Consider the following 57,397-nt stretch of genomic DNA (forward strand, 5'->3'; position numbering starts at 1 on the left):
GCGATATACGTAGCCTTAAAAGGATAATGTCTATGGTAAACCAGATTTTGCATATCAATATACAGACACCCAGTGGGTATCTTGAAAGCATACTTAAGCCCGTAGATGATGGCCAGAAGCCAGCTTATGTCGGCATTGTCTGCCATCCTCATCCTCTATTTGGCGGCACGATGCATAATAAAGTCGTTTTCAAAGTAGCACAAGTCATGCAGGCCAACAACATCCCTTCGCTCCGTTTCAATTTCCGTGGCGTTGGCCATAGCAGTGGGACATATGACGAGGGGCGCGGCGAGATGGATGACGTGCGCTATGCCCTCGATTTTATGAGCCGCAAGTATCCTGGCGTGCCAGTGATCCTGGCTGGTTTCTCGTTTGGTGCATTTGTTGGACTCAAGGTCGCAGCCATTGACGACCGTGTCCAGGCCATGATGGGCCTGGGCGTGCCCGCGCGCTGGTTCGGCGCTACCAATCCCCTGGCCGGTTGTCATAAACCCAAGCTGTTTATCCATGGGACCAGGGATGACCAGGCGCCTTATGAGGCTGCGATGCAGTGGTTTGAGCAGGTGCCAGCCCCCAAACGCATCGTTACCGTGCAGGATGCCGACCACTTCTTCCAGGGCAGGTTAGAAGAGGTGCAGGCCATTATCGCAAATTTTGTCACCACCTTGCCCCAGCCCTCGCATAGCCTGTAAACTATTGCTGGGAGAGCATGGACCCTGGCAGCCTCTGGTTGTCAGGGTCCATGCTCTCCCAGCGATTTTAATTTATTTTCTTCAAGGAGTACATTACCATGACACAGAACCAGACCGTATTTGAAGTGCACACCATTGCCGCAGAAGACACATATGTGTTGCGTCAGAGCGTCCTGCGTCCCATGCAATCCCTGGCCGAGTGCGCCTATCCTGAAGATCACGAGCCGGAAACGCTGCATGCAGGCTGTTATCGCGATGGTCAGCTAGTAGGCGTGGGAACAATTTTCCGCGAGAAGCGGGAGGGCAGCGAGACTCCAGACGGCTGGCGTGTGCGCGGCATGGCGGTAAGTCCAGAAGCGCGAGGGTCCGGCTGTGGCGGCTCCGTTCTAGAGGCACTGCTCGCGCACGCTGAGAAGCATAGCCCCCAGGGAGAAGCATTCGAGATCTGGTGTAATGGTCGCGTGAATGTAGAAGGCTTCTACCAGCGCTATGGCTTCCAGCGTGAAGGCGATATCTTCGACGTTCCTCCTATTGGTCTACATGCTGTGATGGTCAGGTATACCCAGCTTTAAGCTCCACAAATATATGTAAAAGCTGCACAAAATAGAAAATTTAGCATACAATAAGAATTGTGGGAAAGATGCCATGAATATATCGGATTGATAGGTGAGCGTAGGAGAGGCAGAGAGCATGGAAGATATTGTGCGTATCGCGCTGATAGGTGATTACCGGGAAGACATGATTGCGCATCAGGTGATTCCCCAGGCCCTGGAGCGGGCGGCGCGCCCGTTGTCGCTATGCCTTGAGATACGCTGGCTGGCGACCTCCCAGGTACAGCATATGCGTTGGGAGGACCTAGCTAAATTCGATGGACTCTGGTGTGTTCCTGGCACAGCCTATGCGCAGCCTGAGGGAGTGTTGCGCGCGATTCGCCTGGCGCGAGAGCGCTGGCTCCCCTTTCTAGGTACCTGCCTGGGTTTCCACTACACACTTATCGAGTACGCCCGTCATGTCCTGAGCCTTCCCGAAGCAGATCACGCTGCTATCAAGCCTGATGCGGGCCTGCCCCTCATCGCTCCGCTCGCGCGCTTACATATGGATGGGCGTATTCTATTTCAGCCTGGTTCATCTATCAGTCGGATATATGGGGCATACGAAACCATTGAGCAGTATGGAAATTATGATTTTGGCCTGGATCCTCGTTGTCGCGACCTGCTTACCTATGATGATTTAGCCATCTGTGGGCTGGATAGAAGTGGTGCGGCGCAGGCTGTAGAGCTTCATGGGCATCCCTTCTTCTTTGCCACTCAGTATCAGCCAGAACTCCATGAAGTTCGCAACGAGATGCACCCCTTAATCAAGGCTTTTTTGCGTGCCGCAGCATAGCATGGTGGATAACTTGTGGATAACTTGTGGATAACTAAATGGTAGGTTTAGCAACGGTGGATAGGTCAGGCTTGCCTGACCTATCCACCGTTGCTAAACCTACCATTTCTCAAAACAAAGAACCACTTGTGTGAGCGGGCGAAACGGCGGTGTCCTATTTTCCCGTGGGGCTGCCCCCAAAGTATCGTTGGAGCTGAAGAGCTTAACTACCGTGTTCGGGATGGGAACGGGTGTACCCTCTTCGCAATAACCACCGGTTCGCCTGCGCATACAAGCGGTTCCGATTGACATGGCGCATAATATCATGGTCTCTAAATATTGTCAACAGTTTTGCGAGGCAATTTTTTTATTGCGCAAAAATTGCCTCGCAAGGTGACTTATTGTATCGGTGCGAGAGATATTTTGCAGCAGAGTTATTCACAAAAGGTAGAGTTTATGTGTCTCCCTTTTTGTTGCTCATCCGTGTACAAGTAAAGAAAAGCATACGTTGCTAAACTGATATATAGGCTTGCGAGCGCTTATAGCATGGCGCGAGTGATACGGAAGGAGGATATAACGTGAGTACCTATCAAAATCCTAATCCGCAGCAGACGCCGATTGTGGCTGGTGTCTTCCAGAGCGAGAACCAGGCCAAGGTGGCCGTGGATGAATTGCGCAAGCACAATTTCGCCCATGATCAAATTGGGGTGGCCATTCCTGAGAAGAGCCAGGTAGATAGCCTGTCACAAGATTTCATGAAATTGGGCGTGCCTCAGCAGAAGGCTTCGTACTACGAGAGCGAGTTCAATTCTGGCCATATCGTAGTCTCGGTGCGACCAGATGGGCGCGAGGGCGAGGCCGAGAATATTCTCCGCGATAGCGGTGGGTATGATCAGGGCGAGAAAAAAATGGGAGAAGAGCCTCCCATGGAAAACGAGGGAGAGCGCTAAGCCAGGCGTTTTTCAATAGCAGTATAGAGAGAAGAGGGGGCGCGTCCCTGCGGGATTGCGCCCCCTCTTCTGGTTTTGAATGCTCGGGCTTTGACTCTATTTTTTCATATGACACGTATAGTTACTAACGGTGGTGTGGAGGGCAAAGTGGGGCGAGAAATAGGGTGGGAGGTGAGGGGCAAATTATGGCACAAGTCAATTATTAGTAGCGAGTGATGAAGGAAACACAGAAGGCATGGCAAAGAAGCATGTACTGTCACCCGAACAACGTATCTATATCCCCCTGATTGCGATAGAGAGAGCGACCCAGAAGCATTCCTGGAGCCGTCTACCGGTTGCTATGGCATCTAAACCTGACCAAGCATGTGGCGAGGCGCGACGCATTGGCTATACTGGTCGCGAGGAACACGACCTGGCACTATATCGCTTAAAGATTAAGCCTGCTGGCTTGCCAACTGTAACGCTACCGGGTATCTATATCATTGACAAGGGCATATTTCAAGACTATGAGGAATGGAAGGCGATCCAGGAGCCGAGCTTGGAGACCCCCGTTGAATAAACTATTTTTATATGGGTTGTGGATGAGTGAGAAGTTCTGAGTAGGTAACCTTTCGCGACTTAAAGTAAGGCAATGCGGATTTTTGGGCTTTTTAGCTCTGCTTTTCTCAGTGAGAGAGGCAGGGCTATTTTTCTTGCTCATTTGCTTAAAATAGCCTGTGGAGGGGATGCAACTGGTATTTTCCTGCTTGTGTTAAGCGAGTGTTAACCTATCCCTGGGGAAAGTTTAACGGTCTTTTAACCATTCCATAAAGCATAGTTAATTCTGCAATGATAACTTATGAGTGCGACAGAAAATAGGATTTTAGGAATGGGTGAAGAGAATAGATTGAAGTTCTTCATCTTTTTCCAAAAAATAGGTTAAGTTATATCAACTTTATTTGTAGGAGATACTATGTTGAAGAAATGGCGCGTTGCCCTCGTGCTTCTGGCCATCGTGGCGCTCTCAATGATTATCGCGGCTTGCGGTGGTGATACCGGTGATGCCGGCAGCAGCGCTACTAAGACGACTTCGACCCCTCAGACTTCCAGCGATAGTGCTTTCTCTTGTGTTTCTGGCTCCATCATTGCCAGTGGCTCGACGGCTCTGCAGCCTTACGTCGACGCGGTTTCGAAGAAGTATACGGCGAAATGCTCCGGCGCTCAGATCGCTGTTCAGCCTGGTGGCAGTAAGAAGGGTCTCTCGGACGCCGAGGCTGGCACCTCGCAGATCGGTAACTCGGACGTTCCCGCTGATAGCACCCAGGGCGATCTTGTCGACCACCAGGTTGCCATCGTCATCTTCACGATGATCGTCAGCCCTGACGTCACCGCGAAAGACCTCACCACTCAGCAGTTGACCGACATCTACACCGGTAAGGTGACCAACTGGAAACAAGTTGGTGGCGCCGACGAGCCCATCGTGGTTGTGAGCCGCCCCACCTCTTCTGGTACCCGCGCGACCTTCAAGAAGTTCGTCCTCAATGGTCAGAACGAGAGCCCTGCTCAGGCGAAGGCCCTGACTTCCGATAGTACCGGCACCGTAGTCCAGACCATTCAGCAGAACAAAGGTGCGATTGGTTATGCCGCCCTTGGTGCCGCGCAGACTGCTCAGAAGAGTGGCCAGGTCAATATTCTGACCATCGACGGCAAACAGCCAAACGCCGACAACGTGAAGAGCAATGCCTACAAGTTCTGGAACATCGAGCACATGTATACCAAGGGCGAGGCCACTGGCCTGAGCAAAGCCTTCTTGGACTACATGTTCAGCTCCGATGCCGACACGATTGCTGAGGGCCTGGCCTTCGTGAAGATCAAAGATGTCCCCCAGGACATTCGCGACACCCATAATAAATAAGCTTTAGCCTGATGGTCGTCCTCTCCCCGAGTTGGGCGAGGACGATCTGGCTTGTCAACCATGTTTGACCCTGTTTCAGTAAGGAGGATAGGTGTGCAGAGAGCGCGAATGATGCGTATATCAGACCAGGTCGCGCGGATTGTCTTCCTCATCTGTGCCATTTTGGTTGTCGCTATTATCATCAGTGTGTTCTACTTTATTGGCTCCAAGGCATTCAAGGTCTTTTACCTGCCCGGTGGGTCAAGCGTTCAAGAGTTTTTCACAAGTACGCACTGGGATCCGACAGCGGGTAATAGCGATAATCCGGCATACGGTGCCTGGGGATTGATTCTCGGTTCGATTATTATTACCCTGGCCTCCGTACTGATTGCGACCCCCCTCTCGTTTGGGATGGCACTCTTCATGGCGGAAGTAACTCCTCGCTGGCTTTCACGCATACTCCAGCCTTTGCTGGAGGTTTTTACTGGTATGCCCTCGGTGGTCATTGGCTTTCTGGGCCTGACGGTTCTGGTGCCCTGGCTTGGAACCATCTCGCAGACGCTGGGCTATGGCTACGGCGCGGCGATCATCGTCCTGGTGGTGATGATTATTCCGACCATCGTCAGCGTATCGATAGATGCCATTCGGGCTGTTCCATCCAGCGTGCGCGAGGCGAGCCTGGCTCTGGGGTCGTCTAAGTGGCAGACCATGTCGAAGGCAATTATTCCAGCGGCCTCCACGGGCCTGGCGACAGCGGTTGTGCTGGGCATGGCGCGTGCGATTGGTGAGACGCTGGCGGTGGCAATGGTCCTGGGTGGCCAATCGCTGCCTGACAAATTGTACAATCTGAAGGCACTTTTCTTTACGCCAACAACTAATATCACGCAGGCCATTCTTAGTGACTTTGGCGAAACCTCTGGTATCGCTCAGGACGCTTACTGGACCCTGGCCTTCCTGCTCCTGGTCATCTCTCTGGCCTTCATCTGTGTGAGCCGTTACCTGGCGAGTAGGAGTGTCTACAAATGAGTATGCAAGCAATGGCGGGCAAGCAAGAAAAGCAAGCATCTGGACGAGTCGCGGAACTGACGCGAATTGCGCGCAGGCTACATGCAGGCAACCGAGTTGCCCTGAGCATACTCTGGGTTGTCGCTGCCTTGATCGCGCTCCTGTTTATCGCCATTATCGTCCTGCTGTTTGTTCAAGGCTTTAACTACCTGATGGATCCTGCTTTCTATTCGACCTCGGTGACCGGGGTGGGAATGCAGCTCTTCAGTACCTTCTATATCCTTATCCTTACCGAGATCCTACTCTTTCCCATTGCGCTGGGCGCGGCGATCTACACGGTTGAGTATGCCCCGCAGGGAAAACTGGTGGCGACGATCCGCTTCGCGGCCGAAACGCTGGCGGGTGTGCCATCGATTGTGCTGGGTCTGTTCGGCTTTGTCTTCTTCAGCGCGTTTCTGGGATTCCATATCAGCCGTATAAGTGGCGCTTTGACGTTGCTGTGCTTAAACTTCCCCCTGGCACTACGTCTCTTTGAGGATGCACTGATCTCGGTGCCACGCGAGTTGCGCGAGGGAAGCCTGGCCCTGGGTACGACGAAATGGACGACGATTCGCAAGGTGGTCTTGCCGTCCGCGATGCCTGGACTGATCACAGGCTTGATCTTGAGCGCGGGAAAAATCATTGGCGAGACTGCGGCCCTGGTCTTTACCATGGGCGTTACCCCAGCGAGTACCTTCTCGGCTGATCCCTTTATTCCTAGCGACACATTAACCATTCACCTGTGGTATATCAAGACCCAGGGTGCTGGCTCGATTCCTGGCTTGTCGGCGGCCGGTGCCTCGGCTATCTCGGCGGGATCGGCGGCACTCCTGATTATCGTCCTGTTGGTGATCAACCTGCTTGCCCGAGGGATTGGGCGCCTGATCCAGCGCCGGGTCATGGCAGTTTGATGCATGTAGAGCGATTACAGTAACAAGCATGGCAATCCACTATGGAGCGCCTCTTGAAGAACAAGGGTGAAGCGATCTATGAACTCGATAGCAGCAAACTCTTCTCTCATCACAGAGAATGTGACTCTGCCCAAGGGGGCAAGCATTTTCTCACGCAAAGTAGCGCGCAGTGGCCACATCTCATATGAGGGGCGTCCATACTTTATCAGCAAAGCCCTGGCTGGCCGCTACATTCGACTGGTCGTTATTGAGGATCGCCTGATTGTCGATGAGTCTATTCCCCTGCATAAGGAATATGAATTATCCTGAGCAAGGCTTCCTGTTTGGGCACGCATCGCGTGCCCAAAAACTGTTTCTTTTTTCAGAAGCCATGAGCCAGGATCAGAAGATCGATGCGATTGAGGAACGTATCCCTTAAGCATAGTAGCGCAATAGTGAAGAGCTGAAGCATCGAGAAGGAGAGATGTGAACGTTATGACACCAGAGGAACAGCAGGTAAACTATGATCAGGGGCGGCAGGGAGGCACAAGGACGAGGCAGCAAACATATGATCATGCCTGGAATGAGAATAATATGACAATTGAAAGTATACCAGAGGACCAGCAAGATCCTGGCAAAGTCACGGAGATCCGCCGCGAGCGTACTCTGAATCCAAACGCAGACTTTGCCATCAATGTAGAGCATCTCAATTTCTACTATGGCAAGAAGCAGGCCTTGTTTGATGTCTCGCTGCCACTGCGTAACCGCCAGGTGACGGCCTTGATTGGCCCCTCCGGTTGTGGTAAGTCGACCTTCCTGCGCACACTCAACCGTATGAATGACCTGATTCCTGGCACACGGACTGAGGGGCAGGCCCTCTTCGATAGCAACAACATCTACAACGCAAAAACAGATGTGGTACTGTTACGTCAGCGCATCGGCATGGTTTTCCAGAAGGCCAATCCCTTTCCCAAATCCATCTTTGAAAACGTAGCCTACGGCCTGCGCATTCAGGGCAAATCCAATCGCCATATCAAAGAGATGGTAGAGAAGAGCCTGCGCGGCGCGGCCTTGTGGGATGAAGTGAAGGACCGCCTGAATGCTTCGGCCCTGGGACTCTCCGGTGGGCAGCAGCAGCGCCTCTGTATCGCGCGTGCCCTCGCCGTCCAGCCAGAGGTGCTCTTGATGGACGAACCCTGTTCAGCGCTGGACCCCATCGCGACCCTTAAGATTGAGGAGCTTATCACCGAACTGGTGAAGGATTACACCATTGTAATCGTCACCCATAATATGCAGCAGGCGGCGCGTGTCTCTCACTTTACGGGCTTCTTCCTGAGTGGTAAGCTGATAGAGCAAGGGCCGACAAAAGACATTTTTGAGCGACCAACCCAGAAAGAGACTGAAGATTACATTAGTGGTCGCTTTGGTTGATACCTGGAAGTTTTCCGCATACGATGTATCTGTAGCGCAAAAATAGGTGTTTTAGGAAATTTGAGCGCGTGAGCGCTTACGCATAAAAAGCCGTTGGAGGTACTGCGTGGCACGCAAAATCCTGGTGGTGGATGACGAAGCGGTCCTGGCCGAGACTATCGCGTATAATCTGGAACAGGCCGGTTATCACGTCATCACCGCCGCTGATGGTAACAGCGCGTTGGACGCGGCGCGCAGTGAACGCCCAGACCTGATTGTGCTGGATATTATGTTGCCTGGCATGGATGGTCTGGAAGTGTGCCGCCAGTTGCGACGCGAAAATAAGACTGCGACGACTCCTATCCTCATGCTTACCGCCAGGGGCGACGAGATCGACAAGGTCGTGGGCCTGGAGGTTGGCGCCGACGACTATGTAACCAAACCCTTTGGGCGGCGTGAATTACTAGCTCGGGTGCGGGCTTTGATCAGGCGCTCCGATTATGTACCGGGGGGTGAGGGTGAGAACGGGGAAGAGCCTGAGCAGGAACGGCGCCCTGCCAATCGCGAGCTGGTTGTGGGTTCCTTACGCATCGACCTGGCGGGTCGGCGCGTCAATTGCCGAGGGCAGGATATCGAGCTTCAACCCAAGCAGTTTGAGTTGCTGGCCTACCTGGTGCGCAATCGCGGCACGGTCCTGACACGCGACCAGTTGCTTCATAATGTCTGGGGCTATGACTATGTCGGCGACACACGTACTGTAGATGTGCATGTGCGCTGGCTACGCGAGAAACTCGAAGAGGATCCCGCCAATCCCAAGCTCATTCAGACGGTGCGTGGCGTCGGCTATGTGTTTAGATGGTAACAAGAAAGAGATAGAGATGATGCCGGGCGAATGCCCGGCATCATCTCTATCTCTTTCTTGTTACTGACTCTGTATATAAGTTTTTTAGGCGGAGGAGGGGATGGCACTGATGGTTGTATCAGGACCTTCTTCCTCATCTGTGACCTCGAAGAGAGGGTGGGCGATAAACCAGCTCTGGCTATCCATCACTGGCACATCAGGATCATCGTTTTGCACACGGTGATAGCAGCCATCCGCGTTAAGTTCATGCGCGTTGACATTGTCGGTCAGGACCGGGCATAACATGTTCTCATAGAGCGCGTCGCGTATATAGCGATGCTCAATCGGGAAGAGTACTTCTACACGATTGTTGAGATTGCGTTGCATCAGGTCTGCGCTTCCAAGCAGAATCTCGGGGTTGCCGTTATTGCCAAAGTAGTAGACGCGGCTATGCTCAAGAAAACGCCCGACGAGGCTGCGCACACGAATATTTTCGCTGATACCGGGTATGCCCGGGCGCAGGCAGCAGATGCCACGAATCACAAGATCGATCTCAACTCCGGCCCGCGAGGCTTTATAGAGCAGTGAGATGATTTCAGGATCGGTCAGCGAATTAAATTTGAAGATCAGGCGTCCATTGCCATGCTCCTCATGTAGCCTGATCTCGCGTTCAATGTGTTCGTTGAGGCCTCGTCGCAGCCCGATGGGAGCCACAAGTAACTGACGGTAGTGCGCCTGGCGCGAATAGCCTGTCAGTGAGTTGAAGAGCAGCGTCACATCATCACAGATCTCCTGGTTGCTGGTGAGCAGGCCTAGGTCTTCATAAATGCGGGCCGTAGCGGCATTGTAGTTGCCTGTTCCCAGGTGGACATAGCGTCGCAGGCTCTTGCCCTCCTTGCGCACCACCAGGGCAAGCTTGGAGTGGGTTTTCAAGCCTTTGAGTCCATAGACTACGTGTACCCCTGCCAGCTCCAGCTTACGCGCCCAGACAATGTTGTTCTCCTCGTCGAAGCGTGCTTTTAGTTCGACCAGCACTGCGACCTGTTTCCCATTCTCCGCCGCGCGCAGCAGGGCCTGCACAACAGGTGAGTTGGGTCCAACGCGATAGAGGGTCTGTTTAATTGTGAGCACATCGGGATCATCGGCGGCGGCATTAATAAAGTCGACGATGGTGCTAAAGCTGTCAAAGGGATGATGTAGCAAGACATCGTGATTCTTAATGGTAGTAAAGAGGTCGTATCCACGCCGCACAAAGCGGGGAACACGAGGAGTAAAGGGAGGATCCTTCAGTTCAGGACAATCCAGGTTTTGTAGCTCTATGACATCTCCCATTCCCAGCTGCCCGTCAATGACCGTCAAATCATCATGCGTAATCTCAAGATTATCGATCAACAAATGACGAATGCGCTGAGGCATAGAGGGATTGACGGCCAGGTCGACGACGACGCCAAAGCGGCGATCACGCACCTCTTGCTCGATTGTTTCAAGCAGGTCGGAGGCGTCATCCTCTTGTAGTTCAAGGTCTGCATCGCGTACCACGCGGAAGGGATAGGACTCCCATATATCGAAACCGGGGAAGAGTGTGCTCAGATGTGCGGCGATGAGCTGCTCTATCCAGACAAAGACCTGTTGTGTCTGCTCGTTGTCATTTTCCATGGAGCGTGCGACGGGGACCAGGCGTGGCAGAGATGGCGGAATTTTCACACGCGCGAAGAGTTCCTTATTATGCAGGACATCTGTCAGGACCACGGCCAGGTTCAAGCTCAGGTTTGAGATATGTGGGAAAGGGTGTACAGAGTCGACTGCGAGAGGGGTTAGAACCGGAAAGACTTCACGTTCAAAGTAGTCCCGTAGTTCGTTGCGTTGGAGCGCATCGAGTTGTTCATAATCGAGAATATGAATATGCTGGTCTGCCAGGAGTGGAAGGAGATCATGTCGCCAGTACTGGCGGACCTCCTGTACCAGGGGGGCCAGTTGCCTGCGCACCGCTTCTAATTGTTGGGCGGCTGTACGACCGTCTGGACTGCGTGGCGCTGCGCGCGAAGCAATCTGATCTTTTAGACCAGCCAGGCGAATCATAATAAACTCATCCAGATTTGTCTCAAAAATGGATACAAATTTGACGCGCTCAAGCAGCGGGTGGCGTGGGTTTTTAGCTTCCTCAAAGACACGGCGATTAAACTCGATCCAGCTTAATTCGCGGTTGATATAAAGATCGGGCTGTATGGTGTCAGGTAAGCTAGAAGTCGATGAAGTTATTTGACTCATACGTAATAGGTCCCAGCATTATCGTACAGCGTTTCTTTACCTTCATTGTATCATCCAGGTAAGCACGATGCAAAAAGGAAAGAGTAAGTGATATGGTGTCCCCCTGGTAGCGCAGGCTGCCAGGGGGACACCATATCACTTACTTTACCAACATTGAGGCTCTCAAGTTTATCGCTTTATGTGGCCTGAAGGTATAAAATCTGGAAATTATCTTGACAGCAGGTATCTCACTGATGTATTATCTCTCAAGTGAGATGACTAGCGTTGTGCTGGACGAAAGCATTGTCTGAGAGTATCAGCTCTGGCTAGACATGCGCATCAGTAGCGGGCGGTTGCTGAAATTGGTAGACAGGACAGACTTAGGATCTGTTGGTGATGAACCGTGAGAGTTCGAGTCTCTCACCGCCCACCGGAAACCGAAAGGTTGCCGAAAAGCTGGATACCCTGTTTAAGAATACAGCTAAACGTGTCCTTTTAAATGGCACTTGCGGGAGTGGCTCAGTGGTAGAGCGTCACCTTGCCAAGGTGAATGTCGCGGGTTCGAATCCCGTCTCCCGCTCCAGGTGGTCTTGCACTAGAGTATCGTAGCGCTCTCTTGTCTACCTTGTTTGTTAGATAAGAGGTGCGAAGGCTGACGGTGTGACAGGTGGAAGAAAAAAACGCTTTCGTTTGTTATACTGGACAGGAAGGAAAAACGATATGTATCGCAGTGGCCACGCTGAACTGTGGTGGTTGGAGTAAGCATCGCTATGATGCACACTGGTAGCTACCATGACAACCGAATATGCGGGAGTGGCTCAGTGGTAGAGCGTCACCTTGCCAAGGTGAATGTCGCGGGTTCGAATCCCGTCTCCCGCTCCAAATTCTTGAAGCAGAGGGCGACTGGTAACACGGTTAGCCCTCTGTGGGCAAGTGCAGACAAAACCCACACAAGACATACCATCATAACATCTGTTTTGAAGGATGCGATAAGCGAGACGAGATACTCTGTTGTGGGGTGGTCTAGAGGTGGGAGACAGCTGAGAGAGTACGGGGCATGGCCTATTCGCGCTGCAATCATGTGGGTCACCTTCGATATTGTGCCTCGAATATACCAACAATCCTATGTATTCTCCCAGGATAGGTACTTCCCACAGCCTACTTACCCGCGATATAATAAGACACTGTAGCTTTGAATTTTATTTCCGAACAAAGACTACGTACGCGATTTATGATAAAGAAAACCTGTTGGAGGAACTGTGAAGGTCTCTGTTGAAAAGTTGCCAACCAGCGAGGCAGTACTGGAAGTAGATGTTACCTGGGATGAGATGGAAAAAGCCTCGGATAAGGCATATAAAAAGATTGTAAAGCAGGTAGATATACAGGGGTTCCGTCGAGGGAAAGCCCCTCGCTCAATGATTGAGCGCAGACTGGGCAAGGAATACATTTACCAGGAGGGCCTTGATGAGCTGATTTCCGAGGCCTATCGTGACACCCTTGTTGAGCATGAGATTGTTCCCATTACACAGCCGACGCTGGATGCGCCCTCTATCGAAATGGGAGAGCCTTACCACTTTAAGATTACTGTTCCCATCGTTACTCCCGTTGAACTAGGCGATTACAAGTCTATCCAGATGGAGCGCGAGGAGGCCGATGTTACCTCTGAGGAGGTCGAGCAAGAGCTGGACACTCTGCGCCAGCGTTTGACCACCTGGAAAGAGGTTGAGCACGCCGCTGAGTATGATAACCGCGTGACGATGGACCTCAAAGTGACCAGCGGTGAGCAGAAAGTCTCTGACCTGAAAGATAATCCCTTTGAGTTGACCCACGAGCGCGTTGGCCTCTTCTCGGGCATGGATGAGCATATCGTAGGCATGAATGCCGGCGAGGAGAAGAGCTTTACCACAACCATCCCCGCTGACTATGGCAACGAAAAGCTTGCTGGTCAGGAGGCGCAGTTTGAAGTCAAGCTGCATAAGGTTGAAGAGAAAGAGCTTCCTGAACTAAATGACGAGTTCGCTGAAAAGGTCAGTGATGGCCAGTATACCAGCCTGGAAGACCTGCGCAAGTTCTTGAGCGACAACATTCTGGAAAATAAGAAGCGTCGCATTCGTGAGGAACTGAGAGACAAGGCCCTGGATGCCGTCATTGAGCAGTCAAGCTTTACCCTGCATCCGTTGTTGATTGACGAGCAGGCAGAAGAGATGCTCCACCAGTTCTCGCATCTTCTGGAGCAGCAGAAGCTCTCGCTAGATCAGTACCTGATGATGATGCGCAAATCGCGTGAAGAGTATCTCAAAGAGCTGCGCCCCGACGCCGAGAAGAGCGTGAAGCGCCAGTTGGTACTGGATGCGATTGCCAAGGCCGAGGACATTACGGTTTCGCCAGACGAGATTAAGATGCTTTTCGATCTCTATGATCAGAGTGGACAGCCACTTCAGCGCAGCAAAGAGCAGGCGGATGCGCTAGCCCGCAGCTTCCTGCGCGAGAAGACAACTGGTCGCCTGGTTGATATCGTTGCCGGACCCGATCCAGACGCGGCGGAAGGCACAGAGAGCGAAGAGAGTGCTATTGCGGCCGCGGCTGCTGCTGAGGAGATTGCGGCCGAGACTGATAATGAGAGTAGCAAGAGTGAGGCGTCTGCAACAGAAACATCTCTACCCGAGGACACCAAGGATCAGACCGTAGAGTAAGCATATCGCTACCAGGTGCGAAGAAAGCACTAGTAGGAAAGGTAACAGACGTGGCAAACTCGAAAAACATGCGCACAACATACCGTTGTTCATTTTGTGGCAAGAGTCAGGACCAGGTTCAGCGTTTAATCGCTGGGCCTGGCGGGGTCTACATCTGCGATGAGTGTATCGACCTGTGTCGAGAAATCATCGAAGAGGAGCAAGCCACTGTTGCCAAGCCTCGTGGTACGCAGACAGGGAAGATGCCCGCGCCCAAGAAGATCTATGAGCAGCTTAGCAATTATGTCATCGGTCAGGAACGTGCCAAGCGTGCCCTGGCGGTAGCGGTCTACAACCACTACAAGCGCATCGGTGTCGGCATGCAGATCGATGATGTCGAACTGGGCAAGAGTAATATTCTGCTGATTGGTCCAACTGGTAGTGGTAAGACCCTGCTGGCTCAGACGCTGGCAAAAGTCCTCGATGTTCCCTTCTGTATCGCGGACGCAACCGCGTTGACGGAGGCTGGTTACGTCGGTGAGGATGTGGAGAATATCCTCCTCCGTTTGATCCAGACAGCTGACTTCGATATCGCACGCGCTGAACGCGGCATTGTGTACATTGACGAGATCGATAAGATCGCGCGCAAATCGGATAACCCCTCGATTACGCGTGATGTCTCGGGCGAGGGCGTGCAGCAGGCGTTACTGAAGATTATCGAAGGTACGGTGGCCAATGTGCCTCCTCAGGGTGGGCGCAAGCATCCGCACCAGGATTTCATCCAGATCAATACTTCAAACATCCTCTTTATCTGTGGAGGTGCCTTTGAGGGCCTGGAGAAAATCGTGGAGCAGCGCCTTGGTAGCAATAAGATGATGGGTTTTAGCGGTGTCAAACCGGCTGGCGAGACTGCGGAGCAAGAGAAGGATCAACCGATTCTCACCAAGCTCAATCCAGATGACCTGCTCAAATTCGGCCTGATTCCCGAGTTTGTGGGACGCCTCCCCGTAAGTGTTTCGCTTGATCCATTGGATCAGGAGGCCCTGGTGCGCATTCTGACCGAGCCTAAGAACGCTATTGTAAAGCAGTATCAGAAGTTCTTACAGCTCGATCATGTGGACCTTGTCTTCACCAGTGATGCGCTAGAGGCGGCAGCCGAGCGAGCGCTGAAGCAGAAGACAGGTGCGCGCGGTCTGCGCTCGATTATCGAGGACGTCCTGCTGGATGTAATGTACGAAATTCCTTCTCGTGCCGACGTAAAGAAGGTGATCATAAACGGAGAGGTGATTACTTCCCGCCATAAGCCCTTGCTTGTGACGAGAACGGATCGCACCAATGCCTATTCTGAGAATGAGTCTGCCTAGGGCAGACTCATCAACTTTTGTAGCCTAGCATGAGGGCAGAAATAAAGCGGTGCGATGCCCAGCGATCGTTCATTGGATTTGATGCAGTAGGTTTTTGTAGGTAGGTGACCGGTCAGGCTAGACAGGTGGGAAACCAATGAGTGAACAGGAACGCCAGGAACATGTAGAGGAGATGTTGGAAAGTTATCCGCTTGTGGCGTTGAAGAATATAGTGGCCTTCCCCCATAATCGGCATGCGTTGGTCATTGCCCGCGAGAAGACAGTTCGTGCCGTTGAAGAAACTATGATGCGACCAGACCGCATGCTGGTCGCTGTGACACAGCGTGATGCAGATATAGACGACCCCGAGTTCAAAGATATTTACCCCATCGGCACCCTGGCTGAGGTCTCCACTATGCATCGCCAGCAGGATGGCAGTATGCAGGTGGTCATCCGTGGCATAAACCGGGTCAGCGTGAAAGAGTTTACCGAGACCGAGCCTTTTATGCGTGCGCAGGTTGAGGTGCACGATGATGTCCAGGCCACTGGCTCGCAGGCCGATGCTATGGTCCGCCACGCCATAGGTCTCTTTGAGCAGTATGCGCAGCTAAGCCGGCGCTTCTCAGTCGAGGATATCAATTCGATTGTGGCGCTCAAGACGGCTAGTCGCCTCTCTGATACCCTGGCGGCCCATATTGTCACTGATAGCCAGCATCAGCAGGATCTCCTGGAGACGTTAGATCCCATGGAGCGCCTGGAGAAGATCTGCGTCCTGATTGGTAACGAGATTGAGATCCTGGAGCTGGAGACGACTATTCGCAGTCGTGTGCGCTCGCAGGTGGATCGTACCCAGAAGGAGTTCTACCTGCGCGAGCAATTGCGCGCCATCCAGGAAGAACTGGGGATGGATACCACCTCCGAGTCGGATGAACTGCGCAAGCGCCTGGCTGAGAAGAAGCTACCAGACGAGGTCACGACCAGAGTGCGCAAGGAGATCGACCGACTGGAGCGTATGCCCCAACAGTCGGCTGAGATCAGCGTGATTCGCGCCTATATCGATTGGTTGCTGGCCCTTCCCTGGAACGAGCGGAGCCAGGAGACCTTTGATATCGAGGCCACGCGACGCATCCTCGAAGATGACCACTACGGCCTGGAGGGTATTAAAGAGCGCATCATCGAGTTCCTGGCTGTACGCCAGCTACGGCAGCAGCAGGCCAGTCGCGAAGGGCTTCCCAAGAGCGAGAGCCAGGGGCAGATTCTCTGTCTGATTGGCCCGCCAGGCGTGGGCAAGACCTCGCTGGGCTACTCCATAGCCAAGGCCCTGGGGCGCAAGTTCGCGCGTATCTCGCTTGGTGGCGTCCACGATGAGGCCGAGATTCGCGGTCATCGCCGCACCTACGTCGGCGCTCTGCCTGGCCGCATCATTCAGAGTATGAAGACGGTGGGTGTGCGTAATCCGGTCTTCTTGCTTGACGAGATCGATAAGCTCTCGGCGGAGCAGCGCGGAGATCCAAGCGCGGCCCTGTTGGAGGTGCTGGACCCTGCTCAGAACAAGACCTTCGTCGACCACTACCTGGAGATCCCCTTTGATCTCTCCGAGGTCTTCTTCATCTGTACCGGGAACGTAAAATATCAGATTCCCCGGCCCCTGGCCGACCGTATGGATATCATCGACCTGCCAGGCTATATGCTTGACGAGAAGGTGAATATCGGCACAAGGCACCTTTGGCCCAAGGTACTGAACGAGCATGGCCTGAGTCCTGAGCAGGTACGCATTCCTCAGCCTGCTATGCAGCATATTGTGACGGATTACACGCGCGAGGCAGGTGTGCGTAACCTGGAGCGCCAACTGGCCACAATCTGTCGTAAAGCCGCCCGGCGTGTGCTGGAGAAGCCGAATACACGTATTCGTCTGACGACGCATAACCTGGGGCAATACCTGGGCTTGCCGCGCTACGCGGACATGCAGTTGACGCACAAGCCACGCGTCGGCTCAGCGATGGGCCTGGGCGTGACCGAGAACGGCGGCGTTATGCTACCTGTTGAGGTCGTGACCATGGTTGGTAAGGGCGACCTGATGGTGACCGGTCAGCTTGGAGATGTAATGCGGGAGTCGGCCATGGCGGCGCTCTCCTATATCCGCACTCGCGCCGATATGTTGAAAATCGATCCCAACTTTCAGGATGCCACCGACCTGCATATCCACATGCCAGAGAACGCCATGCCCAAAGATGGACCCTCAGCAGGTATCACCATTGCCACAACCCTAGTGTCGGCATTGACTAGGCGCGCCGTACGTGGTGATATCGCCATGACCGGTGAAATCACCTTGCTGGGCGATATCCTGCCTATTGGAGGCCTGAAAGAGAAGGTCCTGGCGGCCCAGCAAGCCGGCATTACCCATATCATCGCCCCTGCTGAAAACAAAAAAGATCTCATCGAGATTCCCTCCCGTATTCGTCAGCGACTCCAGTTTACCCTGGTCGAGAATATGGACGAGGTAATTGAGATCGCCCTGCTACCACCTGAGGAGGAGGTAGAAGAGCAACCAGCAAATGGAGGCGAGATTGTACCCCTGCGCCTGGAAGAGCGCGATGGCCCGCTCGTTTCCGAGAGTCAGAAGCGCCCACGCATGAATAAAAGCGCGGCCATGGAGCAAGAGAAACGCGATGCCGAAGAGCCAGAGGAGCGTGAGCCATTTATCGTGCCCCACGAGACCCCCTCGCCCCTTTATCCCCAGGCGCGCTCCCACAAAGAGCAAGAAAAGCAATAAAGGGGTAATATAGACCACAAAAAAGAGGCCGATTGCATCGGCCTCTTTTTTGTGGTCTATAAAAAACAACAGCAAATAAGTAAACATAGAAGCGTTTACGTGGTAGAGAGAAATGAAAGCAAGGGAACGATTTGATAAATTTGGCAGGGAGACGTTTAGTTCTGTAGCGGGCAAACAGTTTGCTCCAAAAAGAATAGTCATTTATGCCTGTAGATGGTATAGTTAGAACAGTCAGGGATGTGCTACTAGAAGTGATGCTACCCCTGAATGGATTTATAAAGATACTCAAAGAGAGGATGTGTCGTACATGAGTTACTACGATCCAAACCAGCAGCAGAACCCTCAATATGGCAGCGGGTATCCTCCTCAGCAGGGAGGCGATCCATACAGCGGGCAGCAGGGGCAGCCTAACCCCCAGCAGTATGAGCAGCAGCCGAACTACCAGCAGCCGGGTCAGGGCTATCAACAGCCAGGCCAGCAGGGCTACCAGCAGCCTTATGGTCAGCAGCCTGGATATGGCCAGCCTGGCTATGGTCAGCCCGGTGCTGGTGAGCCCATGTCGATCAATATGCAGCCGAACGTGGCGGCGGGCCTGGCCGTTATCTTTGGCTGGGTAAGTGGTCTGGTCTTCTTCCTCATTGAGAAGCAGAATCGCTTCGTCCGCTTCTATGCAATGCAGTCAATCCTGTTCTCTGGTGCGATTACCGTTATCAACATCATTGTTAGCATCGCGAACGCATCTCTGCCAACCGCGCTTGGATTGGTCCTGAGTTGCGTGAGTGGTATCGTCTGGATTGCCTTCTTCGTAGGCTGGTTGATCACTTTGATCAACGCCTTCCAGGGCAAGTACTTCAAGCTGCCTGTGATTGGCGATCTCGCCGAGAAGTATGTCAACACTGGCTCATTCTAGAAATCCATTCAGAAAAGAGCAAGAGGATGGGGTCGCCAATGGCGACCCCATCCTCTTGCTCTTTTCTGAATAAACAGAAATAAAAGAAACCGCCCATGTGAGCGGGTGAAACGGCGGTGCCCTATTTTCCCGTGGGGCTGCCCCCAAAGTATCGTTGGAGCTGAAGAGCTTAACTACCGTGTTCGGGATGGGAACGGGTGTACCCTCTTCGCAATAACCACCGGTTCGCCTGCGCATACAAGCGGTTCCGATTGACATGATGCATAATACCATCCTCTTGGCGATTTGTCAACGCTTTTTTGATGAGTTTTCAAAAAGTGGGTAAATTGATGTAAAAATGAAGGGCGGTGCGTCGGCACCGCCCTTCATTTTTACATCAATTTACCCTTTTATTTTCTCTTCGAGGGTTTCGTTTTGGCGGCGGACTTTGCCTTTGCGTTTCTCGGCGTAGGCCTGGAGGCGTTCGCGAATGGCGGGGTCACCGATGGCTACTTCTTTGGCGGCGTGGATGCCAGCGTTGACCGCGCCAGCATCGCCGATGGCCATGACGGCGACGGGAGCGCCCTCTGGCATCTGGACCATGGAGAGCAGGGCGTCTATGCCTTTGAGTGCCCCTAGGTCGCGTGGGACGCCAATGACTGGCAGGTCGGCGCGCAGGTCGGCGATGTTGCCTGGCAGGTGGGCCGCGCCGCCCGCGCAGGCGATGACGACCTGGATGGAGGCTGGGAGATTCTCAATATGCTGCACGGCGGCGCGCAGGTCACGGTGGACAGAGTTGATCTGTACCAGGCAGGGGATGCCAAACTCGTAGCGCAGGATATCGACGGCCTTCATCATCAAGGGCAGGTCGGAGTCGCTACCCATGGTGACGAGGACTTTTGGCTCGCCCCGGGCGGAGTCTCCCACACCCTCGGTTGAGACCAGTACACCGTGCTCGTGGCCCAGATTCAGTGCTGCGCGCACGTTCTCGCCAGGTTGCTCTTGTTGCATATGTGGTTTCTCGCTTTTCTCAGATTATGTTTTTAGATAGTGAGGGCAGCTCTGACTTTGAGGGCTAGCTGGTAGACCTCGTCGAGGTTGTCGCCAACGACTGTTATATGCCCCATTTTGCGGTCAATACGAGTCTCGCGCTTGCCGTAGAGATGGACGAAGACGTGCTGGGGATCAAACTCCTGGCTCCAGTGAACTTCTGCTGGCCCATTGCGCTCGCCCAGGATGTTGATCATGACTGACGCGGGATAGCGCATGGTGGTTGTGCCGAGCGAGAGGTTGGTGATGGCGCGCAGGTGCTGCTCAAACTGGGAGGTGAGGCAGGCCTCGATGGTATAGTGCCCTGAGTTATGAGGGCGGGGTGCGATCTCGTTTAGCCAGAGCTTGCCGGCCTTGTCCAGGAAGAGCTCGACGCCGAAGATACCAATGCCGTGCAGCTGGTCAATGGCCTGGTGCGCGATGGCCTCGGCCTCCTTGAGCAGGGTGGCATCAATGGAAGCGGGCGCCAGGACAGCCTGGCAGATATCGCGTTCATGGATCATCTCAACGACCGGATGCGCGGCGATCTCTCCGCGTGCATTGCGCGAGATCATCAGGCCCAGTTCTTTCTCCAGATCAATGCGTTGCTCAATATAGAGTTCGCGTCCCGCCAGGTGAGCCAGGGCGCTATCAATATCCTCTGCGCTATTGATGCGCGCGTTGCCGCGTCCATCATAGGCATCTTTCTTCGCCTTGAGCACCAGGGGATAGCCCCATGTCTGGGCCAGCTCCTCAATATCGCTTCGCGAGGCTACGGAGCGGAAAGGGGCAACAGGGATACCGTGCGCGGCCAGGAACTCCTTCTGGCGGAATTTATCCTGAATTACGGCCAGAATCTGGGGTGAGGGATGAATGGTATGCCCCTCGTTCTGGAGTTGTTCAAGGGCCTCAGTGTTGATATGCTCGATTTCGTAGGTGAGGATATCACTGCGCTCGGCCAGCTTGCGTAGCGCCTGGGGATCTTTCAATCCTCCCTTGATCTGCTCGGCTACTACCGCTGCTGGTGCGTTGGGTGTAGGATCAAGTACCGTCAAGGCTTGATAGCCCATGGCCCGTCCAGCTTCACTGATCATCAGCCCGAGTTGACCACCACCGATAATACCAATATGTGTAGAGGCAACGATCTCGGCCTCTGTAGGATTCAATTGTACGTTCACTCGCCAGAATCTCCTTTGGCTTCGCCTCATATGGACGCGGCGAAGCCAGTCTTTTGCTGCTTAGCTTGTGCTACACTCTCCATCACACCTTGCCAGGTATATTCTAAGAGGATATGTTCATTCTAAGCAACCATAGGATAACATGTCAAATAGAGTATGTGTGAGGTAGATGTGATAGAATGCACAGCGTTAGTTGTATATTCCAAGAAAAGAAGAGGACTTGTTGAGGATGTCGCGTATTCCTCCTGATAATAAAATAGCCATCTCCATGGAGAATACTCCTGGTGGCGCGACGATGGAGTCACTCTTTCGCGTCATGGCACATCGGCCAGAGCTTATGCAGCCAGCGCTGCAACTGGTCGAAGCCGCGATGCGCAGTGGCACCGTAGAGCCGCAGCTAAAAGAGCTGGTGGCGATTCGCGTCTCCCAGGTCAATCACTGTTCATATTGAATGGCTGCTCATACTGCCTTGGCAAGGCAGCTGGGTGTGAAGGAAGAGTTGCTCGATGCGCTCTACCATATTGATCGCCATCGCCACCTCTTTACGGGGCGCGAGCTGGTTGCGCTACACTATGCGGAGGTCGTGACGACGAGCGCGCGCGATGTAAGCGAAGAGTTATGGGACGAGCTGCAAGAGTACTTTGACGATGGAGAGATTGTTGAGATTACGACCGTTGTCGGCCTCTTCAACTTTTTTAATCGTTTCGCGGATGCATTGAAGATTAACCCACCACCAACATAAGGAAAATAAGAGTTATGGCGAATACAGAAGAGAAATACCAGGCGCTTTTGAAAGATCTGCAAGAGCTGGCGGTCTATTTGCATGGACGCGGCGATAAAACGCTGGCGCTCTCACAACAGTTTTCGGCCAATGCACAGAAAGATCCAGGCAATCGCGACTTTGACCTTAACCAGTCGCGTATGCTGGATTATCAGCACCATATCTGGCACGAAATCGGCAACAAAGTTGACCAGTTGCTCAAACTCTACGAACGTCAGTAAGTAGCCGCGTACGCCAGTAGCGGGTTCGCCCGCTACTGGCGTACGCGGCTACTTGTTGTTTGGCAAATGTTACAGGTTACCGGAGCGGGCCTGGGTGTAGCGGTCGGTCAGATCGTCTTTGGTGCGGCTGTAGAGCTGACGACCCTGGGTGAGAGCTTCCTGTGCGCGTGCGCGAATTTCCTCGCTAAAGTTCCCCGAGCGGAGCAAGACGCCTTGCTCGTTGAGCTGCGCGCGTGTCGCCTCGCCAGATTGTGGTGCGATGAGGAGACCAATACCAACACCGATTCCGAGTCCAAGCAAGAGTCCTAAGATAAACTTCATCGCCTCTTTCCTTTCTTCCCTGCGATTGGCATATGCCAGCAAGTGATGCGTCTTCCAACGCCTGAATAGAGAAAATTCTGAGTTATATAAAAGCCTGTTTGATGACGATATAGGTTTGTGAGTATGAGCGGAATGCTTACTCGCGCCTATAGTATACATAGTATATGCGTTGCATGAATGGATTGAGACGCATATACTACCCAGAATACCTATTGAGTCTCGCGGATATGGATAGTATCATAGCCAGGCTGCTACACCAATCCTGGCTACAGTAAAACATGGCTTGGAAGCATGTAAAGGGGACCTGGCAGTGACCGAACCCACAAGCAGCAGCGCACTACTCAGGTGCATGTCGCTCGCCTGCCTCACCTCTATAGAAAGGTGTTAGATCTGGTCAAGGTGTCAGACCTGATCGATATGAATGGTTAGTGCCCCTGACCAGCTTTTTCGAGCAGCTCTTCTACTTTGTCGAGCAGGACCTGTAGCTCAAAGGGTTTGCGCAACAGGTAGACGCCGTTGTAGAGTTGAGTGTCACTCTCGATGAGCCGGGAGACCTCATCGGCCTCTAGTACGGCTGCTGTATATACGATAATGGGAATATCGCCAGTGACTGAGTCACTTTTGAGCTGCTTGAGAATATCCTGTCCGGAGATATCGCCCAATTTGAGATCAAGGATGAGAAGATCGGGCAACTGGCTTTTGACGCGTGCGACTGCGTCTCGGCCTTCTTGCAGGATCGAGACCTGGTACTGCTCGTCCTCCAGGACGCGTCGCATCAGGTGTAGCAGCTCATTTCTGTCATCAACAACTAATATCCGTTTCGTCACATCTCTTCAGTGCCATACACGAGCTAGGCCCGCTCAAGACACCGCCTCCTGCTAGCGCGAACGCACCCCTAATCCACTTCGTGTGTCTGTGAGGCACGGTTTTGCGTCTTATTGTTGTGCTATAGCATTCTGCTTGTATTGTAGTGTACCATGTTTCTCTTATCTCAACAAGGCCGCAAGGCTGACCACTAGAGACTTCCAACCCTTGCCTTGGCTCGCTACGCGAGCGCTCAGGCTCTCCTATTACATATCATACGTCAGAACCATGTCAGATAGAAACTGGTTAGGCTCAGCTGAATGGGTAATATCGTTACTTAACCATAAAGAAGATGGTTAGTAATTGTTGTAATAGGGAAAAAATTTTACGCCTACATAGGTGAGATGTACCTTGTTGTATGTACGTTTGTTTGTGCGTTGAGATGCAGAATGAAGTTGTATTAGGGAGTGCGAACCGCGAAAAATAAAAAAAAAGAATGAGCGTGGTGGGGATCGAACCCACGGCAACCCGATTAAAAGTCGGATACTCTACCACTGAGTTACACGCTCATTTCGAAGACAAGGCTATTGTAGCGTATTTTTCTCAATCTGGCAAGGGGTCTTTGTGCTCAAAACCACGATTTTTTAGCAGACTTGCACCGAATTGATAAAGATCGAAGTGGCATGCTAATCGGAGGAGAAATATTCTCTGGGATCATACTCGCTTTAAGGTTTGCCAACGCCGATACAATAGGATAATACTAAATCATCAGGGCGTTTATAGAATATATGCTACCTCCATTGCCTATGCTTCGTGCTTATATTGATGCATATAAGTGAAATAAAAGAAGGAGGTAACTATATGGAGAGACCTACGATCCCTCAAGGCGAGACGCCACAGAATCAGGGGCAACAACAGCAACAGGGAGAGACAAAGACGCTGGCCAGCATCGCCGTGCTGATACACAAGGGCGACAGTATTCTATTGAATAAGCGGGTCAATGTTCATGGAGCCGGAACCTGGGCGCCGATAGTGGGACATCCTGAGTTTGGCGAAGCATTTGAGGATTGTGCCATACGCGAAACAAAAGAAGAGACCGGCGTGACAATCAACAATGTCAAATTCCGTGTCGTTACCAACGACGTCTTCGAGAAGGAGCATAAGCACTACGCGACCATCTGGATGGAGGCAAAGTATGTTTCTGGAGAGCCACACGTGGGAGACGCCCATGAAGAATCAGAGGTAGGCTGGTTCACCTGGAATGCACTGCCAGAGCCACTCTTCCTGCCTTTGCAGCACCTGTTAGAGGGCAAGACCTATCCCTCACAAACAGTCAGCAAGGACCAGGTTGGCGAGGCCTTGCAGCCCCCGTCCATCCTTCACGACCCCCATGCCCAATAGACCTGCATTCCTCGGCTCGTTATCTTCTCTGAGAGAGTGAAGTGGCTATGTGGTGGGCATCCGCCCACCACATAGCCACTTCACTCTACTCCTTGAGCGTCGCAGGCGCGAAAGCCAATGACTTTTTGATGACCTTTGAAAAGTCGCAAAAAAAAGCGTTGACAAATCGCCAAGAGGATGGTATTATGCATCATGTCAATCGGAACCGCTTGTATGCGCAGGCGAACCGGTGGTTATTGCGAAGAGGGTACACCCGTTCCCATCCCGAACACGGTAGTTAAGCTCTTCAGCTCCAACGATACTTTGGGGGCAGCCCCACGGGAAAATAGGACACCGCCGTTTCACCCGCTCACATGGGCGGTTTCTTTTATTTCTAGCAGAGAGCATGATGGCCCTGGCAGCCTGCGGCTACCAGGGCCATCATGCTCTCTGCTAGAAATTTTTTTGACAGAACCGGGGGTGAAGCCGGTTATTTTTTGAAAAAACAGTAAAAATATATCTTTACATCTTGACGCTAATACACCTGCAAGCCCTATAATCTGAGCAATAATTATGCAACCGAGCACTTTATTAACGAGGACGATACGTATGATGCACCCCCCTTTGCTCTGCCAGACATGCGGCGCACCGAACGAACCTGCATATACTCGTTGTGCCGCTTGTGGAACTCCTCTGGCAAGTGAGAAAGAGAAGATAGATATGCCAGATGTTACCACACCTGATGCTGGACACATCTGGCTATCCTCTCAGCCACAGGAGTATTTTCTATCAGGTGGCCTGCAGGTCCAGCCTATCCCAGTTTTGCCTCCGAAGCCTCCAACACGTATGAGCCGTCGCAAGCTTCTCACGCTGGTTGGAGCTGGAGTAATTTCCATAGCCTCATTTGTGGTGGCTCATTATGTGTTGCGAATTCCGCTGTAAATTATTTAGCCAATCTCCCTCCAGACAATGTGTTTACCCGTATGAGGCATGATGGTCCTGTGTATAGTGTTGCCTGGTTCACAAAAAATACTACAAAAGATACTACCACATATCTGGCCTCCGCTAGCGCCGATCAAACTGTACAAGTGATCGATATGGAATATGATCCTGATGTATATGGTAGTTCTCCTCCTGCCTCCTATATCTACCGGGGACATAAAGACTCGGTCAACAGTGTGGCCTGGTCCCCTGATGGCACGCATTTGGCCTCTGCTTCCAGGAATGGCCTTGTGCGAATCACGAAACTCGTAGGGGGTCCCAGCAAGATAACGAGCTATTCTGAGTTTTCTGTGGTCGGTGGCGACGATGTTCTCACATATGCAGGCCATAAAGGATCGGTACATGCCGTGGCCTGGTCGCCCAATGGGAGATATCTGGCTTCCGCATCCGCCGATATAACAGTTCAGGTTTGGGATGCGACCAATGGTAAGACCATTGTAAGATACCGGGAACATAGAAATGTAGTGACATGTGTGGCCTGGTCTCCTGATGGAACCCGTCTAGCATCTGCCTCTAGCGATGGCACAGTACAGGTCTGGAACGCGACCGATGGAAGTAGGATACTTACCTATTCTGGTCATAAAGGTCCAGTGCAAGTCGTCGCCTGGTGGAAGACTCCTGGCCTCGGGTTCTGCTGATACAACTGTGCAGGTTTGGAATGCAGGAAATGGCAACCTGGCTTACACGTATCGGGGAGATACCGCGAAGGTGAATACTGTTGCATGGCCTGTTGGCTACAGAGTCAGTGGTCCAAATATATCTGGCGCTACTATCGCCTCTGGTTCTGATGATGGAACTGTGCTTGTTTGGGACGTTATAGGTCAATGACGTCTGCTTCTACATACACGGTTCCTGGTACATCAGATATCACATTCTAAAAAAAGAGGAATAACAGAACATTTTCTGTTAGCAACAGAAATGGGGATGTTGGCAGCCACGAACTGCCAACATCCCTATACCAACAGGCAGATTTTTCTTGTCCTGGCACAAACCTATTGCTAATTGGCCCTCAAGGGATGGCTGGGTGGCTGCTGGCCCATGATCCACTGTGGAGGGGGAAGCGCCTGCATGCGTGGCGGAGCCAGGATCGGCTGCATCTGGGGCTGCGGCACGGGCTTCCTGCGCTCTCGTATGCCTTCGGCGACCATGTAGAGCGCTGGCACCAGGAGTAGGGTCAGCACTGTCGAAGAGGTCAGGCCACCAATGACCACGATGGAGAGCGACTTCGACATGACGGCACTGGAATCACTGAGACCCAGGGCCATGGGGAGCAAGGCAAGAATCGTCGCGCTGGCAGTCATCAAGATGGGGCGCGCTCGCTCGCTACCGCCACGAATAACCGCGCTACGCGCGTCCAGGCCGCGCTCGCGATACTGATTTACGCGGTCGATCAAGACGATGGCATTGGTGACCACAATGCCGATAAGCATCAACAGGCCAATCAGCGAGGTCACGCTGAGCGTCGTATTGGTAAGCAGCATGAGCAGCACCGAGCCAGTAGCCGCGAAGGGAATGGAGACCAGCAGGATCAAGGGCTGGAGCAGGCTGCGTAATGTAATGGCCATAATAAAGTAGACGATGCAGATGGCCGCAAGCATAGCGATGCCTAGCTTTAGGAAAGAATCGTCCTGGCGCTGTTTGACGCCACCGAAGTTATAAGAGGCTCCTCCAGGGAGCTTTAGCTTGCTGATACGGCTCTGGACATCCGCTCCGGTCGCGCCGACATCATTGCTGGTCACCTGTGCGCTGATGGTCGCGGTACGCGTCCCATCCAGGTGTGTAACCTGGACAGGTCCCAGCGTAGTGGTGATATCGGCCACATCACTGAGCCTGACGATGTTTCCGCCAGGGGTGGGAACCAGCTGATTTTGTAGCTGATCCACACTGGTGGCGGGCGCACCAAAGTGAATCTGTACATCCTGCTGGCTATCGCCCAGGGTAATGCGTGTGGCGCTCGTGCCAGTAAAGGTGGAGCGCAGGTACTGACCAACCTGGGACGGGGTCAGGCCATATTTCCCCGCCTTGTCTGGATCAATATGGACATCGACCAGGGGCGAGGCCGCAGAGAGATTACTCTTCACATTAGCCAGGTTGGGCGTATGCAAGACTGTGTCGAAAATTTGCCGGTTAGCCTCTTCCAGGGCCTGTTCATTGGGAGCCTGGATATTGATCAGCAGGGTTGTGTCACTGGTACTATCGCTGTTGCTGAGAGTTATTTTGCTGTCAACCAGGTGCAGGCTATTGATGACCCGCTGCTGCAAATCATTCTGGTCCGTGTCCTTATCGGTGACAACGTTGTAGACCGCGCTGTTGGGGGTGCTGGAGGAGAAGAAGCTACTCTGGGCAACTGTGACCTGGTAGGTCTGAATTTCTGGGAAGCGTGCCAGGATATCCTCGACCTTCTTGACTTCGCCCTGGGCCTTCTGGATACTGGTGCCAATCGGCAATTCCTGGTTGAGGCGGAAGTTATTCTGGCTTGAGCCATCCAGGAAGGTCGTATGCAGCGTAGGGATGAGCACAAAGGTGGCATCCAGGAGAACGATAGCCGCCAGGATGGTCAGGCCGCTATTGCGCTTCTTTGTGATCCAGGCCGCAATGGGAATATAACAGCGCTCAACTGAAGAGCCCTGAGGCCGCGAAGCGGGAACAAACTCAGGCTTAGGGACGCGCAGGAACCAGTAGGCCAGCACGGGTACGATAGTGAGCGCGATTAGCAACGAGGCCAGGAGCGCCACGGCTACCGTGATGGAGAAGGGGCGGAAGAGCATGCCGACCTCGCCATTGACGAAGCCAAGCGGGAGGAAGACCGCGACCGTGGTTAAGGTCGAAGCGGTAATGGCCGAGGAAACCTCGCGCACACCCGTGTAGACTGCGCTCCTCTTCTCTTCTCCCAGTTGCAAGTGGCGATAAATATTCTCCAGCACCACAATCGAGTCGTCAATGACGCGCCCAACTGCGATGGTTAGACCGCCCAGGGTCAGGATATTCAGGGTATAGTTTCCGATCCAGAGGGCGATCAGGGCCACGACAACCGAGAGCGGAATAGAGACTGCCGCCACCAGCGTCGAACGTAGTGAGAACAGCGAGACCAGGATCACCACGATGGCGAAGAGCGCTCCAAGCAAGCCTTCATGTATCAGGCCAGTCATTGACGACTCAATAAAGGGAGCCTGGTCAAAGACGGTCATGATCTTTGTGTTGTGCCCAAGCCTCTTCTCAAGATCGGCCAGGTGATTGTGGACGATGTGTGAGATTGTTAGGCTATTGCCTGCGCTCGTCTTCGTGAGCGAGATGCCGACACTGGGCGCGCCATTGATGTGCGAGAGCGAGGTCTCGGGTTCGAGTCCCTGTTGTACATCGGCGATATCGCTGAGTCTGATTGCCTGGCTGGCGGTCGCGAGATTACTGTCGGAGGAGGTCGCGCTGGCTGTGGCTCGCGAGGCACTGATCACCAGGTCTTTGAGATCTTGCAGAGAGTTGAAGGTATTGCCCACGCGAATCGGGCGTGAGAGGTCCTGATCGACTAGGCTACCCGCGGGTAGCGTGACATTATCGGCCTGTAGGGCGGCCTGGACCTGCTCAAAGGTCACGCCCGCGCCCTGCATCTTCTGTGGATCTAGGGTAATCGTGATGACACTTGCCCTGGCCCCTGTCAGCTCAACCCGAGCGACGTTGGGAATGTCCTGTAGATCTGGCACAACGATCTGTTTAAGGGCCTGGGCCAGGTCCTGTGGTGCCTGGGATGAGGAGACACCAAGCGAAATAATGGGAATATCCGACGTACTGTACGACTGTAAAGTTGGCGTTGTACCCTTGGGCAACTGGGCCTGAACAGCGCTGAGACGCTGAGAGAGATCCTGGCGCGCCTGGGCGATGTTAGTTCCATAATCGTACGTGACGCTAATAATCGAACTGCCCTCGTTTGAAAGCGAGGTATATTGTTGCAGCCCTGGTGTGCCTTGAATGCTCTGCTCTAGCGGATTGGTCACCTCTTTCTCAACAGCCGAGGGCGAGGCCCCGGCATAGGTGGTCACAATGGTAACGACTGGCAGGTCAATCGAGGGGTATAACTCCTGTTTGAGCTGCGGGATAAGTAAGCCACCAATGAGGAGCAAGACGATGGTGACAAGCGCCATCAGCCCTTTATTGGCGAGACTAAAACGCGAAAGCAATACCATATGTACGCTCCTGATGACAGCACATCTCTATGTACGTATCCAAATATGCGTGAGTTGTCGCTCTGCCTATTCTATGCGATTCTGTATGGTATACATTGTACTCACGCAATTGGGAAAAGCTATCAACAACCTCCTAACCGGGCGTAATGTACCATGTGATTTCATTGTGTTTCTATGTGCACATGCTACAATAAGATTATAGAAGTAAGGTATGTTTGCGTGCGATGTAGGCATTCGCTCACATCGCACGCAAACATACCTTACTTCTATGCAATCTCGACGGGAGAAGTGGGATTTGGTATAATGAAGCGGTAGCGTTGTAGAACACTAGTTTCATAGCAGGAGTACGCCATGAGCGACCGCCTCGTCTCGCCAAATATCAGCGATGAGGAACAGATACTGGAAGGCAGCTTGCGACCGCGCCGTCTTGCTGAGTACATTGGTCAGGAGAAGATCAAGGAGAACCTGGGGATATTATTGGAGGCTGCACGCCGGCGCAATGAGCCTGTAGACCATGTCCTGCTCTATGGGCCGCCGGGATTGGGCAAGACAACGCTCTGTAATATCATTGCGGCCGAGATGGGCGTGAATTTGAAGACCACCGCTGGCCCCGCGATTGAGCACGCGGGCGACCTGGCTTCAATTCTGACCTCGCTGCAACCAGGCGAGGTGCTCTTTATCGATGAGGTGCATCGCCTGGCGCGTGCCGTGGAAGAGCGGCTCTACTCCGCCATGGAAGATTTCGCCCTGGACGTCGTCATTGGCAAAGGACCCAGCGCGCGCTCCCTACGCCTCTCACTGCCCCCCTTCACAGTGGTGGGAGCAACCACGCGCGTAGGATCATTGACGGCTCCCTTGCGTGACCGTTTTGGGGCTATTTATCGTATGGAATATTACGATAATACTTCATTAGAGATGATTGTGCACCGGTCAGCGGGCATCTTAAAAGTACCCGCCGACGAAGGAGGCATCAAGGAGATTGCTGGGCGTGCACGTGGCACTCCCCGTATCGTCAACCGCCTGCTCAAGCGTGTGCGCGACTATGCGCAGGTACGCGCCGATGGTTTTATTACACGCGAGGTGGCCAATAGAGCGCTTGATGCTCTCGAAGTAGACGAGATTGGCCTGGACCAGACCGACCGCAATATGCTCACGACGATCATTCAAAAGTTCAATGGGGGACCTGTGGGCCTGGATACCCTGGCGGCGAGCACGAGTGAGGATTCGGAGACTATTGAAGACGTCTATGAGCCTTACCTGCTACAGCTAGGCTTTATTGCGCGTACGCCGCGAGGGCGTGTCGCCATGCGCGCGGCCTATGAGCATCTTGGGTTGACCCCTCCGGGTGGAGAAAGTGGACCAAATTTGTGGACAGCAACACCGTAGAACAGAGAACACAACAGAGCCTACCTGATCTCAAGATCAGCGACTTTGATTATCATCTACCAAATGAACTAATCGCACAGACGCCGATTGAGCCGCGAGACTCCTCGCGGCTACTCGTCGTGAAGCGCCAGGATGAGACGCTGGCACACCAGCACTTCCGCGACATTGACGGGTATCTTCAACCCGGGGATCTCCTGATCGCCAACCAGAGCCGGGTTATCCCGGCTCGCCTGCTAGGCAAGCGTGCCGAGAGTGGTGGGGCCGTTGAGGTCCTGCTCCTGGCCGAGCGCCCAGACCTGGGACAGGACACCTGGGAGGCCCTGGTAAGGCCCGGAAGGCGCTTGCGCGAGGGCGCGCGCATCTTCTTTGGTGCTGAGACAGAGGAACAGGCACGCTTGATTGGCGAGATCCTTGAGCGCACCGAGGCGGGAGGGCGCGTTGTACGCTTCCATGTGCCAGGTCGTTCCCAGAAGCGACAAAACGATCCCTATGCCCTGCTCGATGTGCGCCAGGCCATCGACGAGATTGGGAAGATGCCGCTCCCGCCCTACATCCATGAGACCCTGGATGATCCCGAGCGTTACCAGACGGTATACGCGCGCATTCGTGGTTCGGCCGCGGCTCCCACGGCAGGCTTGCACTTTACGCCCCAACTGCTGGAGCGCCTGCGCGCCAGGGGTGTGCGTACTGGCTTTGTAACCCTGCATGTGGGCCTGGATACCTTCCGTCCCGTTGAGAGCGAGGATGTACGCGAGCATAAGATGCACAGCGAAGAGATCGAACTCGACGAGGCCACGGCCGCGCTGATCAACGAGACGCGGGCGCGCGGAGGGCGTGTAGTTGCCGTAGGCACAACTTCGGTACGCGTGCTGGAGAGTGTTGCCAGCCTGCATGAGGGGCGTATTGTGCCCTATAAGGGTCATACCCGCCTCTTTATTACTCCCGGCTATCGTTATCAGGCCGTCGATGCGCTCATCACCAATTTTCACCTGCCGCGCTCGACCCTACTGTTACTGGTCAGCGCCTTCATGACCAAGCCGCTAATGGAGCGAGCCTACCAGGAGGCCATCATCGAACGCTACCGCTTCTTTAGCTTCGGCGACGCTATGCTCATTCTCTAGAAAAAAGCAGGAAGAGGGGCCTCCCACGCGCGTGGGAGGCCCCTCTTCCTGCTTTCCTGTCGGCCCTTATGTAGAAGATTTAGGGAGAGAGAAGCAGGCGAAGAGACGTATATCATTTGGAGAGGGGGTGGTGGGGAAACGCGAAGAAGCAAAAAAATGTTGTTGCGAGAGAAGTAAAGGAGCAGGCATGAGTGAATTGACCCCTGAGCTGATTGTTGACTTGCAAATTCCCCAGGATATTCAGATCTCCCCCGATGGCAAGCGTATCGCGTATACCCTGGGCGCACTATGTAAACGTGATGAGCACGCAGAGAGCGCGATCTGGCTTGCCACAACAGATGGCGCGGAGGCGCCCCGGCAATTTACCGCGGGCGGTGTGCAGGATAAAAGCCCGCAATGGGCGCCTGACGGTAACGCGCTGACCTTCCTCTCGGATCGCGCGGAGCGTGGAACTGCTCAACTTTACCTTATTTCCGCCAATGGTGGTGAAGCGCAGGCTTTGACGCCCAGGGAGAACAAGCGCGGCGTAGAGCGGTTCGCCTGGTCTCCTGGAGGCGGCCAGATCGCCTTTACCAGTGTTGATGAGCCAGATGAGGAAGATGAGCGCCGCGAGAAGGAGCGGGACGACGCCCAGGTATATGGAGAAAAGTGGCCCTATGCGCGCCTGCGCCTGCTCTCGCTGGCATCCAGGGAGGTCAGTACGCTGGTCGCGGGTGAGCGGCACGTGGCCAACTTCGCCTGGCATCCCCAGGGGCGGGAACTGGCCTATACGACCTGGAAGACACCCGAATTAAACTCATCCATGCAGGAGACTGCTATTGAACGCATTCCCCTTGCAGGTGGAGAGCCTCAGGTGGTCTGCCATTTTGCCTATGGCGCGTCGAATCTAACCTGGTCTGCCGATGGCGAGACCTTGCTCTTTACCTCTGCCACTGCACAGCAAGATCAATCTTCCACGGCGGTCTACGCCGTTCCTGCCAGTGGAGGCGAGCCAAAACGCCTCGCAGGCGGAGAGACCAACTGCATCTTCGAATTGCAACATTTACGCGAGGATGTGCTGGTAATCGTTGCCGAGGGACTGGAGACGAAGCTCTGCAGTTTGCAGCCACAGAGCGGCGAATTGATCTCGCTCCTGCCTGACAGCAAGGCCGTGCGTGAAAGCGATATAAGCAGCGCTCACGCGTGCGTACTGGCGGATGGCCGTACCGTCGTGGCCCTGACGCGTTCATCCGCGCAAGAAGCCTTTGAGATCTGGAGTGGCGTCGCCGAAGTGGGGAAAGCGGCTCAGGAGCTACGCCAGGTCACGCATCACCAGGAGCATTTCACCGGTTTTGCGCTGGGCGAGCAGGAGGCCTTTTACTGGACCGCACCCGATGGCTGGAAGATGGATGGCATCCTCATTCGTCCGCCAGAGACCTCCACGGATCAGCCTCTACCAACGATTGTGCTGGTCCATGGTGGTCCCTATGGTCGCTGGGATCATGGGCTGCATCTGAGCTGGGGCAACTGGGCGCAATGGTTGGCAACGGCGGGCTATGCCATCCTGATGCCCAATCCACGTGGTGGCCTGGGTCATGGCGAGGAGTTCGCCGCCGCAGCCCGAGGCGATGTCGGAGGCGCCGATTTCCAGGATGTCATGTCGGCCCTGGACGCCGCGATTGAGCGTGGCATCGCCGATCCAGAGCGCCTGGGTATTGGCGGCTGGAGCCAGGGCGGCTTTATGAGCGCCTGGGCTGTGACGCAGACTACCCGCTTTAAAGCCGCCATTATGGGCGCGGGCGTCAGCGATTGGGGGATGATGGTTGTTACCAGCGATCTGCCAGCCTTTGAGCAGGCGCTGGGCGAGACTTCACCCTGGGATGGTGTTGGCCCGCACCGGCATGCGCAGCTCAGCCCTATTTCATTCGCGCAACGGGTACAAACACCTGTGTTGATCCTGCATGGTGAGCGCGATGCACGCGTCCCCTTAAGCCAGGCTATCGGCTTCCAGCGCGCGCTGCGCCATTATCAAACGCCTGTAGAAATGGTCGTATACCCCCGCGAGCCTCACGGTATTCGCGAGCGCGCCCACCAGCTTGACCTGCTCCGCCGCGTGCGCGCCTGGTATGACCGCTGGCTTCGTGCATAGCCCATTAGATGGCCTATACAAGCCTCTTTTAAAAGTAGGAGATATTCTGCTTTTCAGAGTAATCAATAATGGTGTAGTGCTCGGGCGCCAGCCCGAGCACTACACCATTATCTCCTATCTTGCGAGCGCCGCAGGCGCGAAAATGGCTTTCTAGCATATTGAAAAAGATGTAGAAATGTATTATGGTAAGTTGGAGGAGATAAAGCCTATGCAAGAAATGCACCCGGTCATGCGCGTCGCGGTTGGCTCGCACAACCCGGTGAAGGTAGAGGCCGTGCGCCAGGCCTTTGAACGGGTATGGCCTGAACAGGCCTGGGAGGTGCAGGGAGTAGAGGTGCCATCTGGCGTTAGCAATCAGCCTATGAGTGACGAAGAAAGTATTCGGGGCGCGCGCAATCGTGCGAATGGGGCTATTTCTGCCCTGGACGCGGATTATGGCGTGGGCCTCGAAGGAGGAATGCAGCACACGGGCGACCAGTGGCTGGATTGTGGCTGGATCGCGGTTATAGATCGCCAGGAGCGCAGGGGCTTGGGTTCCACCATAAAGATGGTTGTGCCGGAGCGTATGGTAAAGATGATCCATGAGGGGCTGGAGTTGGGCGAGGTCATTGACATCGTCTTTGAGCGGCAGAACAGCAAACAGGCTGAGGGCCATTTCGGCCTGATGACGCGCAACGCCCTCACACGCACAAGTGGCTATGCCGATGGCGTGGTTGCGGCCCTGGCGCGTTTCGCGCAACCACATCTCTTCACGGAGTAGTTCATGCTTGCATGGACCCTATAACTGGTAAACTCTATTTCAACAAGGATGTATATTCGTATGCAGAGACGAGTGCTCGCAGGGCTGGGAGGAGCATGGTTGCTTCTCATTGCCTTGATCGCGGTATGTGCGCCCATGGGTAACGTGGCCTGGGCGTCCAATACGAAAATTGCCTCGTGGCCTCTCTATACCCTGGGGAGGAGCGGTGAGAATATACGAGCCATTCAGTATTTGCTGAAGGACCAGGGGTATGGAGTCGATGTCGATGGAAACTATAGCCAGGAGACAGCCGACGCGGTAAAGAACTTACAGCATAAAGAGAGCCTGAGCGAGAATGGGCTGGTGGGCGCATTGACCTGGCCAAAGCTTATTAAGGCCACCAGCAGTGGCTCCCAGGGCTATACAGTGATGGCCTTGCAGCGCCAGCTCAATCAGGCCGGATTCCACCTAAACGTAGATGGCGTCTTTGGTAGCGACACGGAGAAGGCGGTGCGTGCCTATCAAAAGCAGGTGGGTCTTAGTGTCGATGGCGTGGCGGGGGTACGCACCTGGCAGTATCTCCTGGCCGCGACAGCCGCCGGGGAGAAGAAGAACGAGCCAGGGCGTCTACACATTGGTTCAACTACGCCGCCAACGCATAACAGTCCTTCCGCGACCAGTCCCACCAATCTTAGTTCCAATAGTAGCGCTCACGGTATCTTCGGCCTGGACCAGGTGCCAAGCGTTGATCCAGGCTTTATCGATAGCGTGCTGGCCTACTACAACTCGCCCGCGCGGGGAATGGGGCAGACGATCTATGATGATGGTGTGCGCTACGGAATTGATCCTGCCTTTGCCCTGGCCTTTTTCGGCCATGAAAGCACCTATGGCCTGTATGGTGTTGCTCCAGTGACGCATAGCCTGGGTAATATCCGTTGTTCGGCTGGCTACGCCTGCGAGCAGACGCAGGGCAACGGCAGCTTTCGCAAGTATAGCTCCTGGGCCGAGGGTATCGAGGATTGGTATCGCCTGATGCGCGAGGCGTACCTGGACCAGGGACACCTCTACACGGTCGCCCAGATCATCCCGGTCTACGCGCCCCAGGCCGATCACAACAATGAGCGGCTCTATATCCAGTTTATCCAGGACAACGTCCTGGCCTGGCGCGATGGGCAGATCCTGCCATAGGGCGTTATCGCAGGAGGATGCAGGTGGTGGTACCGTGAGCGTAAAGCTTGCCGCTTGCATCCGTGATGCGCCCCTCGGCGGTGGCGATGCGCCCCCCTCTATGGATAATCTTGCCTTCGGCGTACACGAGGCCAGTCTGGCTACTGAGCGCGCGCAGGTAATTGACCTTGAGTTCAATGGTGGTGTAGCCCGTGCCCAGGGGAAGCACGGATTGGACGGCGCAGCCCATGCAGGAATCAAGCAGGGTCGCGGCGACGCCACCATGTACCGAGCCAATGGGATTATAGTGGAACTCCGCTGGCTCCAGGGTAAAGATGACGCGCCCCTCCTCAACCTCGGCGAGGCGCATGTTCATCAATTCCGCGATGGGTGGAGGCGGGATCACTCCGTTTTGTAGGGCCTGTAAATATGCTAGCCCGCTCAACTGCTTGCCAAGCTCTGCACTGGCCTGTGGATCGGCCCAGGAAACATTTCGTGAGCGTACGGGTTGTTTCAGTGGTGTCTCTATCTCTTCCATAAATTCCCTCTTGCATACACAAATCCAGTTATCTGCTTCATCTTACCACGCCCAGGCACGTAAACGCGCATTGGAAGATTTGTAGGGTCCATGATTGCATGGATTTGCTTGCCCAGCAGAGCCCATGCAATCATGGACCCTACGAGGTAGCCTGTGGGGTTTCGCAGTCCCAGAGGAGGAGGGTGGCACTGTCGAGTCCGCCTTCCTCATGGACGCGGGTGAGGGCGTCGCGTGCTAGGGGGCGCAGGTCTAGAGGGCCTACCTGGCGTTTCTGGGTGAAGTGATCGTAGAGATACCACGGGTTTTCGAAGGGATGCTGGCCGAATTCGAGCAGGCCATCGGTGAGCATCAGGATGCGATTACGACCGGGACGTAGTTGGCGCGTGCCTGTGGCATAACAGGGGATGGGAAGATCAAAAGTGTTGACGTGACCAACCCATTCAAAGAAACTGCGCCGGTTGAGGGCGAATTGCCCCAGCCTGGCCAGGTCGGGATGCAGCAAATAGACGACGCAATCGCCGATGCAGAGCCACCAGAGAAATTGCTCCTTGCGTGCGCATACCAGGCAGGAGGCCTCTCCCTGGAGGCTGCGACAGCGCTTTACGAACGCAGGTGCGCTCAATGCCTGGTGGACCTGTTGCTGTAGCGCGGGGAAGGCGGTCGCAGCTGGTTGTTGCATAAGGGAGTTGACGGTCTCTTGCATGTCGGCAAAGAGATTGACGAGCAGCTCGGTGCTCTGGGCGGTTGTATGTCCATCGATCAATGCAGCGAACTCCCAGGAGGAATCGCCCACGCAGCAGAGAAAGGCCCCATCCTCATTTTTGTGCGCGCCAGAAGATGTCCTACCTCCATAGCGGCCAATGGTGACATGGCCGCAGGTCGTGACATTAGGGGTATCCAGATACATGGCCTCGCTACCGAGCCAGCGTAGCGACTCGACCTGTTTTTGAGCAAGAAGACGTTTCACAGTCTCTTAGTCCTCCACATCTATTGTTGAGTGAGTAGCGGCAGGGAGAACCAGAATGTGGAACCTTGCCCTGGCTCGCTCTCGACACCGATAAGGCCGTTATGGAGTCCAATGATGGTCTGGCTGATATACAAGCCGAGGCCCAGGCCACCTCCCACGTGTTGCTCTGTCGTAGTGGGTTGGTGATGATCATTGCGTTCAATCTGATAGTAGCGCTTCCAGATACTCGCTTTCTGTTCCTGGCTCAGACCTGGCCCATGATCCTCGACCCAGACGCGCGCCTGGCTTGCCTGCTGCTCAATGCCAATGCTGATAGGCTCTACAGGGTCGGCATACTTGATGGCATTATTGAGCAAATTGTATAGTACCTGCTCGATGCGATCTTTGTCGGCATGGATCCGCATATCGCCGAGATCCATGGGTATCTTGAGCAAAAATTTATGGCCTGGGAAGGAGCGCCGCTGATCTAACACTGTATCATGTACAATTGCCAGCAGGTCGCAGGTATCGGGATTGAGCACCAATTTATTGGCTTGGATGCGAGTCGTATCTAGCAGGTCGCCAACCAGGCGGTTGAGTTGTTTGAGTTTGCCTAGCGAGCGCCCGACATGCGTATGGACATCATCGATGACGCTGTGAAGGTCTGTTGGCAGATTGTCTCGCTCCTCCAACAGGCGTTTAAAGCGCCGCTCGGCCAGTTGCAGGTTCCCATAAATAGCAGTGATAGGATTGCGTAGCTCGTGACTTGCCATGCTGATGAAGTCGTCTTTGCGGCGCTCCAGCTCTTTGCGCTCGCTGTTATCGATCACGAAGCCAATCCATTGACATGGTTCACGTTGGTAGAGGACCGCGCCCAGCAGAACGGGGATACGCGAGCCATCCTTGCGAATGTATTCCTTTTCGTAAGGTGCGCAGGAAATATGTTCAAGCATCTCGTGGAGCATGGCTTGATCCAACGCAGCATACTCCGGTGGTGTAATCTCGGCCCAGGCCAGTGGCTGTAGGGGGGGCTCTGCTTCTGTATAGCCGAATAATTCAAGGAGAGCAGTATTGCTATGAAGTATGTAGGTATCATCGGCGATGAAGAGGCCAATGATATTGGAGTTGAGGAGGAGTTCGAGGTGCTTACGTTCGCGAGCTGCCAGTTCCTTGGCGCGTTTCTGCTCGGTAATATCGTGGTAATAGACGGAGATTCCATACTCTCTCATCGGATAGACGTGGATCTCGTAGTATTTGCCGCTATAGAGTCCATCGGTCTCAAAATGAATAGGCTGCTGGGCCGCGACGGCCTCGCGGTAGCGCTGTTCTAAGACTGAGTTGCGCATACGCGGATACTCATCCCAGACGCAGCGCCCCAGCAATTCCTCACGGGTGCGCCCACTGAAATTTTCGGTTTTGGTATTGATATAGGTGTAGCGCCATTGACTATCCAGATGGAAAAAGCAGTCAGACATGTTATCGAGGATCTGCGCAATATATTGCCCTGTCTGTTGCTGGCGCTGCTGGAAGGCCACCAGGTCTAATGTGGGAAGTGCCTGGCCGGTGTGTGGCTCGCTTATGCGTGCTTTAGTTGTTTCTGCATTTAAGTCTGATCGATCTTCAGTGTGCATGTATTGGTTTCCCCGCAACAATAAAAAAAGCGCGTCCATCATAGAAAAGAATATATAGACCTGGGGACGCTAGATACGTAGTAGGTGTACATGGACACACGCCAGGAGAATACATATGCCGCTACTACATACATGGTAGCATAGCATAAGCGTCATGTACAGCGAAAAGGATATCTGGCCCAGGGTTTTCACTTCTCCTCTAACTCTTGCCTCGGTTCGTTACGCTCGCCTCGGGGTAAGGGATGTGGGCGCGAAGATACTGGTATATACACGGGCTGTATAGCGCTTATGACTCACTCATGTCAAAATGTGATACATATACAAGTAGGAATTATTTATACCTCTTAACAAGCTAAGGAGTGTCCTGATGTCACATTTTGAATCCTCTCCGTTGTCCTCGCAGAGTGCACAAGCTGTGGCTACAGTTGCCCTGGATAATAAGAAGCAGACAGACGTCAGTAGCGTCTGGTTGCGCATCCTGGTCGCTGTAAGCATGGGTATTTTGATCTCGATCCACTACACGAACTATAGTCCCCTGGCGCCTGCTATGAAGACGGATCTTCACATCAATAGTGGCGAGGTAGGACTCTTCTCAACGCTGCTCTTTGTGGGCATGGCTTTGACCTATATGGTGGGAGGCGTGCTGGCAGATCGCTTTGGCGCGAAGCCCGTGTTGCTGGCGTCCTGTGCTGTCTTGACGGTGGGGAGTCTCGCGCAGCCCCTGGTGCCGAATCTATTCTGGATGCTGGGTTGGCAGATCGTGATTGGTTTTGCTGCTGGTTGTGCCTTTCTGGCAGGCGCGAATGTGATTGCAGGCCTGGGCAGGTACGCGACACTGGGGCAGGGTCTGTATGGCGGCTCCGTCCAGTTTGGGGCGGGTATTGGCCTGCTGGCTACGCCATTGCTCTTGCCTTATTTGGGCTGGCGTGGCTGCTTCTTTTTCTGGGGTGTGCTCAGTATAGCTGGGACGCTGGCATGGTTTCTTGTACGGGAGAAGCGCGAGACGCAGCAGGTGGGAGCGCTCCAGGTGGGAACGGCCCTGCGCTCGCCTTCACTCTGGCTACTGGGTCTCTCACACATGGGAACATTTAGCCTGGGAAACGCGATTGCGGCCACAATCACACTCTACCTGACGCACGTCTATGGCCTCTCCCTGGTGGAGGCGGGCGTGATTGGCTCGCTTACGCCCATTATTGGGACGCTCTTTCGCCCTCTGGGAGGCTGGCTCCTGGCGCGTCATATGCTGCGCTCGATTACGCTGTTGCGCCTGGGGACGGCCATGGGTTGCCTGGGAGTCGCGCTCCTGGCCTGCCCTTTTCACTGGCCCTGGCTGGCTGCTGTCGGCCTGGGCTTGATTGGCATTGGTTCGACGGTTCCCTATGCCTCTGTTTTTAATAGCGCGGCCAACCTGCGTAGCGTGAAGAAAGGCCTGGCGCAAGGTTTTGTTAGCATGGTCTCCACGCCGCCAGTCATCATAGGGCCGCCCTTGATCGGCTTGATCTTTGATCGCACGAGCAGCTTTCTCTATGCCTATGGCTTAATCGTAGCCTTTGGCTGTATCGCGACAGGCGCGGCCTTTCTCGCGCGCTACGCGCTCAAACGTGAGTCGCTCCAGCCAGCCAGCGAAATCTAAGTAGTTGCCCCAACCACTTGGAGGGTGCATGCTGGGATGGACTTGCCCGGCCCGCAGACCTCTGTTTTCCTGTAGTCGTGCTATGCCACATGATATATAGAAAGAGGATCATTGCAACTGGCGATACTCAAAGCAGCTTCGTCTTGCTGTCGCTGGAGAGCTGTTTTTGCAAATAGGCCAGTTTCTCCGGGTTCAGCAGTGCATAGATCTCCTGAATACCCACAGCGCTCAGGGCCAGGCTGATGACTACGGCCAGGCTGCTCTCTTCCCAGAACAAGATGGCCGGGCTGCCATTGATCTCGGCCAGCGTCACGGTCAGAGGCCGCTGATTTTTGCGCTCTCGACTTAGCCAGAAACACCAGAAACGCGCCACGGCTTGCTGGCCGTGGATAGGCTTGAGAATCGACTGCACTTTGCCGCCACCATCCGCCCAGGAGACGGCATCCTGAGCCAGAAGGCTGGTCAGAGCCGCCATGTCCCCGGCCTGACTGGCAGAAAGAAAACTGTGCAGAAGCTGGCGCTGGCGCTGGCGCTCCGGCTCGAAACGCGCGCGCTTGTCCTGCAAAGCCTGCCTGGCCCGATGAAAGATCTGGCGGCAATTGGCCGGACTTTTCTCCAGCATGCTGCTGATTTCGCTAAAGGGGTAATCAAAGACTTCATGCAAGAGAAAAACGGCGCGTTCTGGCGGGCTGAGAGCTTCTAGCAGGCGTAAAAAGGCCAGCGAAAGAGCTTCTTGTTGCTCAAGGCCTGCTAGTGGGAACCCTTCGTCCTCCAATGTAAGGATCGGTTCGGGCAGCCAGTCTCCAATATACTGTTCGCGGGCGACCCGAGCCGATTTCAGATAATCCAGCGCCAGACGGGTAATAATGGTGGTCAAATACGCTTTCAAGGAAACTATCTCCTGGCTGGCACTCGCCTGATAGCGCAGATAGGCCTCCTGCACAAGATCCTCCGCGTCACTCGCGCTACCAGTCATTCGGTAGGCAATGGAAAAGAGCAGCACGCGGTAGTGCTCGAACTCTTCTCCCTGGTTCATGGATTCGTCCATCGCTCATATTTCTCCTTCTCCCCTCGTATTATAAGCCCATATCAGGACAGAGAACAAACGAGGGGTGTCACATCTGCCCGTGCTCTCTCGTCTCCTGTACGAGTCTCTGAGAGATATTCAAAGTACAGAGAAACCAAAAGAGGAAATAAAGATATGCAACATATTCTGGTCACAGGCGGCACCGGTACGCTCGGTCGCCACTTCATCCCTCGACTACAGGACGCCGGCTGCAAGGTACGGGTATTAAGCCGTAGCAGCCACGAGAACAGAGAGGGTATCGAATTCGTGACCGGTGACCTGGCCACGGGCGAGGGTCTCGAAGCCGCCGTGGAGGGGGCCGAGGTCATCGTGCATTGCGCGGGCAGCAGCAAGGGAGACGAGGAGAAGGCCCTGAACCTGGTCCGGGCGGCAACGAAAGCCAGAGTGCGTCACCTGGTGTACATTTCAGTCGTTGGCGCCAACCAGGTCCCAGTCCAAAGCGGCATCGACCGCGCCATGTTCGGCTATTTCGCATCCAAGCGGGCCGCCGAGCACCTCGTGATCGACTCCGGTATACCCTGGACAATCCTGCGGGCCACCCAGTTCCACGACTTGCTCCTCACATTCGCACAGGCCCTGGCGAAGCTGCCCGTCGTGCCGGCTTTTGCGGGCTTCCGGTACCAGCCCGTCGATGCCGACGATGTAGCAGCCCGGCTTGTACAGCTTACCCTGAATGAGCCTGCTGGCCTGGTGCCTGACCTCGGTGGGCCGCGGGTGTATACCTTCGCCGATCTGCTGCGCTCCTATCTGCACGCCAATCACCAACGTCGGCTGATCATGCCGATTTGGTTGCCGGGTCAGGCTGCCCGCGCACACCGGGCTGGCGCCAACCTGACTCCCGACCACGCCGATGGTACCCGGACCTGGGAGGAGTTCCTGACCGACCGGGTGAGTTTGTTAAGTGAGACCAGTCCTAGCCTGCCTTAGCGGCCGGAGAGGAGTTAATCTCCTTGCTATACACTCTCATATGCTCTCTCATTGGGACAATCTCTCCCAATGAGAGAGCATATCAATATGCTGCCCCATCAATAAACAAAGCATGATAGAGCATATATGTAATTGTGGAGACGATGGTATCAGGCTCTTGGAGTGAAACTTCTGCCAGTCGCCAGAACAACAAACTTACTACCCAGGCAAGTGACGTGACATCTACGTCCTTTCTCGCTCCTGGAGTTTGAAGCAACGTATGTAGCATGTGCTCGATTTGTTGCGCTGTCCACTGTTCAAGCTGTGCATGCAGTGCCCGCAATTCTCCATTGAGTGCTGTCGCCTCTCGCCATGCTCGATATGCTCCAACATAGGCCCAATCAATGAGTAGTCTTTGACGAACAGCCTGTTCGATAGCGCTACGGGCCTCAAGGGTATTGTCTGCTGTACACTGCTGAGAAAGATCTTCTACCCCATTCAGAAAGCTGTCCATAAGCACAAGGAGGAGTTGCTGCTTGGAGGCAAAGTGTTGATAGAAGCCTCCTACAGCTACTCCTGCTTGATGGGCAATCTCTTCAATGGTTGTGGCTTCATATCCTCGTTCCGCGAAGAGACTCAGAGCTGCCTGCAACAACGCATCTCGTTTTTGCTTACTCCTCTTTTGTTGTGGGAGTGGTGGAAACTGCTGACCCGTCAACAAATTCGGACGCAGATTCGCCTCGCTCTTCTCTGTTGGATCCGAATGCACTTGACTCACCTACAAATTCAACAATTTTTTGAGCAAGGAGAACAGGTTGATCTTCTGGTACAAACGCACGTGATCGCGAGACAAATTCCAGCCTGGCATGAGGAAATGCCTGTTGAAGCCGCCTGGCATTGCGTGCCGAGAAGAAAAGATCGTTCTTGCCCCATAGAATTAACACAGGATGCTGGAAATGCTGAAAAGATTTCGCGGCTTCTATTGTATAACGGTTCGAGACCTGCTTTAGGAACTGGATAAGGTCGCGCCTGATCTCTCTATTTCCACTCCGGAGAGCCGAAAAATAGGCGTCAAGCGTCGCATCATCTGCGTGCCGAAGAGAAACAGTCGCCATAAGAACCCGTTGCGCGCGTTTCGTCTGCAACGCCCATGTGAGAAAGTCAGCGAAACGGGTTCCGAAGAGCCGCGCTCCAGAAGCAAAAGGCTTAAGAAGTGGCGGAAAAAAATCCTCAAAGGCATCGCAGTTCGTCAAAATCAGCCGCGTGATACGCTCAGGATGATTGACAATCGTCAACTGACACATGGCGCCACCAGTATCATTTCCGACAAGTGTGACATTGTGTAGATCTAATGCCACTAAGAAGTCAGCAATGAGTTGAGCAATTCCTGATGGACTAAGGTCAGCATCAGCATGTAGAGGAACCGTCTGTGCTCCAAAAGGCAAATCCAGGGCAATACAACGAAACTGGCCCGAAAGAGCAGCAATTACATCGCGCCAGAGAGCACTATTGACCAGTAAGCCATGAATGAAGACAAGCGTTGGCCCTGTCCCCTCATCTCGATACCGTACAATACCTTGCGGTAGAGATACCTCGCCATTCGTATGTAATGAAGCAACCATAATATTCTTTCTCCTCCATGAATTTGAATACATATTCATGTTAGTGCAGAGAAAGAGCATAAGTCAAGGGGTATGTTTTTGCTAAGTGCAAAATTTACCACTGCTTGAGTAGGGGTAAGAGGCGCCCATTATAGAACTCGGGGCGTGAGTAGCGGAACCAGCGCAGGGGGGCGAGGAGCGGCAGGGGGAGGCGGGCATCAAGGATCGCGTGATCCAACGCGGAGAAAGCCTCCTCATCCAGGTGCATCGCTCCCCAGGCCATGGTGAACCAGAAGAGCGCGCCCCAGTGCTGACTATCGAGATTATAGGCTCCAGCCAGTTCGCTGAGCGCGCGTTCGGGTTGCTCGCGTAGCAGGTGGGCCACGGCGCGGCACAGGCAGGCATGATAATCGGCTGGATTGCGGCTGGCGATCTCCTCCAGCGTTTCGGGGGAAATCGCTCCAGGGTAGTCATCCAGGCACATATCGAGCCAGGCTCCCATCCAGGCGGGTTCGATGTACGTGCTATCCAATTCCCAGCTCTGGCGATAGTCTACGCGTGCCTGCATCAGGTTGCCCAGGCGCAGGTGTGCCTCGGCCCGCTGAGCGTATGCGCGGGCAAAATTTGGCTCATGGGAGAGGACGTAATTAAAATCTTGCAAGGCCTTGTGAGCCTCATTGAGGCGTAGATAGGTCGTGCCACGCTGGAAGATGGCGAGCACATTTTCCTCATCATGCGTTATGCTGCGCTGGAAGTCCTGTAGTGCCTCATTATACATGCCCAGGGCGGCATAGGATGCCGCCCGGTCGGCGTACACAATATCGAGGTTAGGATTAAGCTCTAAGGCGTGCTGGAAGTCTTGCAGGGCACGCGTATGCTCATTGAGCGCGGCCAGGGTTAACCCACGATTATAGTAGACTGTGGCCAGGGTTGGATCTAAGGCCAGGGCGCGGTTGAAGTCCGCAATAGCCTCCTGGTAACGTCGCTGTAGGCGATAGGCTTCGCCGCGATTATTGTAGGTAAAGGGCGTAGACGTGGAGAGCTTCAGGGCGCGATCATAATAGGGAAAAGCCTGTTCAGGGTGACCACTATCGGTGCAGGTCGCGCCAATACGATTGAGCAGGAGCACATCATCTGGGGCGAAATGCAGGGCCCGTTGAAAGTTTTCCAGCGCCTCATTATATTGTTGTTGGGCTGCATGCGCCTGGGCACGATTGGAGTAGGCTCCCAGGCGTCCCGCCTCCTCGGGATCAAAGGCGATGGCGCGATCCAGGTTGAGAATAGCCTGGGGAAAGGCTTCTAAGGCATAGTAGCTAATCGCGCGCCCGAGCAAGGCCTGTAAATCGTTATGCTCAAACGAGAGGGCCATGCTAAAATCATGGATTGCCTTGTGATAATCCTTTAATACATAGTAGATTAGCCCACGTTGATAGTAGGCTGAGGCATACTCGGGTTGCAGTGAGATAGCCTGATTAAGATCAGCCAGGGCATGTTGGGGATCGTTGAGACCACGATAGATGAGCGCGCGACTATGATAGTTCGCCGCCTCAGAGGGTTGAAGCTCGATGGCCTGCGTAAATTCGGTTAGGGCGCTTTGATAATCGCCAGCCAGCGCGTATACTGTTCCGCGTTTCTGGTACTCAAGCGTATTGTCTGAGTCCATCAGAACCTACCTCATGCGGTAATGCTTAAGTTTTATCATAGGTGATTATATACTTAATGTCAACCTCTATTGCCTTATACCGCTACTTTGTGAAAATATTGCTATTTATTTTATGCATTTTTAATATTGGTGTGTTTGTATTTAATTGGTAGTGGGAGCTGGTAGCGAGGGGAGAGAGGAGAGGATCGGGAGCACATCCTGCTGGTAAAAGCCAGGGTTCAGGGGCGCGACAAGTTGAAGGGGGGTAAAAAGTATCAGAGGCAGAGAGCTTTCCAGGGCGATATCCAGTGCCGAGCGTGCCTCCTGGTCGTGCTGGAGAGAGGCGTAGACGATGCAGAGCCAGAGATGAATACTGCTGTTATTGGGGTCGAGAACTAGCGCCTGTTGGAGGGATGCGAGCGCTTCCTCTGGCTGCTGGCGCAGATAGAGGGCGATTGCGCAGCAGAGAAGCGAGAGTTCCGGGGCCGAGTTGAGGGTGGCGATCTGCTCCAGGCGGTCGGCCATGGCCTCGGTATTGAGTGCTGGTAGCTCAAGGCAGAACTGAAGGGCCGTCAGCGAATAGTGAAAGCAGAGGCTCAGTGAATCGAGTGCGAGCGCCTGGCTGAGATCGTTCTGTGCCTGTGGCAACTGGTGCAGGGCCATGTGTACCAGGGCGCGCTGGTGGCTGGTTGCGGCATCACCTGGATCGAGTTGGAGCGCGTAGTTAAAGCAGGAGAGGGCCTGCTCAAAATCTTTTAGCTGATAATAGAAGATCCCTTGATATTTATACGTCGAGGCCTCGTCGGGTTGCAGGCGAATCAGCATATCGATATCCTGGAGCGCTAGCTTATAGTCGCGGCTGCGCAGGTGGAGCAGCGCCCGATGAAAGTAGATGGCCGTGACGCGTGGATTGAGCGCGAGAGCGGCACCGAAATCATTTAAGGCATTCTCCTCCTCGCGCACAGCACTATAGATAAGCCCCCGCGCATAATAAGCTGACACCAGGCGTGGATGCAGGTCGAGCGCCTCGCTAAAGTCCTCGATGGCCTCTCCGTGATCTTTGAGATTTGCATACTGCGTACCCCGCTCATAGTAAGCCCAGGCGAGGTGGGGATGGCCTTCAAGGACGTGATCCAGGTCCAGGATCGCGAGGCGGCAATCCCCCTGCTGTCCATAGGCCCTGGCGCGCATTCCATAGAGCTGTGAGTGAAATAAAGGCAGGTGCAGGAGCCAGGATGTCAGGGCAATAAGCGCGGCAGTATGGCGGCGTTTCGCGAGGTAGTGGAGCAAGAGGAAGAACACGAAATACAGACCCAGCAGGAGGAAAAGCAACACAAACACTATATTTAAGACAAAAATATTCATATCGCAGGCCTTCCCGGCATGAAGAGAGAGATGCGTTGATGTAGAATAGGAAAGAGAGTATAAATATATGATATTGTTTTGTATTGCTTTTTGTCAATCTTTTGTAAGGATAAAAGATATCATTTGTGAGTAATGTATGGTGGTGATATGGCGCAGCCACATCACCACCATACATTACTCGGCATTGCGTAGCATAGCCCGTGCTTCTTCCGCGAGGCGCTGGCGCAAGGATGCCGGTTCGAGAACACGTACCTGGCGACCCCAGCTCAACAGCCATTGCAGGATATCGCGCTCATGGCGCACGTGGAGGGTGACGAGCAGACCCTCAGCGGTCTTCTCGCTGGTGGTCATATAGTAATTGGGCGTCTCACGCAGCCAGCGTGCGACCTCGGCCGGGAAGAGCACGCGGACGACGATAGAGCGTGGGGCCTCACTAGGTGCAGGCGGGTTGGCAAGCTCGGCGGGGCGTTCAAATGTGTTGGGACACAATTGTAGCTCTTCCATGCGATCCAGGCGGAAGTGGCGTCTATCCTGGCGCAGGTGGCAGTAAGCGATCAGGTTCCAGATACCGTAGAGCGAGACCAGGCGATAGGGATCGGCCTGACGCGGCGTTACGACATTCTGTCCACTTTCAGGGTTTGTGCGTTGGTGATAGGTGAAGCTGACGCGTCGGCGGTCGAGGATAGCGCGGCGCAGCAACTGCAGCTTACCCTGCTCCTCCAGGGAGCCGTGGGCATTGGATGTCACAAAAATAATATTGTCTTGTAGATAACCTACCTCTGCACGTAGCTCCTGTGGCAGGACGCTGCTGATCTTGCGCGCGGCGGCGAGCGCGGCCTCGCGATACTGCGCATCGAAATATTGCGCCATAAGATCGCTACCGAGCAGGAGCATCGTCGCCTCCGAGGTGGAAAAACTGAGTGGAGGCAGGAAATAGCCCTCCATCAACGAGTAGCCCAGGCCCGGAATCGAGACAACAGGCACACCGGATTCACACAGTGCCTGAATATCACGGTAAATCGTGCGCTTACTTGTCTCGAAGGTCCTGGCGAGATCCTCGGCCCGTTGACGGCCTTTGCCCTGTAACTCTAAGACGATGGCCAGGAGGCGGTCAGTTCTATTCATGTGGCGAATTATAACATATGCATCCGCCTTTCTACGCGCGTTTGGTGGAGCGGTCTTCTTTGCCTCGTACCAGGGAGGCGAAGATGCCGAGGGCTGCGATACAGGCGCAGATGATAAAGGTCCACTGGAAGCTGTGTACAAAGGCCTGTTGCAGGGTCGTCAACTGCGCGTCATGCGGATGGCTTGTGCTGAGCAGTTGACCTGCTGCGGAGCCACCCAGCGCGCCGAAGATGGCGCCGGCGAGAGCGACACTAAAGCTCTGTCCCATCGTGCGTCCGGTGGCCAGGAAGCCCGACGCGAGACCCTGGCGATGGCGGGGAGCCGCCCCCAGCAGAGCGCTATTATTGGGTGACTGGAAGATGGCCTGTCCGACACCGACCACGATCAGGCGCCAGACGATATCAAAGATTGAGCTCTGGGTATTGAGCTGGCTGATGAGCACCAATCCCAGGCAGGCAATGGTCATACCAGTAGCGGCGAGCCAGCGCGAGCCAAAGCGGTCGGCAAGCGAGCCGCTGATGGGCGCGATGACCGCGATGGTCAATGGGAGGGGTGTCAGGAGTACGCCCGCCAGCTCGGTTGGAAATTTGCGCAGCTCCTCAAAGTAGAAGGGCAGCATAAAACTGACCGCGAACAGGGCCAGGAAGTTAAGTACCAGGCTAAGATTAGCCGACAAGAAGACGCGGTTGCGGAAGAGCGAGAAATCAATAATGGGGCTTGAGACGCGCTGCTCGACGAAAGGGAGGGCCGCGAGTGCGAGCACACCAAGGCCTATGAGTGCCAGGATCCAGGGCGAGGTCCAGCCAATTTCACCTCCAAAGGAGAGGCTTCCAGTTAGCGAGGCCATGCCGATGGCGAGTAGAAGCGCGCCCAGCGGATCAAAGCGTCCGGGATTGCGTTTATTTGCCTCTTTCAAAATGCGCAGGGTCGCGATAATGCCGATGATGCCAATAGGCACATTGACGTAAAAGATCCAGCGCCAGCTCAGGGTTGAGGTAATCAGGCCGCCCAGGGTCGGACCAACGCTGACACCCAGGGAGACCGTCACTGCGTTAAAGCCCAGGGCGCGCCCGCGCTCACTGACGGGAAAGGCGCTCGTCAGCAGGGCGGGACTGACGGCCATGATTAGTGCGCCGCCCAGGCCCTGAAAAGCGCGTGCGATGATGAGCGTAGTCAGGTTGGGCGCGGCGCCACAGATCGTCGAGCCAAGAGTAAAGACGATCAGACCAATGATCCAAACTATCTTTCGTCCCAACATGTCCGCCAGACGACCAGCAGTCAACAGAATCGCGGCGGTCGCGACCAGGTAGGCGATAATAATCCATTCAACGGCACCATTGAGTGGAACCTGAAAGTACTGAGCGATGGCGGGCAGGCTGATATTGACAATCGAAGAGTCGAGGGTCGCCATAAAGACCCCTACCCCTACAATTGCGAGGACCGCCCATTTATTCGCGCCCTCCGGGTTAGAGGCGCTTGAAGGGACCGCTGTGACGGACTCAGAGTCATTGTGCTCGGTTGGTGAAAGCGAGTGTTGCTGTTTCATAGTGTATCTATCATTTCATGCATGCAAGGGAGGGGCGAAAGGCGCTCCTCCATCTGGGGAGAGAGGCTTCTCCCAGTGGTCTTCTCTTTAAATCCGTGATTGCAACTACACGGAAGGTCAGCACTAATAGCATGACACATTGCCATGTAAGAATGCAAAGTCACACTCAATCCCACTGGACCTTTCCTGTGCGTAACACGATGGAACAGCCACGCTTGTTGCAAGAATGACGCTTCCTCCGCTTAGAGCGTTGTGCGGCACCATTGAGCTATATGGGGGCCGACGCTGCTAAAGCACGCATCTACATATGCTCGTCATATATAGATGCGTGCTTTAGCAGCGTCGTTTAACAACCAGGGTCAACCATTCAGTAATGTGAGCATACTCCACAATAATTTGAGCGCAAAGAAGCCAAGGGCGAGGCCACAGATGAGATTAACGAGGCGGAAAAATGCTGGCGTGACGAAACGCCGTCCATAGGATATTAAGCTTGATATAAGGACAGACCATAATGATGCACTAACAAGAAAGCCAGCAAAAAACACCATAACCTCTTTAAAATCAAGAGACATTTGTCTCGTTGCTATCAACGTGGGAAGAACGCTGAGCCAGAACACGACTGGGAATGGATTGGCTAGAGTGAGTGCTATACCCAGGATAAAATCTCCCTGCCCGTTCGCAGCTTTCTTCTCGCCTACACTTCCTTGATAGGCATCTTTGAGTGCCTGCCACATTAGCAGTAGCAAGAGCAGCACACCAGTAGCCCCCAAAAGCATGCGGGCGACCATGTTTTGTACGAGGAAGGCCGCGCCAATCAAGGCGACGACAGCCCATAGGAGCAGCCCAAGTAATGCACCAAGTTGTAGCGACAAAGCTCCAAGAAAGCCACGCCGCCCCAGACCTCGTAAGAGCTGGGCAGTTATCGCACCGGGAGTAGCGAAGAGGGCAAGGCCCAGTCCAAATGCAGAGAAAAAGAGCGGCACAATAATACCTCTATTTTCAGGTAGACATTTCTCTCCTCGAAGAGATGAGCCACCTGGACTGGCACCTCCGAAGAGAGAAATTGGTCTTTAAACTGGCAATAACTACTTATATGCAGCTTGCAGAGGCAAAGCTACTTCCTCTGCCAGGCGATGGAGGAGATTTTGAGAATCGGGCACAGGCACATGATAGATAATATGTGTTACTCCAACCTCTATAAATGAGCGGGTCTCCTGAAATGCTGCCTTCAGATCAGAAGGGTCAACAGAGATATGCCTGGAATGTTCAATGCTTGCCGGATCGCGACCAATGGCCACACAATAATTCTCCAGTAGAATACTCTTCTGCTGATAGATCTCAGGAGACTCAACACTACAATCCCAGATGTCTGCATGCTGAGCAATAACTTTCAAGGTTTGCTCACCTTCACCGCCAATGACAAAGGGGGGAGATGGTTTTTGAAGAGGCTTGGGATCGCAAGGTGCCTCGCTCAACTGGTAGTAGCGACCCTCAAAGGTTGCTAGAGGCTCTAACCATAGTCGCCGGATCAGTTCACATGCCTCGCCTAAACGGCGAATGCGTTCTCCAGGTGGGGGAAGGGGAATGCCATAGGCATGATGTTGCTGCTCTGACCATCCTGTCCCAATGCCGAAATTCAGCCGACCGTGGGAAATGACATCAACCGTCGCGGCCATCTTCGCCAGAAGTGCTGGATGACGATAGGTGTTATCAGTGACCATGACTCCAATCCGTAAACGCCGTGTCTGAGCTGCAAGTGCTGCAAGTAGGGTCCATGACTCCAGATAAGGGCCTGTTGGAGTACTGCCCAAGCCCATGAAATGATCATTGATCCAGGCATGCTCAAAAATGGAAATGTTATCTGCCGCTTGCCAAACGTTCAGTAAGGCATCATGCGTTGCATGTCGTTGTGCCGTTTTAATACCGAAGCTTAGTGGTCTTGATTTGTGCATATGCCCTTTGCCTTCTCGCTAATAGTGAATGGATACATCAATTTGATGCGCCTAGTATATACTTCTCTTGTGCGAGAATACAGAAATAAAGGAAGCTATTTCTTTTGTTTGGCCTAATTTAAGAAGGGGAAACATCATAATGTCTTTAGAATTTGAAAAGATACTGGATGAAACAGGTTGGCGCTTGCTCTATGAATTGCAGCAGAATGCGCGCCTCTCTTACAAAGAACTGGGCCAGCGCGTTGGACTTTCTCTTCCATCGGTCGCTGAGCGAATGCGGAAGATGGAGGAAGCGGGCATTATTACCGGCTATCATGCAGAGGTCAATCTGACCAAATTAGGTTTGCCAATCCTCGCTATAATTCGCCTGGGAAGTTTTGTGGGAGAGAGTTGCGCACGTGTTGCTGCCCAAGCCAGCGAGATTCCTGAGGTTCTGGAATGTTATAAAGTGACAGGAGCTGACTGTGTCGTCGTTAAAGTGGCCGTTACCTCGATGCCTCACCTGGAGCAAGTCATTGAGCAACTCTCCCGCTTTAGCACAGCCTCTACCTCTCTTGTATTTTCTAAACCTTTAGAGAATCGGGTTATTACCCATGAATTGTTGGAGCGGGCAGAGGGTATACAGGATAACTCGTTGTAGCTTCCTTATCAATAGACTCTATGCACGCGCTCATAGATAAGTGCGAATGAAGAAGTAGATGGTGAGGAGAACGCCAACCACAATCACAAAGATGCGCACATAGCGTGGATCGATCTTGCGCGCATAGTACGCGCCTCCGTAGCCGCCCAGGATGGTGCCCACAATCATCAAAAGTGCCTGTGGCCAGAGCACCGCTCCCTTGAAAATAAAGAGGAAGGCCGCAGCCCCGTTGATGACGACTGTCAGCAGTGTCTTGACGCCATTCATCTCGTGGATATTGTCCATGCCCATCAGGGCCAGCGTTGCCAGCATCAGAATGCCGATGCCACCGCCAAAGAAGCCACCATAGACGGCGATAACGAACTGAGCGATGGCGATTCCTATGAGCGTGGGGATACTGATGGCGGAGCTTCCTACCATGCGAGCCCGCAGGCGTGCGGTAAAGTAGGGGCTGGCGGCGAAGAGCACTGTTGCCAGCAGGAGGAGAAAGGGAAGCAGTTGCACAAAGGTATTCTGAGGTGTCCCGAGTAGTACCAGCGCGCCAATAATGCCACCAACCAGGCTACTGATGAGCAGGATAATCAGGATCGCGGGCCGTTGGCGCCGAATCTCCTGCCAATAGGCACTGGTACTGGCAATAGAGCCTGGCCAGAGCGCAAGCGTGTTTGTCGCGTTAGCCTGAATGGGAGGAAGACCAGTAAAGAGCAGCGCGGGAAAACAGAAGAAACTGCCTCCGCCCGCGACCGAATTGAGTGTACCACCTATAACAGCGGAGACAAACAGAACGATGATGTCAAGTAATGTTAAGTGCATAGCGAATGTCCCTATTCCATAGTTATAAGATTTCTATTCTACTATATCACTTTAGCAGCTTTATTGCGTTGGGGATGCCTGCCCTGGCTCGCGCCTGCGGCGCGAAGATATGCATGAGCGTGAAAAAAACTCTCTTGAGAGACTATAATAGCATTAGAGGATAGCACAATAAAATTAGGAGAGATACAAAATGTTTGTAGCTGTCAATAAGATTGCCGTTCCCGCCGAGCGTATGCAGGCCATGATGGAGGCTTTTGAGCGTGAGGCGCCCAGAATGAAGCACTTTAAGGGGTATCTGGGCATGGAGCTGTGGAAAGGCGAAGATAACACCGTGCTTGCCGTTTCCCGCTGGGAATCGAAAGAGGCGATGGAGGAATATACCAATCATCCAATGTTCAAAGAGCATCATGGTGGCGGGAGCACAGGTAGCGGCCAGGGTGAGCGCTCAAGCCTGGTCAGCCACTACGAAGCAAAAGTATTGTAAAGAGCTAAAAAGATGGTGGGACTGAGGCAAAGGCCTCAGTCCCACCATCTTTTTAGCTCTGATAGGTGATGGCTAGAAGGGGTGGCGGATGATGATGAAGATCACGATGATCAGCACCACGATGGCCAGCGTACCCAGCACGAAGAAGAGGGTCTGGCGCCCGAGCTTGACGCCGCCAATGGGCGCGGCGGACTTCAACCTGGCGCGCTCGGCTTCCAGGCGCTCTTTACGACGGTCGACACGATCCTGGCGCTTCTGGCGCATCTTTTTTAGGCGGTCATCTTCGCTCTCAGGGCCTGTACCCATCTGCTCCATACGTCGGCGCATGGTGCGGTTATAGCTCTCATATTCCTGTTGTTGTTTGGAAGCCTTGTTGTCGATTGGCTGGCGTGGCTGTGTTGATTTGGCCCCCTGTACAGCGGTTCCGCCGATCCGCGCGCTCCTGGTCGTCTTCCTGGATTTCTTGCCGCTGGTAGCGGTTGGTGGGGTGGGCGTGGTCGCGGGTTGGGCGGACACGCTCTCCTGCTTTGGGGCTTTGTTCTCTTTCGCCATGGCGATGTAACTCCTTCAGTTAAGCCTCGATGTTTGCTTTTTGATGACCCATAAATGATCTATAGTATAATGTCGGCCCTGATTATCTCTCATTCATGGCTCCTTGTTCAAGAGGGTAAGAGATCAGGGTTTGGAGAACTGATAGAGCCAGCCTTTGGTCGCGTCAACTGCTAGCTCATAATCGTCAGCCATGTTCTGGCGGATATATGGGACTAAATGCCCAGTCAGTGCATGGCCATTTCTGATAGCTTCCAGATTTGTTCGAGCCTGCTTGGCGAATGCCGCCATAGCGGCGTAGGGATCGGTGAGCAGGGCTTGTAGGCTGGCCCAGAGCGCCCCCAGTTCGCCGCTGACCCTGTGCATCTCATCACTGGGTTCGAGGCGCCCCATAATTTCAATCATAGCAAAAAGCATATCTTCGTCAACCACACCCAGGTGTTCGGCCATCAGGAGTACGCGCAGGGCATGCGCGATGGTCTCATGTTGCATGGCGATATTGAGTTCGGCATCATGACGCATGCCCCGGTCATTGAGATTGGCCGAGCCAACGGTCGCCCAGTAGTCATCGATAATGGCGACCTTGGCATGGACATAGATCGGACGATAGTAGCGCCCCGCCTCTTCCTCCTCCTGGTGATCTGTGGCCAGGGTATAGACCTGGAGTCGGCCCGCGCCAATGGCGCCGGGAGCCAGCTCTTGTAAATAGATCAGGCCGTCATCGGTAAAGTGGCGTCCCACATTTGGGCGGTCTGGCAGGACGAGCACGATATGGACACCACGTTCCAGGGCGTCCGCCAGGGCCTGCAAGAGCTGTTCCATGTCCTCGTGTGGCGGACCAAATGTTGGGTTATCCAGGCCGAGAAAGGTTCGCCGCCATAAGTACTGGTTTTCCAGATAGATGAAGCGTTGAGCCTGCCCAATGGCGTGGAGATAGGCCTCGAAAATACTGGCGATGCCATCGGGAGCAAAGTCATAGGTCTGGGTGGGGATCGTACGCGTCACCTGAATGGGAATGGCCTCGTGCTTGCGTCCATCGGTAGGTGGCACACTCTTCGAGGGCTCTGGCAGGAGCAGGGCCTCATCAATCTGATGGCGCTCTACGACAGCGTTCCAGCGTTGGTAGAAGTTATAGGCGACATCCCCGACGGCTGGCCCCTCAAAGCGGAAATGTACATCATGCCAGGAGTGAGGCATCTGCCCGTCCAGGCCCTGACGCAAGAGATTATAGTAAATGTGGCCCTTGGTGTCCCAACGGTCAAAGTCTCCATTGCGTTCGGTCATCAGGTCGATGCCGCCAACGAAGGCGTAGCGATTATCGATGACCACCGTCTTCTGGTGCAACGATTGAATGGGATGGTTGAGCAGGTCACGGTTGCCATTGTCGGTGAGGCAGCGAATGCCGTAGCTCTCAAGCTCTTCTTTTACCTGCTGGGGACCAACCTGTAAGGGTGCCGAGAAGAAGTTCCAGAGCAAGACGCAGACATCGACGCCCTGCCTGGCGACATAGCCGAGTACACTGGTGACGGTCAGAGCCTCGCTTTCCTGCCAGAAGGTGATGGCGCTTTCGGAGAGGCCCTTCTTGCGCAGCCAGGCGAGTAGCTCTTCTTGTTCGGGGGAGCCATCAGGACCGGCGCGGTGGTGCTTGCCACGTATGATAGGGAGGTTGGGTGTCAGGCCCCAGGCGGCGATATAGATAGAATTTTTCGCGCGTAGAAAGTGGATACACATCTCAAGCATTGTCATACGCCCATCAATGAGAAAGGCGGCCCGGTGTGCTGTGCTGGGAGAGAAATCGCTGGTGGCCCAGCGCTCCTGTTGCCCGGCTTCTTGCTCATCCTGTGATGGCATACTGGTTGTATTCATACGTATATTTTCACTAACTAATATGCATTTACAAAAGCTTGTAGTGCCCAAAAGCTTGTAGTGTTGTGGCGTGGGGGACGGGCATCGCCTGCCCCCACGCCACAACACTACAAGCTTAGATTGTGTTGGGGACGTCGCAGAAGAGGGTTTCGACCTCAAACTGGCGCTCTAGTAGTGGTCCCAGTGCTTGGATACCGATCTTCTCAGAATTGTAGTGTCCAATCGAGATAAAATTAACGCCCTCCTCGCGCGCATATGCTTCGGTCGGCTCGTCGGTCTCGCCTGTCAGGAAGGTGTCACAGCCAGCGGCTATGGCCTCAAGCAGGTAGCCGGGTCCACCACCAGTCACCACTCCCAGGCGGCGTACCGTCTGGCGTCCATATTCATAGACCAGGGGTTGAGTGCCAGCCGCTTTGGCGATCTCCTCGACCAGTTCGCGCAGAACCGTGCGTTGAGGTGCGGTCCCTATTGCGCCAATGGCCTTACCGCGAGAGCTGGCAAAGTTGACTCCCTCAAGGGTAAAACCGAGTTTTTGTAGCCAGAGCACGTTATTACCTATCTCAGGATGGGCATCGAGGGGGAGGTGATAGCCAAGCAGGGTGATATCGTGCTCAAAGAGGAGCTTGAGACGTCCCTTCATCATGACGCC

General features: G+C 54.0%; 53 protein-coding genes, 4 tRNA genes, 3 rRNA genes and 1 pseudogene (1 of these 61 only partly in view). 36 read left to right on the forward strand and 25 right to left on the reverse strand.

Annotated features, from left to right (window positions below):
* The first annotated feature begins 32 nt into the window (after positions 1-32).
* The 3 genes from JMJ04_RS09855 (at position 33) to JMJ04_RS09865 (ending at position 2,078) form a co-directional block, all read left to right on the forward strand.
* Positions 33-692 (forward strand): alpha/beta hydrolase, encoded by a 660-nt coding sequence (locus tag JMJ04_RS09855; RefSeq protein WP_201370347.1) that lies wholly within the window; start codon positions 33-35, stop codon positions 690-692.
* A 98-nt stretch (positions 693-790) separates the two neighbouring features.
* Positions 791-1,264, forward strand: coding sequence for a GNAT family N-acetyltransferase (locus JMJ04_RS09860; RefSeq protein ID WP_201370348.1), 474 nt, complete (start codon positions 791-793; stop codon positions 1,262-1,264).
* A gap of 118 nt (positions 1,265-1,382) precedes the next feature.
* Entirely contained in the window at positions 1,383-2,078 is a 696-nt protein-coding gene (locus tag JMJ04_RS09865; RefSeq protein ID WP_201370349.1) for a glutamine amidotransferase-related protein, read from the forward strand.
* 141 nt (positions 2,079-2,219) lie between these two features.
* Here JMJ04_RS09865 and rrf (JMJ04_RS09870) read toward each other — a convergent pair.
* A 5S ribosomal RNA gene (gene rrf / locus JMJ04_RS09870) occupies positions 2,220-2,336 on the reverse strand.
* 299 nt (positions 2,337-2,635) lie between these two features.
* Here rrf (JMJ04_RS09870) and JMJ04_RS09875 point away from each other — a divergent pair.
* The 8 genes from JMJ04_RS09875 (at position 2,636) to JMJ04_RS09910 (ending at position 9,086) form a co-directional block, all read left to right on the forward strand.
* Entirely contained in the window at positions 2,636-3,007 is a 372-nt protein-coding gene (locus JMJ04_RS09875) for a hypothetical protein (protein ID WP_201370350.1), read from the forward strand.
* A 235-nt stretch (positions 3,008-3,242) separates the two neighbouring features.
* On the forward strand, positions 3,243-3,566 hold the full coding sequence (locus JMJ04_RS09880) for a hypothetical protein (protein WP_201370351.1): 324 nt from the start codon (positions 3,243-3,245) through the stop codon (positions 3,564-3,566).
* Between the two features lie 393 nt (positions 3,567-3,959).
* Entirely contained in the window at positions 3,960-4,901 is a 942-nt protein-coding gene (locus JMJ04_RS09885) for a phosphate ABC transporter substrate-binding protein (protein WP_201370352.1), read from the forward strand.
* Between the two features lie 93 nt (positions 4,902-4,994).
* Positions 4,995-5,906 (forward strand): phosphate ABC transporter permease subunit PstC, encoded by a 912-nt coding sequence (pstC, locus tag JMJ04_RS09890; RefSeq protein ID WP_201370353.1) that lies wholly within the window; start codon positions 4,995-4,997, stop codon positions 5,904-5,906.
* The gene (gene pstA / locus JMJ04_RS09895) at positions 5,903-6,835 is read left to right on the forward strand and encodes a phosphate ABC transporter permease PstA (protein WP_201370354.1); all 933 of its coding nucleotides are present in this window, start codon (positions 5,903-5,905) and stop codon (positions 6,833-6,835) included. Before pstC ends, pstA begins: the two co-directional genes overlap by 4 nt.
* A gap of 78 nt (positions 6,836-6,913) precedes the next feature.
* Complete coding sequence (locus JMJ04_RS09900) at positions 6,914-7,144, forward strand: hypothetical protein (RefSeq protein WP_007913455.1); 231 nt, start codon at positions 6,914-6,916, stop codon at positions 7,142-7,144.
* Between the two features lie 165 nt (positions 7,145-7,309).
* Positions 7,310-8,245: a phosphate ABC transporter ATP-binding protein PstB gene (gene pstB / locus JMJ04_RS09905; RefSeq protein ID WP_236037973.1), complete on the forward strand. Its 936-nt coding sequence runs from the start codon at positions 7,310-7,312 to the stop codon at positions 8,243-8,245.
* A gap of 106 nt (positions 8,246-8,351) precedes the next feature.
* Positions 8,352-9,086 (forward strand): response regulator transcription factor, encoded by a 735-nt coding sequence (locus JMJ04_RS09910; RefSeq protein WP_201370355.1) that lies wholly within the window; start codon positions 8,352-8,354, stop codon positions 9,084-9,086.
* 84 nt (positions 9,087-9,170) lie between these two features.
* On the opposite strand, the gene ppk1 is transcribed toward JMJ04_RS09910, so the two are convergent.
* A complete protein-coding gene (gene ppk1, locus JMJ04_RS09915; protein WP_201370356.1) occupies positions 9,171-11,333 on the reverse strand; it encodes a polyphosphate kinase 1 in 2,163 nt (720 codons plus the stop codon).
* 326 nt (positions 11,334-11,659) lie between these two features.
* Here ppk1 and JMJ04_RS09920 point away from each other — a divergent pair.
* The 7 genes from JMJ04_RS09920 to JMJ04_RS09950 all read left to right on the forward strand — a co-directional run bounded on the left by JMJ04_RS09920 (position 11,660) and on the right by JMJ04_RS09950 (position 19,010).
* Positions 11,660-11,742, forward strand: a tRNA-Leu gene (locus tag JMJ04_RS09920).
* Positions 11,743-11,820: 78 nt separating this feature from the next.
* Positions 11,821-11,895 (forward strand) — tRNA-Gly (locus tag JMJ04_RS09925).
* Between the two features lie 224 nt (positions 11,896-12,119).
* Positions 12,120-12,194: transfer RNA gene (locus tag JMJ04_RS09930), tRNA-Gly, on the forward strand.
* 377 nt (positions 12,195-12,571) lie between these two features.
* The gene (tig, locus tag JMJ04_RS09935; protein ID WP_201370357.1) at positions 12,572-14,005 is read left to right on the forward strand and encodes a trigger factor; all 1,434 of its coding nucleotides are present in this window, start codon (positions 12,572-12,574) and stop codon (positions 14,003-14,005) included.
* Between the two features lie 68 nt (positions 14,006-14,073).
* A complete protein-coding gene (clpX, locus tag JMJ04_RS09940) occupies positions 14,074-15,348 on the forward strand; it encodes an ATP-dependent Clp protease ATP-binding subunit ClpX (protein WP_201372352.1) in 1,275 nt (424 codons plus the stop codon).
* 136 nt (positions 15,349-15,484) lie between these two features.
* On the forward strand, positions 15,485-18,100 hold the full coding sequence (gene lon, locus JMJ04_RS09945; RefSeq protein WP_201370358.1) for an endopeptidase La: 2,616 nt from the start codon (positions 15,485-15,487) through the stop codon (positions 18,098-18,100).
* Positions 18,101-18,407: 307 nt separating this feature from the next.
* A complete protein-coding gene (locus tag JMJ04_RS09950; RefSeq protein ID WP_201370359.1) occupies positions 18,408-19,010 on the forward strand; it encodes a DUF4870 domain-containing protein in 603 nt (200 codons plus the stop codon).
* Between the two features lie 108 nt (positions 19,011-19,118).
* Here JMJ04_RS09950 and rrf (JMJ04_RS09955) read toward each other — a convergent pair.
* The 3 genes from rrf (JMJ04_RS09955) to purK form a co-directional block, all read right to left on the reverse strand.
* Positions 19,119-19,235, reverse strand: a 5S ribosomal RNA gene (rrf, locus tag JMJ04_RS09955).
* A 156-nt stretch (positions 19,236-19,391) separates the two neighbouring features.
* Positions 19,392-20,000 carry a 5-(carboxyamino)imidazole ribonucleotide mutase gene (locus tag JMJ04_RS09960; RefSeq protein WP_201370360.1) on the reverse strand — a complete coding sequence of 203 codons (609 nt, stop codon included), beginning with the start codon at positions 19,998-20,000 and terminating at the stop codon, positions 19,392-19,394.
* A gap of 32 nt (positions 20,001-20,032) precedes the next feature.
* Positions 20,033-21,196 (reverse strand): 5-(carboxyamino)imidazole ribonucleotide synthase, encoded by a 1,164-nt coding sequence (purK, locus tag JMJ04_RS09965; protein WP_201370361.1) that lies wholly within the window; start codon positions 21,194-21,196, stop codon positions 20,033-20,035.
* A gap of 229 nt (positions 21,197-21,425) precedes the next feature.
* Between purK and JMJ04_RS09970 the strand changes: the two genes are divergently transcribed.
* Genes JMJ04_RS09970 through JMJ04_RS09980 form a run of 3 tightly spaced genes read left to right on the forward strand, consistent with a single transcriptional unit; the run spans position 21,426 to position 22,198 of the window.
* On the forward strand, positions 21,426-21,647 hold the full coding sequence (locus JMJ04_RS09970) for a carboxymuconolactone decarboxylase family protein (protein ID WP_052568254.1): 222 nt from the start codon (positions 21,426-21,428) through the stop codon (positions 21,645-21,647).
* Positions 21,648-21,683: 36 nt separating this feature from the next.
* Entirely contained in the window at positions 21,684-21,938 is a 255-nt protein-coding gene (locus tag JMJ04_RS09975; protein WP_201370362.1) for a carboxymuconolactone decarboxylase family protein, read from the forward strand.
* A gap of 14 nt (positions 21,939-21,952) precedes the next feature.
* Complete coding sequence (locus JMJ04_RS09980) at positions 21,953-22,198, forward strand: hypothetical protein (protein WP_007908803.1); 246 nt, start codon at positions 21,953-21,955, stop codon at positions 22,196-22,198.
* A gap of 69 nt (positions 22,199-22,267) precedes the next feature.
* On the opposite strand, the gene JMJ04_RS09985 is transcribed toward JMJ04_RS09980, so the two are convergent.
* The 3 genes from JMJ04_RS09985 to JMJ04_RS09995 all read right to left on the reverse strand — a co-directional run bounded on the left by JMJ04_RS09985 (position 22,268) and on the right by JMJ04_RS09995 (position 23,892).
* Entirely contained in the window at positions 22,268-22,519 is a 252-nt protein-coding gene (locus tag JMJ04_RS09985) for a YtxH domain-containing protein (RefSeq protein ID WP_201370363.1), read from the reverse strand.
* Between the two features lie 425 nt (positions 22,520-22,944).
* Positions 22,945-23,346, reverse strand: coding sequence for a response regulator (locus tag JMJ04_RS09990; protein ID WP_040442594.1), 402 nt, complete (start codon positions 23,344-23,346; stop codon positions 22,945-22,947).
* 474 nt (positions 23,347-23,820) lie between these two features.
* Positions 23,821-23,892 (reverse strand) — tRNA-Lys (locus JMJ04_RS09995).
* A gap of 292 nt (positions 23,893-24,184) precedes the next feature.
* Here JMJ04_RS09995 and JMJ04_RS10000 point away from each other — a divergent pair.
* From JMJ04_RS10000 to JMJ04_RS48650, 6 genes and pseudogenes are all read left to right on the forward strand, one after another.
* Positions 24,185-24,724, forward strand: a complete 540-nt coding sequence (locus JMJ04_RS10000) for a nucleotide triphosphate diphosphatase NUDT15 (protein WP_201370364.1) — start codon at positions 24,185-24,187, stop codon at positions 24,722-24,724.
* A gap of 225 nt (positions 24,725-24,949) precedes the next feature.
* A 5S ribosomal RNA gene (gene rrf / locus JMJ04_RS10005) occupies positions 24,950-25,066 on the forward strand.
* Between the two features lie 249 nt (positions 25,067-25,315).
* Positions 25,316-25,393: pseudogene (locus JMJ04_RS48645) on the forward strand (DUF7577 domain-containing protein); the annotation flags it as partial.
* Between the two features lie 30 nt (positions 25,394-25,423).
* Positions 25,424-25,645, forward strand: coding sequence for a hypothetical protein (locus tag JMJ04_RS10010; protein ID WP_201370365.1), 222 nt, complete (start codon positions 25,424-25,426; stop codon positions 25,643-25,645).
* 41 nt (positions 25,646-25,686) lie between these two features.
* On the forward strand, positions 25,687-26,343 hold the full coding sequence (locus tag JMJ04_RS10015; protein WP_420799460.1) for a WD40 repeat domain-containing protein: 657 nt from the start codon (positions 25,687-25,689) through the stop codon (positions 26,341-26,343).
* Entirely contained in the window at positions 26,255-26,533 is a 279-nt protein-coding gene (locus JMJ04_RS48650; protein WP_420799461.1) for a WD40 repeat domain-containing protein, read from the forward strand. Before JMJ04_RS10015 ends, JMJ04_RS48650 begins: the two co-directional genes overlap by 89 nt.
* Positions 26,534-26,703: 170 nt before the next feature.
* Here the strand turns inward: JMJ04_RS48650 and JMJ04_RS10025 are convergent, their stop codons facing one another.
* Positions 26,704-29,883, reverse strand: a complete 3,180-nt coding sequence (locus JMJ04_RS10025; RefSeq protein WP_201370368.1) for an efflux RND transporter permease subunit — start codon at positions 29,881-29,883, stop codon at positions 26,704-26,706.
* A gap of 351 nt (positions 29,884-30,234) precedes the next feature.
* Here JMJ04_RS10025 and ruvB point away from each other — a divergent pair, with 351 nt between their 5' ends.
* From ruvB to JMJ04_RS10050, 5 genes are all read left to right on the forward strand, one after another.
* Positions 30,235-31,269, forward strand: coding sequence for a Holliday junction branch migration DNA helicase RuvB (ruvB, locus tag JMJ04_RS10030; RefSeq protein WP_201370369.1), 1,035 nt, complete (start codon positions 30,235-30,237; stop codon positions 31,267-31,269).
* Entirely contained in the window at positions 31,251-32,390 is a 1,140-nt protein-coding gene (queA, locus tag JMJ04_RS10035; RefSeq protein WP_201370370.1) for a tRNA preQ1(34) S-adenosylmethionine ribosyltransferase-isomerase QueA, read from the forward strand. The genes ruvB and queA overlap by 19 nt, the downstream gene beginning before the upstream one ends.
* 187 nt (positions 32,391-32,577) lie before the next feature.
* Positions 32,578-34,518, forward strand: a complete 1,941-nt coding sequence (locus JMJ04_RS10040) for a S9 family peptidase (RefSeq protein ID WP_201370371.1) — start codon at positions 32,578-32,580, stop codon at positions 34,516-34,518.
* Between the two features lie 208 nt (positions 34,519-34,726).
* The gene (yjjX, locus tag JMJ04_RS10045) at positions 34,727-35,278 is read left to right on the forward strand and encodes an inosine/xanthosine triphosphatase (protein WP_201370372.1); all 552 of its coding nucleotides are present in this window, start codon (positions 34,727-34,729) and stop codon (positions 35,276-35,278) included.
* Between the two features lie 60 nt (positions 35,279-35,338).
* The gene (locus tag JMJ04_RS10050) at positions 35,339-36,445 is read left to right on the forward strand and encodes a peptidoglycan-binding protein (protein ID WP_201370373.1); all 1,107 of its coding nucleotides are present in this window, start codon (positions 35,339-35,341) and stop codon (positions 36,443-36,445) included.
* Positions 36,446-36,449: 4 nt separating this feature from the next.
* Here JMJ04_RS10050 and JMJ04_RS10055 read toward each other — a convergent pair whose 3' ends face one another.
* The 3 genes from JMJ04_RS10055 to JMJ04_RS10065 all read right to left on the reverse strand — a co-directional run bounded on the left by JMJ04_RS10055 (position 36,450) and on the right by JMJ04_RS10065 (position 39,539).
* Positions 36,450-36,962, reverse strand: a complete 513-nt coding sequence (locus JMJ04_RS10055; protein WP_201370374.1) for a PaaI family thioesterase — start codon at positions 36,960-36,962, stop codon at positions 36,450-36,452.
* Between the two features lie 139 nt (positions 36,963-37,101).
* Positions 37,102-37,929, reverse strand: a complete 828-nt coding sequence (locus JMJ04_RS10060; RefSeq protein WP_201370375.1) for a PP2C family serine/threonine-protein phosphatase — start codon at positions 37,927-37,929, stop codon at positions 37,102-37,104.
* A gap of 20 nt (positions 37,930-37,949) precedes the next feature.
* The gene (locus JMJ04_RS10065) at positions 37,950-39,539 is read right to left on the reverse strand and encodes a PAS domain-containing sensor histidine kinase (RefSeq protein WP_201370376.1); all 1,590 of its coding nucleotides are present in this window, start codon (positions 39,537-39,539) and stop codon (positions 37,950-37,952) included.
* Positions 39,540-39,906: 367 nt separating this feature from the next.
* On the opposite strand from JMJ04_RS10065, the gene JMJ04_RS10070 reads away from it, so the two are divergent.
* Positions 39,907-41,172 carry an MFS transporter gene (locus JMJ04_RS10070; protein WP_201370377.1) on the forward strand — a complete coding sequence of 422 codons (1,266 nt, stop codon included), beginning with the start codon at positions 39,907-39,909 and terminating at the stop codon, positions 41,170-41,172.
* A 127-nt stretch (positions 41,173-41,299) separates the two neighbouring features.
* On the opposite strand, the gene JMJ04_RS10075 is transcribed toward JMJ04_RS10070, so the two are convergent.
* A complete protein-coding gene (locus JMJ04_RS10075) occupies positions 41,300-42,220 on the reverse strand; it encodes an RNA polymerase sigma-70 factor (protein WP_201370378.1) in 921 nt (306 codons plus the stop codon).
* 153 nt (positions 42,221-42,373) lie between these two features.
* Between JMJ04_RS10075 and JMJ04_RS10080 the strand changes: the two genes are divergently transcribed.
* Positions 42,374-43,186 carry an SDR family oxidoreductase gene (locus JMJ04_RS10080; protein ID WP_201372353.1) on the forward strand — a complete coding sequence of 271 codons (813 nt, stop codon included), beginning with the start codon at positions 42,374-42,376 and terminating at the stop codon, positions 43,184-43,186.
* An 82-nt stretch (positions 43,187-43,268) separates the two neighbouring features.
* Here JMJ04_RS10080 and JMJ04_RS10085 read toward each other — a convergent pair whose 3' ends face one another.
* From JMJ04_RS10085 to JMJ04_RS10120, 8 genes are all read right to left on the reverse strand, one after another.
* Positions 43,269-43,820, reverse strand: coding sequence for a TetR/AcrR family transcriptional regulator (locus JMJ04_RS10085; protein WP_201370379.1), 552 nt, complete (start codon positions 43,818-43,820; stop codon positions 43,269-43,271).
* Positions 43,821-43,836: 16 nt separating this feature from the next.
* On the reverse strand, positions 43,837-44,787 hold the full coding sequence (locus JMJ04_RS10090) for an alpha/beta fold hydrolase (RefSeq protein ID WP_201370380.1): 951 nt from the start codon (positions 44,785-44,787) through the stop codon (positions 43,837-43,839).
* Positions 44,788-44,881: 94 nt separating this feature from the next.
* Positions 44,882-46,429, reverse strand: coding sequence for a tetratricopeptide repeat protein (locus JMJ04_RS10095; RefSeq protein ID WP_201370381.1), 1,548 nt, complete (start codon positions 46,427-46,429; stop codon positions 44,882-44,884).
* Positions 46,430-46,570: 141 nt separating this feature from the next.
* Positions 46,571-47,773: a tetratricopeptide repeat protein gene (locus JMJ04_RS10100; RefSeq protein WP_201370382.1), complete on the reverse strand. Its 1,203-nt coding sequence runs from the start codon at positions 47,771-47,773 to the stop codon at positions 46,571-46,573.
* A gap of 174 nt (positions 47,774-47,947) precedes the next feature.
* Positions 47,948-48,898: a helix-turn-helix transcriptional regulator gene (locus JMJ04_RS10105; protein WP_201370383.1), complete on the reverse strand. Its 951-nt coding sequence runs from the start codon at positions 48,896-48,898 to the stop codon at positions 47,948-47,950.
* 31 nt (positions 48,899-48,929) lie between these two features.
* Entirely contained in the window at positions 48,930-50,444 is a 1,515-nt protein-coding gene (locus JMJ04_RS10110; protein WP_201370384.1) for an MFS transporter, read from the reverse strand.
* 359 nt (positions 50,445-50,803) lie between these two features.
* A complete protein-coding gene (locus tag JMJ04_RS10115) occupies positions 50,804-51,427 on the reverse strand; it encodes a LysE family transporter (protein WP_201370385.1) in 624 nt (207 codons plus the stop codon).
* A 102-nt stretch (positions 51,428-51,529) separates the two neighbouring features.
* Positions 51,530-52,396 carry a TIGR03560 family F420-dependent LLM class oxidoreductase gene (locus JMJ04_RS10120; RefSeq protein ID WP_201370386.1) on the reverse strand — a complete coding sequence of 289 codons (867 nt, stop codon included), beginning with the start codon at positions 52,394-52,396 and terminating at the stop codon, positions 51,530-51,532.
* A gap of 139 nt (positions 52,397-52,535) precedes the next feature.
* Here JMJ04_RS10120 and JMJ04_RS10125 point away from each other — a divergent pair, with 139 nt between their 5' ends.
* Positions 52,536-53,036: an Lrp/AsnC family transcriptional regulator gene (locus JMJ04_RS10125; protein ID WP_201370387.1), complete on the forward strand. Its 501-nt coding sequence runs from the start codon at positions 52,536-52,538 to the stop codon at positions 53,034-53,036.
* A gap of 30 nt (positions 53,037-53,066) precedes the next feature.
* Here JMJ04_RS10125 and JMJ04_RS10130 read toward each other — a convergent pair whose 3' ends face one another.
* Positions 53,067-53,849: a sulfite exporter TauE/SafE family protein gene (locus JMJ04_RS10130; protein WP_201370388.1), complete on the reverse strand. Its 783-nt coding sequence runs from the start codon at positions 53,847-53,849 to the stop codon at positions 53,067-53,069.
* 190 nt (positions 53,850-54,039) lie between these two features.
* Between JMJ04_RS10130 and JMJ04_RS10135 the strand changes: the two genes are divergently transcribed.
* Positions 54,040-54,333: an antibiotic biosynthesis monooxygenase family protein gene (locus JMJ04_RS10135; RefSeq protein ID WP_201370389.1), complete on the forward strand. Its 294-nt coding sequence runs from the start codon at positions 54,040-54,042 to the stop codon at positions 54,331-54,333.
* A 72-nt stretch (positions 54,334-54,405) separates the two neighbouring features.
* Here JMJ04_RS10135 and JMJ04_RS10140 read toward each other — a convergent pair whose 3' ends face one another.
* The 3 genes from JMJ04_RS10140 to JMJ04_RS10150 form a co-directional block, all read right to left on the reverse strand.
* Positions 54,406-54,885, reverse strand: coding sequence for a hypothetical protein (locus tag JMJ04_RS10140; RefSeq protein ID WP_201370390.1), 480 nt, complete (start codon positions 54,883-54,885; stop codon positions 54,406-54,408).
* A gap of 123 nt (positions 54,886-55,008) precedes the next feature.
* Entirely contained in the window at positions 55,009-56,748 is a 1,740-nt protein-coding gene (locus JMJ04_RS10145) for a phospholipase D family protein (RefSeq protein WP_201370391.1), read from the reverse strand.
* 115 nt (positions 56,749-56,863) lie between these two features.
* Positions 56,864-57,397: the 3' portion of a Nif3-like dinuclear metal center hexameric protein gene (locus JMJ04_RS10150; RefSeq protein WP_201370392.1), read on the reverse strand. 231 nt of this gene lie beyond the right edge of the window; 534 of the gene's 765 nt are visible here — the last part of the coding sequence; its start codon lies off the right edge, out of view — the gene reads right to left on this strand; its stop codon occupies positions 56,864-56,866.

The sequence above is a fragment of the Ktedonobacter robiniae genome (assembly GCF_016587375.1).
Lineage (GTDB): Bacteria > Chloroflexota > Ktedonobacteria > Ktedonobacterales > Ktedonobacteraceae > Ktedonobacter > Ktedonobacter robiniae.

Bases quoted from the DNA above. Each gene is read 5' to 3' on its own strand.
- JMJ04_RS10120 (WP_201370386.1), bottom strand. From the start codon at position 52,396: ATGCACAAATCAAGACCACTAAGCTTCGGTATTAAAACGGCACAACGA.
- JMJ04_RS10070 (WP_201370377.1), top strand. From the start codon at position 39,907: ATGTCACATTTTGAATCCTCTCCGTTGTCCTCGCAGAGTGCACAAGCT.
- JMJ04_RS09980 (WP_007908803.1), top strand. From the start codon at position 21,953: ATGGCGAATACAGAAGAGAAATACCAGGCGCTTTTGAAAGATCTGCAA.
- JMJ04_RS48650 (WP_420799461.1), top strand. From the start codon at position 26,255: ATGGAAGTAGGATACTTACCTATTCTGGTCATAAAGGTCCAGTGCAAG.
- JMJ04_RS09880 (WP_201370351.1), top strand. From the start codon at position 3,243: ATGGCAAAGAAGCATGTACTGTCACCCGAACAACGTATCTATATCCCC.
- lon (WP_201370358.1), top strand. From the start codon at position 15,485: ATGAGTGAACAGGAACGCCAGGAACATGTAGAGGAGATGTTGGAAAGT.
- JMJ04_RS10010 (WP_201370365.1), top strand. From the start codon at position 25,424: ATGCCAGATGTTACCACACCTGATGCTGGACACATCTGGCTATCCTCT.
- JMJ04_RS09865 (WP_201370349.1), top strand. From the start codon at position 1,383: ATGGAAGATATTGTGCGTATCGCGCTGATAGGTGATTACCGGGAAGAC.
- yjjX (WP_201370372.1), top strand. From the start codon at position 34,727: ATGCAAGAAATGCACCCGGTCATGCGCGTCGCGGTTGGCTCGCACAAC.
- clpX (WP_201372352.1), top strand. From the start codon at position 14,074: ATGCGCACAACATACCGTTGTTCATTTTGTGGCAAGAGTCAGGACCAG.
- JMJ04_RS10095 (WP_201370381.1), bottom strand. From the start codon at position 46,429: ATGGACTCAGACAATACGCTTGAGTACCAGAAACGCGGAACAGTATAC.
- JMJ04_RS10065 (WP_201370376.1), bottom strand. From the start codon at position 39,539: ATGCACACTGAAGATCGATCAGACTTAAATGCAGAAACAACTAAAGCA.
- JMJ04_RS09900 (WP_007913455.1), top strand. From the start codon at position 6,914: ATGAACTCGATAGCAGCAAACTCTTCTCTCATCACAGAGAATGTGACT.
- JMJ04_RS09950 (WP_201370359.1), top strand. From the start codon at position 18,408: ATGAGTTACTACGATCCAAACCAGCAGCAGAACCCTCAATATGGCAGC.
- JMJ04_RS10140 (WP_201370390.1), bottom strand. From the start codon at position 54,885: ATGGCGAAAGAGAACAAAGCCCCAAAGCAGGAGAGCGTGTCCGCCCAA.
- JMJ04_RS09960 (WP_201370360.1), bottom strand. From the start codon at position 20,000: ATGCAACAAGAGCAACCTGGCGAGAACGTGCGCGCAGCACTGAATCTG.
- pstA (WP_201370354.1), top strand. From the start codon at position 5,903: ATGAGTATGCAAGCAATGGCGGGCAAGCAAGAAAAGCAAGCATCTGGA.
- JMJ04_RS09885 (WP_201370352.1), top strand. From the start codon at position 3,960: ATGTTGAAGAAATGGCGCGTTGCCCTCGTGCTTCTGGCCATCGTGGCG.
- JMJ04_RS10025 (WP_201370368.1), bottom strand. From the start codon at position 29,883: ATGGTATTGCTTTCGCGTTTTAGTCTCGCCAATAAAGGGCTGATGGCG.
- JMJ04_RS10075 (WP_201370378.1), bottom strand. From the start codon at position 42,220: ATGGACGAATCCATGAACCAGGGAGAAGAGTTCGAGCACTACCGCGTG.
- JMJ04_RS10145 (WP_201370391.1), bottom strand. From the start codon at position 56,748: ATGAATACAACCAGTATGCCATCACAGGATGAGCAAGAAGCCGGGCAA.
- JMJ04_RS10055 (WP_201370374.1), bottom strand. From the start codon at position 36,962: ATGGAAGAGATAGAGACACCACTGAAACAACCCGTACGCTCACGAAAT.
- JMJ04_RS10125 (WP_201370387.1), top strand. From the start codon at position 52,536: ATGTCTTTAGAATTTGAAAAGATACTGGATGAAACAGGTTGGCGCTTG.
- JMJ04_RS10135 (WP_201370389.1), top strand. From the start codon at position 54,040: ATGTTTGTAGCTGTCAATAAGATTGCCGTTCCCGCCGAGCGTATGCAG.
- JMJ04_RS10000 (WP_201370364.1), top strand. From the start codon at position 24,185: ATGGAGAGACCTACGATCCCTCAAGGCGAGACGCCACAGAATCAGGGG.
- JMJ04_RS09970 (WP_052568254.1), top strand. From the start codon at position 21,426: ATGTCGCGTATTCCTCCTGATAATAAAATAGCCATCTCCATGGAGAAT.
- JMJ04_RS10015 (WP_420799460.1), top strand. From the start codon at position 25,687: ATGAGGCATGATGGTCCTGTGTATAGTGTTGCCTGGTTCACAAAAAAT.
- JMJ04_RS10040 (WP_201370371.1), top strand. From the start codon at position 32,578: ATGAGTGAATTGACCCCTGAGCTGATTGTTGACTTGCAAATTCCCCAG.
- JMJ04_RS09985 (WP_201370363.1), bottom strand. From the start codon at position 22,519: ATGAAGTTTATCTTAGGACTCTTGCTTGGACTCGGAATCGGTGTTGGT.
- JMJ04_RS10110 (WP_201370384.1), bottom strand. From the start codon at position 50,444: ATGAAACAGCAACACTCGCTTTCACCAACCGAGCACAATGACTCTGAG.
- JMJ04_RS10130 (WP_201370388.1), bottom strand. From the start codon at position 53,849: ATGCACTTAACATTACTTGACATCATCGTTCTGTTTGTCTCCGCTGTT.
- JMJ04_RS10090 (WP_201370380.1), bottom strand. From the start codon at position 44,787: ATGGTTGCTTCATTACATACGAATGGCGAGGTATCTCTACCGCAAGGT.
- JMJ04_RS09860 (WP_201370348.1), top strand. From the start codon at position 791: ATGACACAGAACCAGACCGTATTTGAAGTGCACACCATTGCCGCAGAA.
- ruvB (WP_201370369.1), top strand. From the start codon at position 30,235: ATGAGCGACCGCCTCGTCTCGCCAAATATCAGCGATGAGGAACAGATA.
- ppk1 (WP_201370356.1), bottom strand. From the start codon at position 11,333: ATGAGTCAAATAACTTCATCGACTTCTAGCTTACCTGACACCATACAG.
- pstB (WP_236037973.1), top strand. From the start codon at position 7,310: ATGACACCAGAGGAACAGCAGGTAAACTATGATCAGGGGCGGCAGGGA.
- JMJ04_RS10105 (WP_201370383.1), bottom strand. From the start codon at position 48,898: ATGAATAGAACTGACCGCCTCCTGGCCATCGTCTTAGAGTTACAGGGC.
- JMJ04_RS10080 (WP_201372353.1), top strand. From the start codon at position 42,374: ATGCAACATATTCTGGTCACAGGCGGCACCGGTACGCTCGGTCGCCAC.
- JMJ04_RS10050 (WP_201370373.1), top strand. From the start codon at position 35,339: ATGCAGAGACGAGTGCTCGCAGGGCTGGGAGGAGCATGGTTGCTTCTC.
- JMJ04_RS09855 (WP_201370347.1), top strand. From the start codon at position 33: ATGGTAAACCAGATTTTGCATATCAATATACAGACACCCAGTGGGTAT.
- JMJ04_RS10100 (WP_201370382.1), bottom strand. From the start codon at position 47,773: ATGAATATTTTTGTCTTAAATATAGTGTTTGTGTTGCTTTTCCTCCTG.